Source organism: Bradyrhizobium barranii subsp. barranii (assembly GCF_017565645.3).
In the GTDB taxonomy this organism is placed as follows: domain Bacteria; phylum Pseudomonadota; class Alphaproteobacteria; order Rhizobiales; family Xanthobacteraceae; genus Bradyrhizobium; species Bradyrhizobium barranii.
On sequence record NZ_CP086136.1, the window covers coordinates 5,763,478 to 5,815,011 of the forward strand.

The 51,534-nt window shown below is 62.3% G+C and carries 66 protein-coding genes, 15 tRNA genes and 3 pseudogenes (1 of these 84 only partly in view); 46 read left to right on the forward strand and 38 right to left on the reverse strand.

Translation table 11 applies throughout. The features are described from left to right. On the forward strand, positions 1-28 hold the 3' end of the coding sequence (locus J4G43_RS27660) for a hypothetical protein (RefSeq protein ID WP_208086907.1). Its footprint begins 389 nt before the window's first position; the window shows 28 of its 417 coding nt (coding positions 390-417); its start codon lies beyond the left edge, outside the window; it ends in the stop codon at positions 26-28. 40 nt (positions 29-68) lie between these two features. Here J4G43_RS27660 and J4G43_RS27665 read toward each other — a convergent pair. Continuing rightward, positions 69-142, reverse strand: a tRNA-Trp gene (locus J4G43_RS27665). A gap of 19 nt (positions 143-161) precedes the next feature. Here J4G43_RS27665 and J4G43_RS27670 point away from each other — a divergent pair. Next, on the forward strand, positions 162-782 hold the full coding sequence (locus tag J4G43_RS27670; protein ID WP_208086908.1) for a helix-turn-helix domain-containing protein: 621 nt from the start codon (positions 162-164) through the stop codon (positions 780-782). Between the two features lie 24 nt (positions 783-806). Further along, entirely contained in the window at positions 807-1,193 is a 387-nt protein-coding gene (locus J4G43_RS27675) for a hypothetical protein (protein WP_208086909.1), read from the forward strand. On the opposite strand, the gene J4G43_RS27680 is transcribed toward J4G43_RS27675, so the two are convergent. Continuing rightward, positions 1,194-1,268: transfer RNA gene (locus J4G43_RS27680), tRNA-His, on the reverse strand. 488 nt (positions 1,269-1,756) lie between these two features. On the opposite strand from J4G43_RS27680, the gene J4G43_RS27685 reads away from it, so the two are divergent. Continuing rightward, positions 1,757-2,041, forward strand: a complete 285-nt coding sequence (locus tag J4G43_RS27685; protein ID WP_208086910.1) for a hypothetical protein — start codon at positions 1,757-1,759, stop codon at positions 2,039-2,041. A 58-nt stretch (positions 2,042-2,099) separates the two neighbouring features. Next, positions 2,100-2,279: a hypothetical protein gene (locus J4G43_RS27690; protein WP_208086911.1), complete on the forward strand. Its 180-nt coding sequence runs from the start codon at positions 2,100-2,102 to the stop codon at positions 2,277-2,279. Here J4G43_RS27690 and J4G43_RS27695 read toward each other — a convergent pair. Further along, positions 2,280-2,353, reverse strand: a tRNA-Gln gene (locus J4G43_RS27695). 260 nt (positions 2,354-2,613) lie between these two features. Further along, positions 2,614-2,688, reverse strand: a tRNA-Glu gene (locus J4G43_RS27700). 9 nt (positions 2,689-2,697) lie between these two features. Here J4G43_RS27700 and J4G43_RS27705 point away from each other — a divergent pair. Genes J4G43_RS27705 through J4G43_RS27715 form a run of 3 tightly spaced genes read left to right on the forward strand, consistent with a single transcriptional unit; the run spans position 2,698 to position 3,728 of the window. Further along, entirely contained in the window at positions 2,698-2,895 is a 198-nt protein-coding gene (locus J4G43_RS27705; RefSeq protein ID WP_208086912.1) for a hypothetical protein, read from the forward strand. Next, positions 2,892-3,329 carry a hypothetical protein gene (locus J4G43_RS27710; protein ID WP_208086913.1) on the forward strand — a complete coding sequence of 146 codons (438 nt, stop codon included), beginning with the start codon at positions 2,892-2,894 and terminating at the stop codon, positions 3,327-3,329. The genes J4G43_RS27705 and J4G43_RS27710 overlap by 4 nt, the downstream gene beginning before the upstream one ends. 54 nt (positions 3,330-3,383) lie before the next feature. Continuing rightward, entirely contained in the window at positions 3,384-3,728 is a 345-nt protein-coding gene (locus J4G43_RS27715) for a hypothetical protein (protein ID WP_208086914.1), read from the forward strand. Here the strand turns inward: J4G43_RS27715 and J4G43_RS27720 are convergent. Then, positions 3,729-3,803 (reverse strand) — tRNA-Gly (locus J4G43_RS27720). Positions 3,804-3,814: 11 nt separating this feature from the next. On the opposite strand from J4G43_RS27720, the gene J4G43_RS27725 reads away from it, so the two are divergent. Next, entirely contained in the window at positions 3,815-4,084 is a 270-nt protein-coding gene (locus tag J4G43_RS27725; protein WP_208086915.1) for a hypothetical protein, read from the forward strand. Here the strand turns inward: J4G43_RS27725 and J4G43_RS27730 are convergent. Beyond that, a tRNA-Ser gene (locus J4G43_RS27730) sits at positions 4,085-4,172 on the reverse strand. A 15-nt stretch (positions 4,173-4,187) separates the two neighbouring features. Between J4G43_RS27730 and J4G43_RS27735 the strand changes: the two genes are divergently transcribed. After that, the gene (locus tag J4G43_RS27735; RefSeq protein WP_208086916.1) at positions 4,188-4,391 is read left to right on the forward strand and encodes a hypothetical protein; all 204 of its coding nucleotides are present in this window, start codon (positions 4,188-4,190) and stop codon (positions 4,389-4,391) included. A gap of 2 nt (positions 4,392-4,393) precedes the next feature. Here J4G43_RS27735 and J4G43_RS27740 read toward each other — a convergent pair. Next, positions 4,394-4,470, reverse strand: a tRNA-Arg gene (locus J4G43_RS27740). Positions 4,471-4,480: 10 nt separating this feature from the next. Between J4G43_RS27740 and J4G43_RS27745 the strand changes: the two genes are divergently transcribed. From J4G43_RS27745 to J4G43_RS27760, 4 genes and pseudogenes are all read left to right on the forward strand, one after another. Then, complete coding sequence (locus J4G43_RS27745; protein WP_200890010.1) at positions 4,481-4,675, forward strand: hypothetical protein; 195 nt, start codon at positions 4,481-4,483, stop codon at positions 4,673-4,675. Positions 4,676-4,914: 239 nt separating this feature from the next. Continuing rightward, positions 4,915-6,454: pseudogene (istA, locus tag J4G43_RS27750) on the forward strand (IS21 family transposase). After that, positions 6,414-7,277 (forward strand): IS21-like element helper ATPase IstB, encoded by an 864-nt coding sequence (istB, locus tag J4G43_RS27755; protein WP_208083951.1) that lies wholly within the window; start codon positions 6,414-6,416, stop codon positions 7,275-7,277. The pseudogene istA and the gene istB overlap by 41 nt, the downstream one beginning before the upstream one ends. A gap of 75 nt (positions 7,278-7,352) precedes the next feature. Then, positions 7,353-7,940 carry a hypothetical protein gene (locus tag J4G43_RS27760; protein WP_208086917.1) on the forward strand — a complete coding sequence of 196 codons (588 nt, stop codon included), beginning with the start codon at positions 7,353-7,355 and terminating at the stop codon, positions 7,938-7,940. 40 nt (positions 7,941-7,980) lie between these two features. Here the strand turns inward: J4G43_RS27760 and J4G43_RS27765 are convergent. From J4G43_RS27765 to J4G43_RS27790, 6 genes are all read right to left on the reverse strand, one after another. Beyond that, positions 7,981-8,055 (reverse strand) — tRNA-Asp (locus J4G43_RS27765). Between the two features lie 433 nt (positions 8,056-8,488). Continuing rightward, positions 8,489-8,571: transfer RNA gene (locus J4G43_RS27770), tRNA-Leu, on the reverse strand. 109 nt (positions 8,572-8,680) lie between these two features. Further along, positions 8,681-8,778 (reverse strand) — tRNA-OTHER (locus J4G43_RS27775). Between the two features lie 73 nt (positions 8,779-8,851). Further along, positions 8,852-8,927: transfer RNA gene (locus J4G43_RS27780), tRNA-Val, on the reverse strand. A gap of 440 nt (positions 8,928-9,367) precedes the next feature. Then, a tRNA-Leu gene (locus J4G43_RS27785) sits at positions 9,368-9,446 on the reverse strand. Between the two features lie 2 nt (positions 9,447-9,448). Continuing rightward, a tRNA-Leu gene (locus J4G43_RS27790) sits at positions 9,449-9,531 on the reverse strand. Positions 9,532-10,028: 497 nt separating this feature from the next. Here J4G43_RS27790 and J4G43_RS55375 point away from each other — a divergent pair. After that, complete coding sequence (locus J4G43_RS55375) at positions 10,029-10,154, forward strand: hypothetical protein (RefSeq protein ID WP_256461296.1); 126 nt, start codon at positions 10,029-10,031, stop codon at positions 10,152-10,154. A gap of 197 nt (positions 10,155-10,351) precedes the next feature. Here J4G43_RS55375 and J4G43_RS27795 read toward each other — a convergent pair. From J4G43_RS27795 to J4G43_RS27815, 5 genes and pseudogenes are all read right to left on the reverse strand, one after another. Next, positions 10,352-10,426 (reverse strand) — tRNA-Thr (locus J4G43_RS27795). Positions 10,427-10,463: 37 nt separating this feature from the next. Next, a pseudogene (locus J4G43_RS27800) lies at positions 10,464-10,874 on the reverse strand (IS630 family transposase); the annotation flags it as partial. A 73-nt stretch (positions 10,875-10,947) separates the two neighbouring features. Then, positions 10,948-12,174 carry an IS256 family transposase gene (locus J4G43_RS27805; protein WP_038960272.1) on the reverse strand — a complete coding sequence of 409 codons (1,227 nt, stop codon included), beginning with the start codon at positions 12,172-12,174 and terminating at the stop codon, positions 10,948-10,950. Positions 12,175-12,235: 61 nt separating this feature from the next. Continuing rightward, positions 12,236-12,898 (reverse strand): annotated as a pseudogene (locus J4G43_RS27810) (IS630-like element ISRj1 family transposase); the annotation flags it as partial. A gap of 168 nt (positions 12,899-13,066) precedes the next feature. Beyond that, a complete protein-coding gene (locus J4G43_RS27815) occupies positions 13,067-13,261 on the reverse strand; it encodes a hypothetical protein (protein WP_208086918.1) in 195 nt (64 codons plus the stop codon). A gap of 408 nt (positions 13,262-13,669) precedes the next feature. On the opposite strand from J4G43_RS27815, the gene J4G43_RS27820 reads away from it, so the two are divergent. The 3 genes from J4G43_RS27820 (at position 13,670) to J4G43_RS27830 (ending at position 14,949) form a co-directional block, all read left to right on the forward strand. Beyond that, complete coding sequence (locus J4G43_RS27820; RefSeq protein ID WP_208086919.1) at positions 13,670-14,110, forward strand: hypothetical protein; 441 nt, start codon at positions 13,670-13,672, stop codon at positions 14,108-14,110. A 297-nt stretch (positions 14,111-14,407) separates the two neighbouring features. Next, a complete protein-coding gene (locus J4G43_RS27825) occupies positions 14,408-14,755 on the forward strand; it encodes a hypothetical protein (RefSeq protein WP_321576274.1) in 348 nt (115 codons plus the stop codon). After that, positions 14,752-14,949, forward strand: a complete 198-nt coding sequence (locus J4G43_RS27830; protein ID WP_208089618.1) for a hypothetical protein — start codon at positions 14,752-14,754, stop codon at positions 14,947-14,949. The genes J4G43_RS27825 and J4G43_RS27830 overlap by 4 nt, the downstream gene beginning before the upstream one ends. A 37-nt stretch (positions 14,950-14,986) precedes the next feature. Here the strand turns inward: J4G43_RS27830 and J4G43_RS27835 are convergent, their stop codons facing one another. Further along, the gene (locus J4G43_RS27835; protein ID WP_208086920.1) at positions 14,987-15,211 is read right to left on the reverse strand and encodes a hypothetical protein; all 225 of its coding nucleotides are present in this window, start codon (positions 15,209-15,211) and stop codon (positions 14,987-14,989) included. A gap of 260 nt (positions 15,212-15,471) precedes the next feature. Between J4G43_RS27835 and J4G43_RS27840 the strand changes: the two genes are divergently transcribed. Next, complete coding sequence (locus J4G43_RS27840) at positions 15,472-16,173, forward strand: ATP-dependent DNA ligase (RefSeq protein ID WP_249814654.1); 702 nt, start codon at positions 15,472-15,474, stop codon at positions 16,171-16,173. Here J4G43_RS27840 and J4G43_RS27845 read toward each other — a convergent pair. The 15 genes from J4G43_RS27845 to J4G43_RS27915 form a co-directional block, all read right to left on the reverse strand. Continuing rightward, complete coding sequence (locus J4G43_RS27845; protein ID WP_208086921.1) at positions 16,110-16,457, reverse strand: ubiquitination-like system serine protease family protein; 348 nt, start codon at positions 16,455-16,457, stop codon at positions 16,110-16,112. The genes J4G43_RS27840 and J4G43_RS27845 overlap by 64 nt on opposite strands. Next, positions 16,457-16,840, reverse strand: coding sequence for a hypothetical protein (locus J4G43_RS27850; protein ID WP_208089432.1), 384 nt, complete (start codon positions 16,838-16,840; stop codon positions 16,457-16,459). The genes J4G43_RS27845 and J4G43_RS27850 overlap by 1 nt, the downstream gene beginning before the upstream one ends. 125 nt (positions 16,841-16,965) lie before the next feature. Further along, positions 16,966-17,337, reverse strand: coding sequence for a hypothetical protein (locus tag J4G43_RS27855; RefSeq protein ID WP_208086922.1), 372 nt, complete (start codon positions 17,335-17,337; stop codon positions 16,966-16,968). Beyond that, a complete protein-coding gene (locus J4G43_RS27860) occupies positions 17,334-17,618 on the reverse strand; it encodes a hypothetical protein (RefSeq protein ID WP_208086923.1) in 285 nt (94 codons plus the stop codon). The genes J4G43_RS27855 and J4G43_RS27860 overlap by 4 nt, the downstream gene beginning before the upstream one ends. Beyond that, positions 17,615-18,103 (reverse strand): hypothetical protein, encoded by a 489-nt coding sequence (locus J4G43_RS27865; protein WP_208086924.1) that lies wholly within the window; start codon positions 18,101-18,103, stop codon positions 17,615-17,617. Before J4G43_RS27865 ends, J4G43_RS27860 begins: the two co-directional genes overlap by 4 nt. Positions 18,104-18,122: 19 nt before the next feature. After that, complete coding sequence (locus J4G43_RS27870; protein ID WP_028151860.1) at positions 18,123-18,350, reverse strand: hypothetical protein; 228 nt, start codon at positions 18,348-18,350, stop codon at positions 18,123-18,125. A 32-nt stretch (positions 18,351-18,382) separates the two neighbouring features. After that, positions 18,383-18,814, reverse strand: coding sequence for a hypothetical protein (locus tag J4G43_RS27875; protein ID WP_028151859.1), 432 nt, complete (start codon positions 18,812-18,814; stop codon positions 18,383-18,385). A 26-nt stretch (positions 18,815-18,840) separates the two neighbouring features. Further along, positions 18,841-19,380 (reverse strand): hypothetical protein, encoded by a 540-nt coding sequence (locus tag J4G43_RS27880; RefSeq protein WP_049831834.1) that lies wholly within the window; start codon positions 19,378-19,380, stop codon positions 18,841-18,843. Between the two features lie 71 nt (positions 19,381-19,451). Further along, positions 19,452-20,237, reverse strand: a complete 786-nt coding sequence (locus tag J4G43_RS27885) for an NlpC/P60 family protein (protein WP_208086925.1) — start codon at positions 20,235-20,237, stop codon at positions 19,452-19,454. 186 nt (positions 20,238-20,423) lie between these two features. Further along, entirely contained in the window at positions 20,424-21,383 is a 960-nt protein-coding gene (locus J4G43_RS27890; protein ID WP_208086926.1) for a hypothetical protein, read from the reverse strand. 1 nt (position 21,384) lies between these two features. Further along, positions 21,385-22,794 carry an MBOAT family O-acyltransferase gene (locus J4G43_RS27895; RefSeq protein ID WP_208086927.1) on the reverse strand — a complete coding sequence of 470 codons (1,410 nt, stop codon included), beginning with the start codon at positions 22,792-22,794 and terminating at the stop codon, positions 21,385-21,387. A gap of 200 nt (positions 22,795-22,994) precedes the next feature. Continuing rightward, the gene (locus J4G43_RS27900) at positions 22,995-24,386 is read right to left on the reverse strand and encodes a hypothetical protein (protein WP_225005165.1); all 1,392 of its coding nucleotides are present in this window, start codon (positions 24,384-24,386) and stop codon (positions 22,995-22,997) included. Positions 24,387-24,420: 34 nt separating this feature from the next. Next, complete coding sequence (locus tag J4G43_RS27905) at positions 24,421-24,765, reverse strand: phage tail assembly chaperone (protein ID WP_208086928.1); 345 nt, start codon at positions 24,763-24,765, stop codon at positions 24,421-24,423. 98 nt (positions 24,766-24,863) lie between these two features. Then, positions 24,864-28,748, reverse strand: a complete 3,885-nt coding sequence (locus tag J4G43_RS27910; RefSeq protein ID WP_208086929.1) for a host specificity factor TipJ family phage tail protein — start codon at positions 28,746-28,748, stop codon at positions 24,864-24,866. After that, on the reverse strand, positions 28,748-29,185 hold the full coding sequence (locus tag J4G43_RS27915; RefSeq protein WP_208086930.1) for a hypothetical protein: 438 nt from the start codon (positions 29,183-29,185) through the stop codon (positions 28,748-28,750). Before J4G43_RS27915 ends, J4G43_RS27910 begins: the two co-directional genes overlap by 1 nt. 36 nt (positions 29,186-29,221) lie before the next feature. On the opposite strand from J4G43_RS27915, the gene J4G43_RS27920 reads away from it, so the two are divergent. Next, positions 29,222-29,575: a hypothetical protein gene (locus tag J4G43_RS27920; protein ID WP_208086931.1), complete on the forward strand. Its 354-nt coding sequence runs from the start codon at positions 29,222-29,224 to the stop codon at positions 29,573-29,575. Here the strand turns inward: J4G43_RS27920 and J4G43_RS27925 are convergent. Genes J4G43_RS27925 through J4G43_RS55660 form a run of 3 tightly spaced genes read right to left on the reverse strand, consistent with a single transcriptional unit; the run spans position 29,572 to position 32,746 of the window. After that, positions 29,572-30,096: a DUF1833 family protein gene (locus tag J4G43_RS27925; RefSeq protein WP_028151852.1), complete on the reverse strand. Its 525-nt coding sequence runs from the start codon at positions 30,094-30,096 to the stop codon at positions 29,572-29,574. The genes J4G43_RS27920 and J4G43_RS27925 overlap by 4 nt on opposite strands. Next, positions 30,096-30,467 carry a hypothetical protein gene (locus J4G43_RS27930; RefSeq protein WP_038952730.1) on the reverse strand — a complete coding sequence of 124 codons (372 nt, stop codon included), beginning with the start codon at positions 30,465-30,467 and terminating at the stop codon, positions 30,096-30,098. Before J4G43_RS27930 ends, J4G43_RS27925 begins: the two co-directional genes overlap by 1 nt. A 2-nt stretch (positions 30,468-30,469) precedes the next feature. Next, positions 30,470-32,746, reverse strand: coding sequence for a hypothetical protein (locus J4G43_RS55660; RefSeq protein WP_321576275.1), 2,277 nt, complete (start codon positions 32,744-32,746; stop codon positions 30,470-30,472). An 18-nt stretch (positions 32,747-32,764) separates the two neighbouring features. On the opposite strand from J4G43_RS55660, the gene J4G43_RS27940 reads away from it, so the two are divergent. From J4G43_RS27940 to J4G43_RS28065, 26 genes are all read left to right on the forward strand, one after another. Next, complete coding sequence (locus tag J4G43_RS27940) at positions 32,765-33,454, forward strand: hypothetical protein (protein ID WP_208086932.1); 690 nt, start codon at positions 32,765-32,767, stop codon at positions 33,452-33,454. Next, positions 33,454-33,936, forward strand: a complete 483-nt coding sequence (locus J4G43_RS27945) for a hypothetical protein (protein WP_208086933.1) — start codon at positions 33,454-33,456, stop codon at positions 33,934-33,936. The genes J4G43_RS27940 and J4G43_RS27945 overlap by 1 nt, the downstream gene beginning before the upstream one ends. After that, a complete protein-coding gene (locus J4G43_RS27950; RefSeq protein WP_208086934.1) occupies positions 33,933-34,607 on the forward strand; it encodes a helix-turn-helix domain-containing protein in 675 nt (224 codons plus the stop codon). The genes J4G43_RS27945 and J4G43_RS27950 overlap by 4 nt, the downstream gene beginning before the upstream one ends. After that, positions 34,598-34,783 carry a hypothetical protein gene (locus tag J4G43_RS27955; RefSeq protein ID WP_041960480.1) on the forward strand — a complete coding sequence of 62 codons (186 nt, stop codon included), beginning with the start codon at positions 34,598-34,600 and terminating at the stop codon, positions 34,781-34,783. Before J4G43_RS27950 ends, J4G43_RS27955 begins: the two co-directional genes overlap by 10 nt. Before the next feature lie 3 nt (positions 34,784-34,786). Further along, positions 34,787-35,818 carry a DUF5131 family protein gene (locus tag J4G43_RS27960; protein ID WP_208086935.1) on the forward strand — a complete coding sequence of 344 codons (1,032 nt, stop codon included), beginning with the start codon at positions 34,787-34,789 and terminating at the stop codon, positions 35,816-35,818. Continuing rightward, positions 35,815-36,465 carry a beta/alpha barrel domain-containing protein gene (locus J4G43_RS27965; RefSeq protein ID WP_208086936.1) on the forward strand — a complete coding sequence of 217 codons (651 nt, stop codon included), beginning with the start codon at positions 35,815-35,817 and terminating at the stop codon, positions 36,463-36,465. Before J4G43_RS27960 ends, J4G43_RS27965 begins: the two co-directional genes overlap by 4 nt. Next, positions 36,462-36,665 carry a hypothetical protein gene (locus tag J4G43_RS27970; RefSeq protein ID WP_157790126.1) on the forward strand — a complete coding sequence of 68 codons (204 nt, stop codon included), beginning with the start codon at positions 36,462-36,464 and terminating at the stop codon, positions 36,663-36,665. Before J4G43_RS27965 ends, J4G43_RS27970 begins: the two co-directional genes overlap by 4 nt. Before the next feature lie 181 nt (positions 36,666-36,846). Then, on the forward strand, positions 36,847-37,536 hold the full coding sequence (locus J4G43_RS27975; protein ID WP_208086937.1) for a hypothetical protein: 690 nt from the start codon (positions 36,847-36,849) through the stop codon (positions 37,534-37,536). Next, positions 37,533-38,018: a zinc-finger-containing protein gene (locus J4G43_RS27980; protein ID WP_208086938.1), complete on the forward strand. Its 486-nt coding sequence runs from the start codon at positions 37,533-37,535 to the stop codon at positions 38,016-38,018. The genes J4G43_RS27975 and J4G43_RS27980 overlap by 4 nt, the downstream gene beginning before the upstream one ends. After that, positions 38,015-38,353: a hypothetical protein gene (locus J4G43_RS27985; protein ID WP_208086939.1), complete on the forward strand. Its 339-nt coding sequence runs from the start codon at positions 38,015-38,017 to the stop codon at positions 38,351-38,353. Before J4G43_RS27980 ends, J4G43_RS27985 begins: the two co-directional genes overlap by 4 nt. Continuing rightward, complete coding sequence (locus tag J4G43_RS27990) at positions 38,346-38,759, forward strand: hypothetical protein (protein WP_208086940.1); 414 nt, start codon at positions 38,346-38,348, stop codon at positions 38,757-38,759. The genes J4G43_RS27985 and J4G43_RS27990 overlap by 8 nt, the downstream gene beginning before the upstream one ends. Positions 38,760-38,789: 30 nt before the next feature. After that, entirely contained in the window at positions 38,790-39,668 is an 879-nt protein-coding gene (locus tag J4G43_RS27995; protein WP_208086941.1) for a cysteine hydrolase family protein, read from the forward strand. A gap of 29 nt (positions 39,669-39,697) precedes the next feature. Next, positions 39,698-40,450, forward strand: coding sequence for a hypothetical protein (locus J4G43_RS28000; RefSeq protein ID WP_208086942.1), 753 nt, complete (start codon positions 39,698-39,700; stop codon positions 40,448-40,450). A 25-nt stretch (positions 40,451-40,475) separates the two neighbouring features. Then, the gene (locus tag J4G43_RS28005; protein WP_208086943.1) at positions 40,476-41,315 is read left to right on the forward strand and encodes a protein phosphatase 2C domain-containing protein; all 840 of its coding nucleotides are present in this window, start codon (positions 40,476-40,478) and stop codon (positions 41,313-41,315) included. After that, positions 41,312-43,048 (forward strand): protein kinase family protein, encoded by a 1,737-nt coding sequence (locus J4G43_RS28010; protein ID WP_208086944.1) that lies wholly within the window; start codon positions 41,312-41,314, stop codon positions 43,046-43,048. The genes J4G43_RS28005 and J4G43_RS28010 overlap by 4 nt, the downstream gene beginning before the upstream one ends. Next, entirely contained in the window at positions 43,045-43,503 is a 459-nt protein-coding gene (locus J4G43_RS28015; RefSeq protein WP_208086945.1) for a hypothetical protein, read from the forward strand. The genes J4G43_RS28010 and J4G43_RS28015 overlap by 4 nt, the downstream gene beginning before the upstream one ends. After that, positions 43,500-44,261 (forward strand): DNA N-6-adenine-methyltransferase, encoded by a 762-nt coding sequence (locus tag J4G43_RS28020; RefSeq protein WP_208086946.1) that lies wholly within the window; start codon positions 43,500-43,502, stop codon positions 44,259-44,261. The genes J4G43_RS28015 and J4G43_RS28020 overlap by 4 nt, the downstream gene beginning before the upstream one ends. A gap of 8 nt (positions 44,262-44,269) precedes the next feature. Further along, a complete protein-coding gene (locus tag J4G43_RS28025) occupies positions 44,270-44,653 on the forward strand; it encodes a hypothetical protein (RefSeq protein WP_208086947.1) in 384 nt (127 codons plus the stop codon). Next, complete coding sequence (locus J4G43_RS28030; protein WP_208086948.1) at positions 44,650-45,510, forward strand: hypothetical protein; 861 nt, start codon at positions 44,650-44,652, stop codon at positions 45,508-45,510. The genes J4G43_RS28025 and J4G43_RS28030 overlap by 4 nt, the downstream gene beginning before the upstream one ends. After that, positions 45,507-46,427 carry a 3'-5' exonuclease gene (locus J4G43_RS28035; protein WP_208086949.1) on the forward strand — a complete coding sequence of 307 codons (921 nt, stop codon included), beginning with the start codon at positions 45,507-45,509 and terminating at the stop codon, positions 46,425-46,427. The genes J4G43_RS28030 and J4G43_RS28035 overlap by 4 nt, the downstream gene beginning before the upstream one ends. Continuing rightward, positions 46,424-46,999, forward strand: a complete 576-nt coding sequence (locus tag J4G43_RS28040; protein ID WP_208086950.1) for a DUF1643 domain-containing protein — start codon at positions 46,424-46,426, stop codon at positions 46,997-46,999. Before J4G43_RS28035 ends, J4G43_RS28040 begins: the two co-directional genes overlap by 4 nt. Beyond that, complete coding sequence (locus J4G43_RS28045) at positions 46,996-48,714, forward strand: helicase HerA domain-containing protein (protein ID WP_208086951.1); 1,719 nt, start codon at positions 46,996-46,998, stop codon at positions 48,712-48,714. Before J4G43_RS28040 ends, J4G43_RS28045 begins: the two co-directional genes overlap by 4 nt. 12 nt (positions 48,715-48,726) lie before the next feature. Further along, entirely contained in the window at positions 48,727-49,161 is a 435-nt protein-coding gene (locus tag J4G43_RS28050) for a hypothetical protein (RefSeq protein ID WP_225005166.1), read from the forward strand. Then, complete coding sequence (locus J4G43_RS28055) at positions 49,154-50,452, forward strand: site-specific integrase (protein ID WP_208086952.1); 1,299 nt, start codon at positions 49,154-49,156, stop codon at positions 50,450-50,452. The genes J4G43_RS28050 and J4G43_RS28055 overlap by 8 nt, the downstream gene beginning before the upstream one ends. Positions 50,453-50,500: 48 nt before the next feature. Continuing rightward, a tRNA-OTHER gene (locus tag J4G43_RS28060) sits at positions 50,501-50,604 on the forward strand. A gap of 192 nt (positions 50,605-50,796) precedes the next feature. Further along, on the forward strand, positions 50,797-50,955 hold the full coding sequence (locus J4G43_RS28065; RefSeq protein WP_208086953.1) for a hypothetical protein: 159 nt from the start codon (positions 50,797-50,799) through the stop codon (positions 50,953-50,955). 14 nt (positions 50,956-50,969) lie between these two features. Here the strand turns inward: J4G43_RS28065 and J4G43_RS28070 are convergent, their stop codons facing one another. Continuing rightward, a complete protein-coding gene (locus J4G43_RS28070; RefSeq protein WP_225005167.1) occupies positions 50,970-51,167 on the reverse strand; it encodes a hypothetical protein in 198 nt (65 codons plus the stop codon). Positions 51,168-51,534 lie beyond the last annotated feature (367 nt).

Genomic DNA, 51,534 nt, shown 5'->3' on the forward strand with positions numbered 1-51,534 from the left:
GCGGAAGCCGGCGCCAAGCACGACATAAAGCGGTGGCAGGAGTGGCAGGGTTCGAACCTGGCTTGATCTGGCACCGGTGGGACGATTCGAACGTCCATATTCAGTTTTGGAGACTGACGTCCTACCGTTGAACGACACCGATTTGAAGGAAATCGTGGGAAATGTACGTTACCGAAACGCAATCGAAGGTTCTGTCGCTATGTCGCGAGAGCAAACGCGTCCATGAGATCGCGAAGGAGCTTCGTGTAACAGAATCGACGGTGTCCTACCACATCGGTCGTCTGATCGCCGCGGGGCACGACATAGAGCGCTTCAAGCCCACAGCCTGCGAAGCGGACTGGGAAGCGATTCAAAGCGAACTAGATGCTGGGACAACATTGAAGGAAATAGCCGATCAATACGGCATTACGAAAAGCGCTCTCCAATGGGCCGCAAAAGCTGGCACCATTGCCTACAACCCCATTCACTCAGCGGGAATGACGGCCGCAGAGTACGCCACAGCGTTCGGCGGAAAGATCACTGTCACGGCATTCAGGCGCGGCATGGTTCGCCGTCTGATCGAAGAGAATGGCGGAGCCCAATGCAAAAACTGCGGATTGGCCGAATGGCTGGGAAAGCCCTTGCCCGTCGAGCTCGACCACGCCGACGGCGATACGGACAATAACGCGCCCAGCAACCTGCGCATGCTCTGCCATAACTGCCACGCACAGACACCGACATTTAGGGGGCGCAACATCAAACTGAAGCGAGCGCGGCTCTCTCTGTCCTGCTCGTCCAATTGAGCTTCACTCCCAAAGGGGAATTCGATGACGGAAGATGAGACCTTCGCGGTCCTGGAAAGCTACTTCGGCACAACCGTTCACGGCTGGCCCTGCATCCCGCGCCAGCGTGCCAGGTGGTGGCAACGTCGAGACCACCGCATTGACCGTCTCGTCGACGGCGCCCTCGCCGCGATCGGCCGTGCCCCCTACACACCGGAAATGAGCCGCATCTTCTGGGAGCAGGTCCGGTATGGCCAGGACATCTGCGAGGACGCTGGCGGCTATGACTGGCGGTGCTGGTGCGCCGCGCTCGGGCTACCCTTTCGTGCTCCTACGCTCACGTACAGCGGCTATATGGCGCCCAACGAAAATGCCGAACTCGGCCGCGTCTACATTGGCCTATTCAAGGATCTTGGCGCCGACAAGCGGTGATGGTCCTGACTGGCGGGATCGAACCGCACGTCTCCCGGTCCACGGCCGAGCGTCCTACCATTGAACGAAGTCAGGAGATTTGGAATGGCGAGCTTCTTGGTGCGCTGCTGCTGTGATCCCGGAACAATCTACGGCTACATCGAGATTGCCGGCGACAGGCGTCACCGCGACGGTGAACGGCCAGGGTGAGCTTACTCCCCACGGACTCTGCCAGGGATTTCGCCCCTTCGGCCGCGCAAGGCCGCGATCCTGCCCGCGGTGAGACTGCGGAGATCAAACTCCGTGAATTCGGAGACGGCGACTACCGTGAGATCGCAGTCCATTCGGACGACCGGCCAATCGAATTTTGGCGCGGCGTCCGGGGCTTCACCGAGCTCAAGCCTGTCATGGGGTTCACCACACGCACGCTGGCGCGCGAGCTCCGCGCCGAGGGCGAGCGCAGCACCTTGCGTTTCTTGTCAGCTGCCGCCGGCCGCGGCCCGCTCAATATGGCTGACGCGATGGAACTGTCCCGGCGGTCGGCTGAGAATATGAACCGGACTATTGCAACGGACGTCGCCTTCATGACCGACACGATCCAACGCCTCAGCCATCCCCGTATTTCTCTGATCGGGATCGCGATGGCCAGGGACCTAGTGTCCGGGCTTCACCGCCATCGAGACGACCAAGCTAGCGCGCTGACGCCCAAGCCCGAGCCTCAGACCTTCATGGGGATCGAGATCATCGACGATTCTGCCATGCCGTCCGGCACTTTCGACATCATCACCGATGCCGAGGCGTTTGCCGAACGCTTCCGCGAGATCCGACTTAGAGATCTGGTCGCAGGCGCCGGGGTCAAACCGGCCTAGTCGCCCTTATGAGGAGCAACCCCTACTCTACCGAGGGCCTGCGAAAGAGGTTTGAACGATGGATGAAGCAGAACGGTTGAAGATGAGGCTCGAACACTTCGATAGCAGCGGATACTGCTCGGAGTGCTTTGAAGCCGGCGTCAATCAGGCGCTCGAAGTCGCGGCCAGGATCGCCGAAGATTTGACGGATCCGGTCAAGACGGCTGAGCGCATCAGAGCGCTGAGAGACCCCCGGTGATGGAGAGCGCGCCTGGATTCGAACCAGGGGTGTCGGGATCAAAACCCGATGCCTTACCGTTTGGCTACGCGCCCGCGTGAGGGATGGGGATGTCAGATCTGACGGACGAGCTTCAGAAGACGCCATCGCCTCGTCGTCGCGATCGCTGAGCGCCGGTTCGACGACGAGACGCTGATCGCCATGCTCGACGCCGGCCTCGACCAGGCCCATGCCGAGGGCCTCAAGGATGCGGCGGACATCTGCAAGGCCGTCGGCGAAGGTGCTTCGTCTGCGTCCCGTGTCGCCGGCGTCCTGGAAAAGTCGATCCGCAATCTCATCCAGCTAAACAAGAAGGTGGCGCTCCCTACGGGACTCGAACCCGTTTCCTCGCCTTGAAAGGGCGATATCCTAGCCCATAAACGAAGGGAGCAGATCTGCGATGCCGTGGCAGCCAATCGAAACCGAGCCGAAGAACTCTAGTCAGCGGCTGGTGTCAGTTGACCCGTCAGATCCTGAAGCCGCTCATCTCGTCACCCTCCTGCCCGACGGCACCCATTTCAACGGCGACGTGGTCATCGAGTCGATGATGGACGTCACGCCGACGCATTGGCATCCCGTTCCGGTTGACCCGAAATGATGCTTGGCCCGGACGAGGAAGAAGGGCTGGTCCATCTTTCCGTTGGGCTTACGGTGGCCGTGGATCGCCTCGCGACGTGCTTCCGGCCCGACGGCACCAGCGAGGGCGACCTCTTCGGTTGGGCCTTCCGGCACCGGTTGTATGGCCCGGAGTGCGGCGTATATCATGGCCTCATCGATTGGACCGATTGGTATCTGGAGAGCGAAATTATGGAAGAGCACGCCCGCAAGCTTATCAAGATCATGAAGGACGCCGGCATCCAGCCGGGCAACATGATGATCTTCACCTCGATCGAGGAGATCTGGCTCCGGCCCGACGGCTCCGATCGCGAAGAGCTCATGCAAGGACTGCAATACGCGGGCGACAACGGCTGGGTCGAGGACGCTGGTGGTCGCAAGCTGCGGCTCACTGCGAAGGGCGCCGCCGCGGTTTGAGGGCGCGGGCCGCCGGCATCGAAGCGGCTGCGCGGGACGACGAAGGGAGTCGAGATGGATCACACCGTACCGCGCCGATGGATCGAGGAGGCTCGCCTGGGCCTCTTCAGGCCAAGCACCCAGAGCTTTCTCTGCACCGAGCCGCATAGTTTGGTCAGGCTCGACGAGATCGAACCGCCGAAACGCAACGAGAACGTCGCACTTGATGCGAACGGCTTCGGCAAGGCGCGATCGATGTGGATCCTCGGCCGAATATACGATGCTGAGCCGCTTCCGCCGGTGCGCGTCGGACCGGGGCACAGCTTGCCTCACGTCCTGCGAGACGGCTTCCATCGCTATTACATCTCGCTTGCGCTTGGGTATTCGCACATCCCGGCCGAGGTCGAGACGTGGACGTGATGGAGCGGGCGGCCGGAATCGAACCGAGCCTGGACGGCTTGGAAGGCCGTTGATCCACCAATGACCCACGCCCGCAAGAGGTAGAAATGATTTTTGGTAGCTATCCGTGCTGCAACGGCAGCCTGACGCTTTCGATGCCAGATCGCACGCCGGCGTATCTTTCCGAAGCCTGTCCTCACTGCGGCGCAGAGGTTTGGCACCGTCTCAGCCGTGTTGAGAGCATGTCGTGGACGGAGGCAGATTTTCTGAAGGAACGCGACGTCGACATCGAACAGAAAACGATCAGGGCCAAGCCCGGCACAGAGGCCGAACTCTTCGAGAAAGCAATTCAATTGCCACCTCAGACCACAACGTGATGGCGGAGAGACCGGGATTCGAACCCGGGAGACACAACGGTCTAACGCGTTAGCACCGCGCCGCCTTCAGCCGCTCGGCCACCTCTCCGGAAAGGAAACGCTAATGACAACACCCATGCGCCCCATCTCCGAGGCGATGCGGGAGAAAGTGAAGCAGTCCGCGGCGGACCTCGCTGAAGCATGGGCCAAGAGCGGCGACACACTTGAGCACTATGACAGGCGCGCGATGGACGAATTGCGCGACCTGATCGAGATCCGGATCATGGCAGTGCTCTCCTCGAAGCGCGGCGAAGGATTGCGCGCGTGAAGTGGCGATCACGGCCGGACTCGAACCGGCAACCTCCGGGATAGGAGCCCGGCGCTCTGTCCAGTTGAGCTACGCGACCAGGATAACGGATGGGCAAGACCGACACCAAGCCAAAGACCGGAGACCCGCTGGGGCGAGAGCACCGCTGCACGGACTTCGACAATGACTGCAAGGATGTCCCTGGCGTTGCGCCGGACGGCTTCGTCAGATCCCACCTCACCTGCTGGCTTTACGATCCCACACGCGGCTGGTGCCCATTCCTTCGCGATGATCATGTGCAATAGCTGCGAGCGATACGCCGAGCAGAGGGACCGCTACATGCGCCTCATGGAGCGTGCGGTTGAAGACGAGGATTCGGCACGGGCGCGCTACGCCCAGGCGCTGGACGATCTCGAAATCGCCGAGCAGGACTGTGTTTCGGCATGGAATAAGGACCCCGTATTCGGGGTAATCGGCATCCAATCGGGACCCCGGGACAAGGGTCCACAGTGGCTTCCATCAAGTCATGGAAGCCGAGGTTGGGATGCTGGTGGTGGAGACGATTGCGAAGATCCGTCGCGCTTATTTTGTTCATGGTCAGCCGATCAAGGCGATCTGCCGGGAGCTTGGCGTATCGCGCAAGGTGGTCCGCAAGGTCATCCGCTCGGAGGCGACGGAGTTCCGGTACGAGCGAGAGACGCAGCCGCTTCCGAAGATGGGCCCGTGGAGTGCCGAGCTTGACCGGTTGCTGGCGGCGAACGAGAGCAAGACGACGCGCGAACGGCTGACGCTGATTCGCTTGTTCGAAGAGCTTCGCGGCCTCGGATATGCCGGCGGCTACGACGCGGTTCGTCGCTATGCGCGGCGGTGGAGCCGAGAGCGTGGCGCCTCGACGACCTCAGCTTATGTGCCGTTGAGCTTTGCGCCCGGCGAAGCCTACCAGTTTGATTGGAGCCACGAAGTCGTCCTGTTGAGCGGAACCACGGTGGTCGTGAAGGCGGCGCATGTCCGGCTTTGCCACAGTCGGATGCTGTTTGTTCGGGCCTATCCGCGCGAGACGCAGGAGATGGTGTTTGACGCCCACGACCGGGCGTTCGCACTGTTCAAGGGGACTTGCCGGCGCGGCATCTACGACAACATGAAGACGGCGGTGGAGACGATCTTTGTCGGCAAAGGCCGCCTCTACAATCAGCGCTTCCTGCAGATGTGTAGCCATTATCTGGTCGATCCGGTTGCCTGCACGCCAGCGTCGGGCTGGGAGAAGGGACAGGTCGAGAACCAGGTCGGGTTGGTCCGCGAACGCTTTTTCACCCCGCGACTGCGCTTCAAGACATTGGACGAGCTGAACGCCTGGTTGCTCGATAAATGTATCGCCTACGCCAAGGCGCATCGGCATCCAGAGTTCGCCGACCGGACTGTCTGGGAGATCTTCGAGGCCGAGCGACCCAATCTCGTGCCTTATGCAGGTCGGTTCGATGGCTTCCATGCCGTCCCGGCCTCGGTCTCCAAGACCTGCCTGGTGCGCTTCGACAACAACAAGTACTCGGTTGCGGCAAGCGCGGTCGGGCGGCCCATTGAGGTCCAGGCTTATGCGGACCGCATCGTGATCCGCCAGGACGGCCGGGTCGTTGCCGAACATCCGCGATCATTCGGTCGCGGCGAGACGGTCTACGACCCTTGGCACTATGTGCCCGTGCTTGTGCGCAAGCCCGGTGCCTTGCGTAATGGCGCTCCCTTCAAGGACTGGGTGCTGCCCGCAGCGATTGAGCGTGTACGGCGCAAACTCGCCGGTGCCGACGATGGCAATCGACAGATGGTCGATATCCTCAATGCGGTGCTGACAGACGGATTGCCCGCGGTGGAAGCCGCCTGCGCCGAGGCGGTCGCTCATGGCGTTCATTCCGCCGATGTCGTGCTCAACATCCTGGCTCGTCAACGTGAACCTGCCCCACCGGCCAACATCATGACGCCGGCCGCCTTGACGCTTCGCCATGCGCCGATCGCCGATTGTGCCCGCTACGACAACCTCCGGAGGACAAACTGATGGAACGAACCCAAATCTTCGATCTCATGGGCGAGCTTAAGCTCTACGGCATGAAGGCCGCCTTCGACGAGATCATGGCGACCGCCGTCAAACGCCAGCACGAACCCCAGCGCATCGTCGGCGATCTGCTCTCCGCCGAGATCAACGAGAAGCAGGCCCGCTCGATCAAATACCAGCTCACCATCGCCAAGTTGCCGCTTGCAAAGGACATCGCAGACTTCCAGTTCGACGCCACGCCGATCAACCAGACGCTTGTCAATGATCTCGCCGGCGGCGGCTTCATCGCCCAGCAACGCAACGTCGTCCTGGTCGGTGGAACGGGCACCGGCAAGACCCATCTGGCCATCGCTATCGCGCGAAGCTGCATCCGATCCGGCGCCCGTGGCCGCTTCTATAACGTGGTCGACCTCGTCAACCGCCTCGAGACCGAGACCCGCAACGGGCGACAGGGCCGGCTTGCCGAGCACCTAACCCGCATGGACTTCATTGTCCTGGACGAGCTCGGATATTTGCCCTTTGCCCAGTCCGGCGGTCAGCTTCTCTTCCACCTCGTCAGCCGGCTTTATGAGCGCGCCTCCGTCCTCGTCACCACCAATCTGGCATTCGGCGAGTGGCCGAGCGTGTTCGGCGATGCCAAGATGACGACCGCGCTGCTCGACCGGCTGACTCATCACTGCGACATCGTCGAGACCGGTAACGACAGCTGGCGCTTTAAAAGCCGCGACGACGATCAAACAACCCGCGCTCGCGCCGTCTCCGCAACCCCGGCCAGCTCCGACGCCGCGAGCGCTACCATCAAGACTCGCCGATCAAAGGGGTCCCCTTTGGACGCCGATCGGGGGTCCCAGTCCAACGCCGATTGACACGATAACGCCCTCGAAGCGTATAAGGCCTGCGTCGGGAGCAGGAGTGAGATAGGATTTACCTTTGTTGGAAGTGTGATCGATACCGATCCGATTTTTCTTAGCATCGACTGGACGCCGCGAGATCGTCCGAACGATGCTAAGTCCGACCTGTTTGTGAAGCTGACACAAGGGACCATCGAGGAAAGCGGCACTAGAGAATTCCGCAGCGAAATCCAAGACCGGAAGTCGGCATACGTGACAATCAAACGCGATCCGTTCCAAAGGACGCAGATTCTCATTCGCGTAAACGACAAGAATCTACAAGTCCAAATTCCTGCGCGCTCAAGAATGAAGCTTGTAAAAAATATCTTGAGCTCAATGGATCCGCCGGGCGTCTCGTACGGTACGGGGACCGTCGAAACCTCGGGCAATATCGGCGGACCGGTTTGTGTTAGAATCCCAAACGATGCACAGGACAAATTCATCATCCCGGAGTCGTTCAAGATCATCAGTTATCGGGATCAGCGGCAGCGCGTCACTCGCAATGACCGGATGACTGTGTCGAACGAACGTGAAGTCTGCGCGCAAATCGACGTGGTCTTTGACACGGTTTTCAAGAGTTACGCGTACATGGACATCCGTGGAACGGCCGAAGTCATGATGGCTGTCCCGAACAACTAAAGCCTCGTGCGGAAGTTGGCTATCCGGCTTCCGCACTACTTGGCGCCCATGACGAGGATCGAACTCGCCTTCCCGGATCGACAGTCCGGTCCCTTCTCCAGATGGGGACATGGGCAGTTGGTACACTCAAGCAGTCGACAATGCTGCATCGCGCATTGGTTGTATTTTTTTGTGATTCGACGCCATGCGCTACCGGTGATCAGCTATCCGCTTTCATAAGCGTGAAGGGAGGTAAACGTGAAGATCTTATTATCTGTTGCTGTCCTCTCGATTGCCTGCACCTCTGCGATCGCCGCGGAAGGCGAAAAACTCGCGTTACTCATTCCAAATCCTGAAGCATCCAAGTCACCGCCAATTAGCGAACGGGTGAAACTTAAGCGGCGGGAGTTTTGCGTATCTTGCGCAACAGGCCGGCCTTTTAAGTGCGCCGTGAAAGCTTGGAGTGTCGAGATCGGGCGTGTCGAGTGTGGCGTCGCTAATCCGAGCTGCAGCATAACCGGGTATGATCCGCAAAAGTGCGGCGGCGGTTAATCGCAGCTTCGCAGGATTGGTGCGGCAGCCGAGAATCGAACTCGGATGCACAGGGCGCGCGCCCCTCAAGCGCGTGCGTCTACCGTTTCGCCACGGCCGCGATCTGGTGCCCCATGAGTTCTCAATCGACTGATTACCGGCCGGCGCACCGTCGCGTTCGATGGATAGGCGTGCAGTGACGCCTCGTTTTACGTCTGGGTCTCATGGGCACGGCAGTGACGGAGTTGAACCGTCGTCATCAGGTGGTGTTTTGCCGCCGATCTTGCGGCTCCGCCGTCCTGGCGCTCTAGCGTTGAGCTATCCGCCGAGAGGGTGAAATTGCGAAGTTGCGCAATTTCGCAAAGTGGTGGGCCACCGCGGGCTCATGTGAATCCCCTTTCTGGTACTCCCGGCTCGGATCGAACGAGCGCATGTCGGCGTGTAGGGCCGATGCCTTAACCGCTTGGCGACGGGAGCGCGACTTCCGCTTTTTCTGGTCCGGCAACGCTTTCCTTGAAGGCGGCCGAAAATATTTGATCGAGACCTTTCCGGTTCGGCCGTCCTGGCGCGATTACCCTATAGGAGGACCGAAGCCATGATCGACGAAGACGACGATCTCGACTGGGATCTGTGGATGGAAATGACGGACGCCGAGCATGACGCCATCCTGGCGCGCGAGACACGCCGTTACAACGAATGGTGGGACAGCCTGACGCCGCTCCAGCAGTATCGCAGCAGCCGGCGCGGCGCGGCGCGGCGCGCTGGAAGGATGCCTGACGTGGCGAAAGTCAATCGCGTGGATGGGCGCGGCCAACGAGCCAGGCGGGTTCTTCGACGAGCAGTTGCGCAACCGCCAGAAGCGACTCGTCAAGCTGCGGATCTGGCGAACGACCGGCGTCTATCCAGGCTCGGCATGATGGTGCCCCGAGCAGGACTCGAACCTGCAAGGAAGCTGCTTTTGAGGCAGCGGCGTCTACCGAGTTCCGCCACCGGGGCAATGGTGCGCGCGGAGGGAGTCGAACCCACACGCCGAAGCGCCGGAACCTAAATCCGGTGCGTCTACCAGTTTCGCCACGCGCGCATTGTGGATCTCGCAAAATAGAGAGCGGCCTGGGCTACCTTCGACTGGAACGGCGTGCTCGTGCCCACCAATATCCGCGTCGATGCCTAGGTCACACCGCCGCTCTACACCGCGAAGCCGCCGATCATCCTGTCGGCCGCCGACAAGGACGCAACAAATCGCTTACATCCGGATCTCGCGCGCCTCGCCTTTCACGGTGCGTTCTTGCGCGCGAAATCCGTGCTGGCGGCTGAGAATTGCGATCGGCGCCGGTGTCACTTTGTAGATCTCACAGAAGGACGAGACCTCGCGGAGCATCGTCGTGTTGTGCGAAGGCCCCCGCTCGTCGCGTTTAACTCGTTGAAATCCACGGGTTGGACGGTCACGTCCTCGTGTTATGCGGGAAATGGGGTGACTCCCGTACAGGAACGGATGCCTCACTGCAGCCGCAGTGGTACCATCATGTCTGTAACTAGCCATGCCGATGGCGAGATTTCGGTAGGAGAAAGGAGGGAAGCATGTCCGCCGACGAAGTGCGACTGACTATCGGACCAATCGGCATGACCGGTAGAATCGGTCACGCCGTCTTGGTGCTGGTCATCGTGCTGGCGTGGATCACCGTGATCCAGCCCTACGTGTTCTAAAACACGTTCCGACAACTGAGGCGTCACGGCGGTGTTGCATCAGCGCCGTGATGGCCAGCTTAGCATAGCGGACTCGCAAGTCAAAATGAACGTCCATTCAGGCCACCAAACACGTCATCGTTTTTGGTGCGAATAGCATTGGACCAAACCCGCGACCTCTCGCCTTCAATGAGATCTGAGTTCTGCGAGCATTGCGGTGGTGCCGGTAGGAGGGCTCGAGTCTCCGCGCTTCCGCTTACAAAACGGCTGCTCTCCATCTGAGCTATACCGGCGAGAAATTTCACAAATGGCCGGGACTAGTACCCGGAATCAGAGCTGAGTGATACGGCGGCCTTTGAAACGGCGTTGACGGACCTTTTTCTTGGTCCAGACGAAGGGCTCGGCTCTGTCGTTGTATGCGTTGACGTAGGCATCGATGTGTTCCTGAAGCTGCTTGAGGCTCGTGAAGGAGGTGCCGCTGAGCGACTGCCCCTGCAAGATGGAAAACCATACTTCGACCTGATTGAGCCATGACGCACTTGTCGGCGTGAAATGAAATTGCACGTTGGGGTGGGCCTTGAGCCAGTCCTCGTTCTTTTTATGGGTGTTGAGGTTGTCGAGGATGACGTGAAGCTTGCGGTTCGGAAAAGCCGCGGTGACGCTGTTCATGAAATCGAGAAACTCGACGCGGCGCCGGCGTTTTGAATGGGTCGCGATGATCTTTCCGGTGGCGACTTCGAGGGGAGTGTCAGAAGTTTTGTGTAAGAGCGTCTCTGTGAGGGGTTTGCGGGGTCAGCGGACTGACCCCATGGGGTCAGTCCGCTGAGCCTGCAAAGCGCTCGCCGAACTGGATGGCAAACTGGCCCATTGCGGCCGTCCATGCAACCGGTCGTCGCCAATGGATGCCGGCATTTCTGATGGCGAGGTAAAGCAGCTTCATCGCCGCCTCGTCGTTGGGGAAGCTGCCGCGTGTTTTGATGATCTTGCGCAGCGAACGGTTCAGCGCCTCGACCGCGTTGGTGGTATAGATCATTTTGCGTATCTCCGGCGCGAAGGCGAAGAACGGAATGACGTGCTCCCACGCCCGGCGCCAGGCCGCCCCGATCGCGGGATAGCGCTTGCCCCACTCGGCTTCGAAGTCCTCGAGCCTGAGCAGAGCGGCGTCGGCATTCTCGGCATGATAGATCGCCTTGATCGAGGGAAGGATCGCCTTGCGATCCTTCCAGGACACGAAGGATAGGCTGTTGCGGATCAAATGCACGATGCAGGTCTGGACCATCGCCTTGGGAAAGACGCTGTTGATCGCCTCGGGAAAGCCCTTCAGACCGTCGACGACGGCGATCAGGATGTCGGCGACGCCGCGGTTCCTCAGATCGTTCATGACCTTGAGCCAGAATTTGGCGCCTTCGGTTTGCTCGATCCAAAGCCCGAGCACGTCTTTCTCGCCCGATGCAGTGATGCCCAGCACGACGTAGACTGCCTTGTTCTTGACCATCCCCTCATCGCGAATCTTGACCCTGAGCGCGTCGAAGAAGACCACCGGATAGATCGCTTCCAGCGGCCGGCTCTGCCATTCGCGGACCTCGTCGAGAATCGCGTCGGTGACCTTGCTGATCAGATCGGGGGACACCTCGGTGCCGTAGAGCTCGGCCAGATGGCCCTGGATCTCCCGTACCGTCATGCCCCGCCCGTAGAGACTGATGATCTTCTCGTCGAAGCCGTCGAAGCGGGTCTGGCCCTTCGCGACGATCACCGGTTCGAACGTGCCGGCGCGGTCGCGCGGCACCTCGATCTCGATCTCGCCGTCGTCCGTCAACAGCGCTTTGCTGCTTGTGCCGTTGCGGCTGTTGCCCGACCCGCGGCCCGCCGGGTCGCCCTTCTCATAGCCAAGGTGGTGGGTCAGCTCCGCACCCAGTGCGCGCTCCAGAAGCGCCTTCTTCAGTCGTCTGAAAAGCCCGTCTTCGCCGGCTAAGTCTTCTGGCTTGAGGCTGCCCCCGGCAAGAAGCTGGTCCAAAATCTCAGGTGAAAAATCCGTAGCCATGTGAGTCTCCTGTCAAAGGTAAACTCACAGAAACCATCTTACACCGAGTTACTGACACCCTCACTTCGAGCGCCGCAAACAATGTTGTGGTGCCATGCCGCTTGTAATCGTGGCTTTGGCCGGTCAAGGCGCGGCCATTGGGCAACTTCAGATAACCCTGCGCTCGCTCCAAAGCCTGGATCGAGGGCTTCTCGTCCACGCACAGCACAATGGCCTTCGCCGGCGGCGCGACATAGAGGCCGACAACATCGGCGGCTTTGGCCGTAAAGTTCGGGTCGTTGCTCTCGCACCAGGACTTGCGAGCCACCAGGTCAATCTTGTGGCTGCGCAGGAACCGCCAGACATATTGGACATCGACATCGCCCAGCGCCTCGGCCAGCAGGGGGCCGGTCCAGCGCGCAAACCCTTGCGGTGGCGGCTTATCCAGCAGCTTCAGAATCCGCTTGTCGGTCGTCTTCGTATAGATCGGCTGCTTGCCAGGCCGCGGCTTGTCTTGCAGCCCTTCAAGGCCATGGTCGGCATAGCGATGCCGCCAAAGGCTGACAATCCGCGGCTGGACCCCAACTTCCTTGGCGATCGACCGGGTGCTGCGCCCATCCGCCGCCAACAGAACTATCCGCGCCCGCTTCAAATCGCGCTGCAACGTCACCGGTGAGCGACAGCACGCCTCAAGCACCTTGCGATCTTTCCTCGAAAGGTGGACTTCTCTTGCTTCGGGTATCATCCCGACCTTGAATCACGACTCACGTTCCAAGAAAAGTGGGTACTAGCCCGGCCAACAAAGAAACATCCGCTGCCTGAAACCACCGTTTGCCGCTCCACTGAAGGAGACCGGTACCGGTCAGCGGGTTGCCTTATGTCCTCGCAGGGGCAACCATCCTGAAGTCGAAAGTCACGTCATGCCGCGCGCGGCCGGCGCGTCGGCGCCTGGCTGAGTTCGGTTGAGATAGTCGAGATAGATCTTGCGGGCCTCAGCCTCGGAGATGCGCCGGCGCGCCACGACGGTGCGCACGAAGGCGAGCGCAACCGGTGACGAGAACGTCCGGTCGTCGCGCTTCTCGAGTCCTGGATTGGTCTGGTGGGTCACTGCCCGTCTCCGCCTGATTTGGCGGAGGGGAAGGATTCCCGGCCGCCTTACGCTCTTGCTATGGATGTCCCGAGATTTTCGGGCGTCAGATAGCTCGGACCTTGCTTCGTCACGGACATGCGCGACCAATCACACGGCCGAATAAACGGCAGTGCGGTGGCGGCCTTCGCGACGATATGTGAGCGCAAGCTCAACATGGTTTCGGTCCTCGGAGCGCCGAAGCATTGTTCGGCGGGATTCAATGGGGCAGCCTTATGCGCAGCAGTTTCCGAATCCGTCAAGGGCTCGCGAGCGGAAAAGTTTCATCGACCTCCGCGAGTGGCCACGGGATGCGGTACCGAAGGCCAACTAATCACCACAAGATATTGAGGATTCGACTCCGGCCGGGCTGACGGCATAATTCGTCGCATGACCGAGCCAATCCTCACCCGCAAGCCGCACGACAACCCGCACCAGGAAGGTTGGGACGTCTATTACGGTGATGTCCGCATCGGCAATATCAGCACGCGCGCCGGCGTGCCGAAGGATGTGGACCAGTGGGGATGGAGACTCGGCTTCTACCCAGGGACGGACGTCGGCGCCGGCAGCAACGGCACAGGCGAGAGCTTCGAAGAATGCCGAGCGGACTTCGAGCGTGCATGGCTGAAACTGAAGCCAACGATCACGGATGCCGATTACGAGCGCTGGCGCACCGAGCGCGACGACACGGCATGGAAATATCGCATGTGGAGCGAGAAGCGACTGCTGCCGACACAGACACGCGACGATCGATCGCGCTGCTTCTGCGGCGTCATACTCACCAACGCCAGCATTCCGGGCCACGTCCGGACCGCGCACACCGAGGGATAGGAGCGAAATGAGCAAGTTCACCGAGAACAGGCCCTATGCCAAGCCAGAGGCGGCAGCCAGACGCCTGCTCGAGATTTGCCGCGAGGTCGAGCCGAAGCAGGACGGCCGCATTCACATCGAGAAAATCAATTCCGCGACAAGGGTTCGGCTAATACGCGGCCGGCCTGGAACTGCTGAAGGAGCGGCAGGCGATCTTCTACCACGAGAGCGGAACCTACGTCCGGGTTCTGGATGGCGCGGACTCGCTTTTCGACTGACCGGGCCCTACCTTAAAACCCGGTCAGTGGAGTTCTGCGTATGGCCTCGCCCTCAATTATTCCGAACGATCGGCTCGACAAGGACTTCTACCTGGTCCTCGAGGAGTTCCGCGATGGCGTTGCTTTTCGCGAGACCGATGAAGGCATCGACCACGCTACGCTGATCAGCGACCTTCTTGCCGGCCAGTATGACCAAGTGCTGCGCGTCGTCGCCTTCAACCCGGTCGAGGGCTGGTCGCGCGATGTTTCCGAGGACGTCGCCCGCGAGCTCGAACGGCGCATCGGCGCGGAGGCACTCGATGTGCCCGAGGTCATCCAGGGCTTTATTGAAGACACTGGGCCGCCGGCCGTGCAGCTCAGCCTGCCGCTGCGAACGCTCACACCATGAGATGTCAGCCCTGCGACGATGTCGGCTGGGTTTGCGAGAACCATCCCGACCGGCCCTGGCTCGGCGAGCGCGCCTGCAACTGCGGCGGTGCTGGCATGCCCTGCCCGACCTGCAATTGTCCGGCGGAGGGCGAGACGCCCCGTATGCCCGACGGCTTCAGGGTCGAGGTCGACAAGAACGGCTGGCGAAACTGAATGGACGCCTCGGCGGTGCCGAGCCCTGGAGCCCGATCTACATCTGCCAGACGGTCGCCTCCTCGTGAGTCCACGCGGCGTAGAGCGCGCGGATCGTCTTGAGGCGATCATGGTAGCCTGGCGGCTGGCCGGCCTTGATGTAGCGGGCCTGAACACGGAGAGACCAGCGGGCCATCGACGCGCCGAGCCGCTGCGCCATCACCCACGCGACCCCGGCGACGACAGCGATGACGATGCCGTAAGCGACTATCTCGGGCAACATTCCAAACCCTTCAATCAAAAGGGTGCAACTAATGCGCGTGGAGCGTCGCTGTCTATCGGTATTTGTACTGACGGCTGATCGGCGTCGATAGACTTTGGGCGGAGGCGCCCGGCAAGGCGGCCCTTTCTTCTGGGGGATTCACACCCTATCTGCACCTCATGCGTACCGCGTTCGAATTCTGCCGCCCGAAGCTGGCGAAGGTCGTACCCTCAGGCCCCGACTGGATCCACGAAGTCAAATACGACGGTTACCGCGGGCGTGTGATCCGCGACGGCGACGACGTCAAGCTGCTCTCCAAGGCCGGCCTCGATTGGACTTGGCGCTTCCCCTGGATCGTCGAGACGGCCAAAAAGATGAAGCCGAGCCGCTTCGCGATCGACGGCGAGATCTGCGTGCTTGATGTCCAAGGCATCTCCGACTTCAACGCCTTGCACTCCGGAAAGCACAACGAGGAGGCTCAACTCTACGCCTTCGACGTGATCGCGCTGGATGGTACCGACCTCCGCGACGAGCCCCTCGCTGCGCGCAAGCGCAAGCTGGCCGACTTGCTGCGCCGCCGGCCCGATGGGATCTTTGCGGCGCCGTTTGAGCCCGGCGCCATCGGCCCCGGCCTATTCGAGGCGGCATGCCGCATGGGGCTCGAGGGGCTCGTCTCAAAGCACCGGGAACGCCGGTACCGGCCCCGCACGCGACTGGGTGAAGGTAAAGAACCGCGCCCATCCCGCCTTCCGGCGCGTCTCGGACCAATTCGGCTAGAATTTTGGGCACAAAAAAAGCCCCGCAACCCTCTCGGGCTGCGGGGTGGAGGTCCAAGGATGGGAGTGATGCTTGCGCATCGCCCCAGGGTCTGCCGGCGCCGAAAGACGCAGCAGCTTTTACAGCGCGGGCATGCGCTGTATCAGTCGAAGTGGTCGATCAAGTGCGGCGGGATCGGCGGCATATCCACGAGATCGGTTCGGTGATGCCAACTGTCGGCGAAGAATTGGAGTTTGCCCTCGCTGACGATGTAGTGGCAGGTGCCGTCGACGGTCTTGCCGTCCTTGTCGCGGACCCAGTCACCGGTCCAGCGACCATCCTCGACCAGGATCAACTTGCCGCCGTGCTTGAAGCTCGGATGGAATGTCGGCCGCTCGAGATTACCGTTGAACGCCCAGCCGTCGGGAAGCATATGCATGCGCTCGCAGGCCGGGCACCAATGCATGAAGCCGCTGCGGCCGCGGCGAAGGATCGCGCTGACCTGGCTCATTACGTCATCGACCCCGGCATGAAGCAGCGGATCGATGGACCCTGGTATCCCCAGATCGGCCAGACCATGGTGCGGCCGGCGCGGTTCGGTACCGTAATCAGCGCCGCATCCGGCACATCAACCCAGATCAAGACGTTCTTGTCGGCCTCCTCGTTCGAGCGCGGGATCCGGACGCGATACCGGCCGTCCCTGCTCTCCCAATCTGCATCGGAGATCGCGTAGCCGTCAGCGTCAGAGCAGCACGGTCCAAGGGCAGATCGCAGCGTGTCGAACCACGGCTTGAGTGGCGATTCAGCATATCGGCTGCCGACCGCCCGCGCGTTGCTTATGGTCGACACCATCAGCAATATACTGACCAGAAGAAGCGCGCCGACGCCGCCCATTAGCACGAAGAAGCGAATTCCAACCTTCCTCATCGCCAACAAGCGCACCGCCATCAGCACAAAGACAAAGGCCAGGACAACGGCCATCGCCATCCACACCCAAAACGGGTCCATGAGATCCACCATCAGAAAAAGGAAAACGAGATCGCAATCGCGATCGCGAACAACACCGAGCCGATCCAGACGTTGCGGCCCCAGTGATCGGGCGCGAAGACCCGAATGACGCAGATGATACCAAGGATCGTAGTAACGGCTCCGACGTGCAGAACCGGCTTCCCGACGATCACGGGCGATGAGTGAAGCCACCACCAAATCCGGCCAGTTATGATCGACATTCCCGTGACCAGAACGAAAATGGAAATGCCGGCCTGCAACCGCATGCGCTCGAAGCCGTTCTGCTTGATCTCGCGCGCGATGTAGAGACCGAACATGAAAACGGCGAAGACGAGCAGAACGAAAAGCGTTCCGAAGGTCCCCTCAAGCGATCGCGACATCATCTCACCCGTCCCCTTCTCTCTGCCGTGCCCATCGATTTCATGTCGTGGACCAGGCCGGCCAGGACATCTGGATTGTTGGCCGTCTCGCTCGACGACCGCGAGTACGCGATTGACTCCTTGAGCTTGCCTTGTGCTTCCCTCACGCCGGCGGGCATCGCCTTGATGCGATCCATCGCGGCGCCGTGGTCGCGGAGCACGTTCTCGGCTTCCGCCTGATCAACCTCCTCGATATCGAACGGGGAAAGTATTCTCAGCTTGCGCAGGATCGATCGGAAACTCATCGGGTCCTCCGCGCTGCCAACACCTCGAGTTTTACCCTCACGTCCGATATGCCAGTGACCGCTGCCTGGCTCGCGTTTCTGGCCTCGGCCACCATCGCGGTGTTCACGCGCACTGCATCAGCATGTGATGCGAACGCGGTCGCGAGATCCTTCAGCTTCTCGATGTTCCCGTCGTGGTAGAATTCGATCCGCTGGTTGACCATCTCGAAAGCCTGCGCCTGAGCCTTGATCGCCTCCGCGAGCTCTTGCGTCACCCTGTTCCGCTCGTCGGTCGAGTCCGCCACCTTGGTGAGAGCCGTGTTGTTGCTCTCGATCAGCTTGATGACGGCCAAGCTCTCGGCGCGCCGCTCGATGTGGAGTTTGGTATTCTGCTTGAAGAGATAGACGATGGCGCCGACCAACGCCGTGACGACGGTCATTAGGACCGCTATCGCGGCGCCGGCCGGTCCCATGCCTGCGAGCGCTGTTGTCACAACGTCAGCCATCCGGCTGGCCCTCGCTCAACTAGTCAGGCGACGATGCGTCGGCAGCGACCTGGTCCGCGATCTCCTGGCGGTAGGCCTGCTCCTGCGCTCGCAATTCCGCGCGTTCCTCGACCGTCAGCACCTTGTTTTCGAAGGCAATCTGATAGGCCTTGATCAGGAAAGGCGCGGATTCCTTACCGAGGTCGTAAGCCATCTTGCCGACCTGCAACGCGATCTGGACGTCCGCCAGGATTGTGGCTGGATCCATGTTCAGTCTCCGTGTTTTTAGGATGTTGCGGGTCAGAGCATCGCGGCGCCGGAGGCTGCCAGCAGCCCCTTGACGACGTCGATCGCGGTGTTCAGCGACTTGTACGCAGCGACCGAGCCGGAGGTGTTGCCGGAGGTGACCATGTCCTGCGTATCATCGAAGGCCTTTGCCACAACCAGGTCGGCGTCGCTCAGCTTCTTCAGCATCGCCTTGTCATGACACGGCACCGAGATCGAGAACGACTTGCCGGGCCCACATCGCGGCAATACCGCGTAGCGATGCAACGGCGCCAGCACGGTGCCGTTGTAGGTTGCGCGGGCGGTGTCGATCTGGCCCTGCGTGATGGTGTAGCCCTGGACGGCGGAAATCATGTCGCCGAGACGGGTGCCGGCGCAGCCGCTGAGGACAACCGCAAACGCCAAAAGCGCCGTCGCGGTTGCGACGGCGCGGATCAATCCGATCATTGTGATGCTTCCTTTCTGGGTCGAGCTCAGATCGACGGCGTGGCGGCAGCCACAGCCTTGTTGACGTCGGGCACCGCTTCCGGGGCCAGATTCAAACGCGCAACGATCTTCTCCGCGATGGCATCGGGGCCACCCATCCAGGACTGAAGCCAACCTGGGGCATGATCGAGAACATACTGCAGCGCTTGGGCAAGCACGGCGTTATGCACGTCGGCCGTCAGGACCCGGTCCTTGGTGGCTCCCGCGACCATGTTGATTGCGTAGTCGATCCCCTTCTGGATCACCTGATCGGCACGCATCGAGAGCAGGATCGCGTAGATCTGAGCTGGCAATTGGCGGAGGAGCCAAAGCGCTACCGCGAAGAGCACAGTCCCGGCAGCATTCGCCCACTGCGACACGACGGCGCCGTAAGCCCAAGTCACCTTGGTGGCCTCGCTCGTCGCCTGCGCGACAGTCTCCGGCGCCGCGGCGTCGGCCGCGAAGGCGGCAATGTTGGGGTCGATCGCCAGGATGGCGACGACCGAGAGCACGGCGACGCAAAGCGCCGCCTTAGCAAAGCGGATCATGGATTTTCCTTTGGTTTTCGGGGTACGCGAAGCGTCGCGCGGCGATTCCAGCTTTGCCGGAATTCCTTTGATCAGGCCTCGTTGACGGAGACCTTACCGTTGCTCTGGACGAACGGGAGGTGACCGATACCGATCTGGCTCGCCGGCGGCACTGGAACCGAGCCCGGCCACCAGAAGCCCTTATTGAGGCGTGAGACTGCGAACGGCTCGATGTTGACGGCATCGGATTGGTTGCCGCCTAGTCCCATGATGTTGCCGTGCTGGTCACGACCAACGATCTGCATGATGTGGCCGCCGCCGGTCCGTTTCATCGGAGCAAATGCGCCGACGGTTGGGCCGGCGAGCTCGACCGACGGCCAGTGACCGGCGAAGTCGAGAGCCCAGAGCGTGCCGGTCCCCTTCAGGCCAACTTTGGTGAGACAGTGGTTTGCGAACAGGGCACACCAGGGGATCGAGTCATGAGTGTACTCCGCGGCGATGTCGCCGCCCTCATCCTTGGCCCATTGGATGATGGTCGGATTGTCCTTCGCTCCGCCCCCCTCTTTCGTACCGATCAGCTTGATACCGGCTTCCAGCCAGAGTGGCCGGCCAATCTCCTGGGCGGGTGCCACCACCGGCGCCTTGCCGGCTACAGCGAGATCCAGCGCGGCCGCCGTCTTCGGCCCAATCTCGCCGTCGACGACCAGGCCAGCCCGCTTCTGAAAGGTCTCGACCGCGGTGTCGGTTGCGGGGCCGAACCAGCCCGTTCCGGTCAGCGAGTAGCCGATCTGCTTCAGGGCGAGTTGGATCTGACGAACGGCATCACCCGATGCGCCAAAGCGCAACGGGCCCGCCGCCACAAGTGGCGCGAGGCTCATTGTTCTCTCCAGGTGGTTGGTTACGAAGTGCGCGCTCTAAAGAGCGGCGGCCGCACGCCAGAGGTCGATCACGAAGGTGATCGGATGGCTACGTTGGGATGTGGTTGCGCGGGAGAAGGTTATCCCGGCGCGGATTCAGGGCGCATCTAGCGTTTAAGTGCGTGTTGGATGTCTTTTAGCGCGTCTTCAGCGCAACTCGGCGCGCGGAGCTTCCAGCGCGCCGCATCGGGCAGCAGCCCCGTCGAGAGCTGAGAAGAAAGCGCTCGACCACCGTTCACTGCTGGCCTTGTCCAGATGATAGCCATCTAGCGTAACCAGCCCGTCGAGTTGCGGGATCACTGCAATCGCGCCAATATGCTCCGCGATGCGTCGCGTCTGGTCTGACAGATCGACATCGACATTCGGGGTTATCGTCACAACGATGCATTCGCGTGGAACGCGCAGCGCGGACGCCATTTTTTCCGCTGTCGCAAGTGTATCTGGAGTCGGCGCCGCCGCCATCGCGACATTCTGCGGGATGGGCTTGGTTCCAGAAACCGGGAAATAGGACCAAGCCCACGTTCCGGTAGCCCTGTCTCGATAGATCGAGCCGAACATTTCTCCACACTTGACCCACCCATATTCGCAAATCCAGTGCGCTAGCCTTACCCCGTACTTTTTCCTCAGATGGATGCCCGTGGATGACATTTGCATCGCGTCTTCGCCGGGCTTCGAAATGAAATCCGAAAAAAACTGGTACGTGTGGATGATGTAGAGCCGCGCGTGCGGGACCGCCGTGGACAGAACAGCAAGCCCAAATTTTCCGCCCTCAGTGTAGCCGAACCCCATCACGTGATAGCGCAACTTATGGCGACCAAAATAGGAAGCGGCCTCCTCAGTCGAGAACGTCATCTGGGAGATGCTGCTGCCGAGGACCAGGACATCCGCCCTCTCGACGCTGGCGATCGCTTCGGGCTCGAGATGCTTGTAATAGGCGCCGTGCTCGTAGTCGGCAAACTGCGGGTTCGCACAATAGGCCAGGAAAACGTCAGGCGACGACGTTTGATTGCACTTCATCGCCTCAAGCGTTGTCGAGCCGAGCAGCGTCGCGGCGCCGGCCGCAAGCGCAATGATTAGGCTCGACAAAATGAACCAGCCTGAACGCATGCTAAAATCGGAAATACAGGAAGCTGACGGGAGCCGAGAACGACATCGCGATCGCTACGCCGAGCGCTACGCCGACCCCAGCACACCAAACGGGAGCAAGCCGCCAGGATGGCAGCCGCCATTGCTGCGGCGCACGGCCGAAGATCTGCGCGGTATTGGGCAGACAGAGTGCGATCAGCATTAAAGCACTAATCCACCAGGCTGCGGTGACGGCATTGATGGGGTGCTCACCATGCGACACGCCGAACATGCTGCGCCACACCGACCATGCTGAGGAAAACGTTGCCGCCTTGAACGGCACCCAGGCCAGGATCACGAGGAGAAGAGTTGCCAGCCGGGCGGCAGGCCATGGTATTCTGATTCCGAGCGATCGCCACGCGTGATTGACGAGAAGCCCGGCACCGTGGATTCCACCCCACAGCACAAAGTTCCATGATGCTCCGTGCCACAGGCCTCCGAGCAGCATCGTAATCATCAGATTGATCGATCGGCGAACCGAACCCTTCCGGTTGCCGCCGAGCGAGAAGTAGAGGTAGTCCCGCAGAAACCGTGACAGCGTGATGTGCCAGCGCCGCCAAAATTCGATCAGGGAATCTGCCTTGTAGGGAGAGAAGAAATTGAGCGGGAACGTGATGCCAAACATCAAGGCCAGTCCGATCGCCATATCAGAATAACCGGAGAAGTCGAAGTAGATCTGGAGCGTATACGCCACTGCACCGGCCCAAGCCGAATCTGTCGACAAGAACTTGCCGGCGTCGGCGGCCGCGAAGACCGGGTCCGAAAAACCCGCAATACCGTCCGCCAGAACAACCTTCTTGAAGAGACCCGCTGCAAACCAGGACAACCCAAGAGCGATCGCGCTCAGGTCGAGACGATAGGTTTCGCGGCGGGCGAACTGCGGCATCATCTCCTTGTGATGCAGGATTGGCCCGGCAATCAGATGCGGGAAGAAGGTGACGAAGAGCAGGTAATGAATCGGATTGTACTCGCTCGCCTCGGCACGGTAGGCGTCGACCAGGTAGGCGATTTGAGTGAATGTGTAGAACGAGATTCCAATCGGGAGAGCGAGCTTTGTCACCGTAATCGGGACGCCGAGCTCGCTGAGGGTTTCGGTGGCAAGGCCCAGATACTTAAAGGCACCGAGCAGAGCCAGGTTAGCGGCAACAGAAAGAGCCAAAACGGACCGCCTCGGCGCCGCCACCAGCATGCGACCAGCGACGTAATTGAAGCCGATCGATCCCAGGATCAGCGGCAGCAGATGCCGGAAATCGTCCCACGCATAGAAAACCAGCGAACTGAGGGCGAGCCAAAGCGCCGCAAAGCCATACTGCCGGAGCGCTCCTATGACAAAAAAGCCCGCGAGGACCGCCGGCAGGAAGACTAACAGGAATGACGGAGAATGAAACAACATAAAAGCGGGTCACCCACCCCCAGAAGGAAGCCGCATGAGGAATATTTGCTTGTAACCCACAACCTGTCGGCGAACAACTCCAAGTGCGAGCAGCCTTGGCCCCCGATGAAGAATGGCGGTGTTGGATTGCAGGGCTGGTGGTCTTGGTCCAAGTTATTGTGAACCCGCCTGCGTCCCCTAGAAGCGACTGTGAACGCCCGCTAGACCACCTCGATTGTCCCGGTGATAACTACTCCGCGTCCAGACGCGATGACGCTGGTATTGTCATATTTGGCTATGATCATTTGTGATGAACTTGTCTGCCAGTTACACTGATGACCAAGGGAGAGGATTTCTTTTCCTCCCCCGGCGTGGGCGACGATCGGCGTAAACGGCAAATTAAAAAGAATGTTACCGGAAGCTGTACCGGCATTGGTCATTGTAACGGTGGCAGTAAAGACGGCCGTCTTGCCGATCAGCTTGTACCTCAACTGGCAAGAAACCGTCGTGAACGCGCCGCTCGATGCAGTGACCGTTGGATTCGTCACGGTCCATGCGCCGCCTGCCGTGTCTACGTACGCCTTCACAGCCTTTTCGGTTGGCACTCTTGCATCAGAATTCGCCGCAAACGTACCGTCAGTCGAGATCGCCACGCCGCCGTCTTGCACGACCTTTCCGGTAGTGCCGCTAAACGTCGCGATGTTGCCCGATGTTGACGACGCGGGACCGGTGACGTCGCCAGGTTGACCGGCAACATTGAAATTCCAGTCGGCGAGCGTGCCGCTGCCGTTGGTCTTGTCAATGTTGATCGTCAGCGTCGTGCCGGAATAGGTCGCGAGACCTTCCATCCAATTCGACGTGTTCGCCGCCGAGCTCGCTCGCACGCGCGCGCCGTTGGTATAGGCCAGTCCGGCTTGCGTGGTGAACGCCTTGGAGCCGGTACCGATTGCGAGCGACGTCGTCGACGTGCCGCCATAGCCGGCGCCGGTCGGACCGGGGCCGCCCGTTGGGCCGATGCTGGCCAGCAATTGCCAATAGGTCACGTTCGGCGCAGCGTGGCCGGCGCTCGGCGTGGCGTTGATGTAGACGTAAGAAGATCCCGACGTCGTCTGGACATCGCCATAGGAATAGGTCGCGGCGTTATCATAGACACCGCGGAAATTGAATCCCTTGTAGATGCCGAGATACGTCCAGACGCCCGCGACCTTCGCCCATGTCTTGCCCGTCGTCGGTTGAAACGCATATTGCCCGTCATCACCGAGCGACGGGTCGGGCGCGGTCAGCGCGACATCGACAAAGACGAAAAATCCGGACGTGTTGAACGCCGCAACGAGCTTATTGACCGTCGCCAATGAATCAGAACCCGCGAAGCGCTGCGGCGAAACTTGCCAGATCTTGTATGCGACGCCGGCCTGCGCTCCACCACCCCAGGGCAGCACGACCAGGTGCGTCAGATCCGTCACATCGGAAATAACCGACTGGAAATTCCCGATCTGAAGGACATCGCCGGGCCGCGCATTGGTGCCCGACCAAATGGTGCCGACACCCGTGACGATCGTACCGCCGGCCGCCACGGAAACCGTGCCGGTCGAGTAGCTGACAAGCGCTGTCATCGCTTCACCAATTTCGAGAGCTGGGAGTTAGTCGTCAGATGTCTGATGCGGAAAGCTGCGATCGCAGCCATTCAAAACCGTCGACACCATCTGGACGCGAAGGAATGGCCGCGAGCATCGCGGCGGCCGTGTCGTTGCCCTTCGAGGCGTCGCGGAGCGCTCTGCGGTAGGTGATCCACGCGGCGCGCTCCTTCTCGGAGATCGGAAAGTCCGGCAGAGGCAGAACGAATTTGTCGGTGTTCGCGAGTTCGCGAGCCACAGCCCCCCTTACTTGGAACATCGGGAAAGGGTCGGGGTCTGGCTCCGTCTTCGGCACCTTCTCCAAGAGAACGAGATCAATTTTCTCGGTCTTCGGATCGATGCTGTCATAGTCGCGCATCAACACCTTGCAGCCGGGTAGGTAGCTATCGGAGCAGCATTCGTAGACTGCCGAGCCGTGCGACATGATCTGGCCGGTCGTGACGTTGTAATGAATGTTCATCGCTTCGCCGCCTGCGCGTAGATGGTAGTTCCGGCCTGCATGTAGGTTGCCGAATTCGCGTAGAATTGCGCCTGCACCGAAATGGACATCACGCCACCCGAGGCGCTGATATTGATCGCGCCGCCGAGAGACACCAGCGCAAGCGTGCCGGAAGGCGTCGCAATCGCGTAGCCGTTCGCGACGCTGCCGTTGATCAAGAGATAAAACTGCCCGGTTTCGGTGGCCACCGAGCCGTTGGCCCACATGCCGCTGACGCTCGCATAGATCACAATATTCTTGCCGGCGAGCCCGGTCGTATCAACCGTCAGGTTGAAACTGAAATAAGTCTGCGGCGTGCCGGGCGAGATGGCGGACACGTTGCCGCCGAGGGACTGTGCGACCGGCACCGTCACCGCATTGTCTGCGATGCTCAGGCTGTTAACGCCTAACGCGCCGATGACGCCTGATGCCGACGTGATCGAGTTTGCCTTCAGGTAAATGACGTCGATCGCGCCTGCCGCGATGGCCTTCACGTTGAAGGTGCCATCAAGGTACAGGTTGCCACTCATCCCGATTGCCGGAACCCCGTTGAGAGTTCCGACCGTGAACACTGGCACCGGCGTGCCGCCATTATAGGCGGGCAACTGGACCTGGAATTTGTCGGCGACGACAGTGAACGTGGAGACGCCGCTGCCACCGTTCACCAGGCTGAAGCCCGTGGCGTAACCGTTGACGTTGAGCGTCACCGCGTAGGATGCCGCGGCGTAGCCGTCGAGCGTGGCGATAGCGGCGGCGCTATTCTCCACAAACGCCGTCGTCGACCCCCATGTGGCGGTCGCAGTGGTCGAAAACGACGCGAACGCGGCTTCGGTGGTCACGGCGACTAGGTCGACGCGCGCGATCTCAGCAAAGGCCGCGTCGGATCGCGCTGCGAGCTGCGATCGTAACTCCTGCTTGTCCAGAGGCCCCTGCGCGGCGATGTCAGACGCAACAGACGCGATGCGGTTCAAAGCTTCCTGGACCTCATCGCGCAGCGAGTCCTGAAGCGTCGTGACCTGGTACTTGATACCCTCGATCAGCGACTCCAAAGCGACCGTGTTGTTCGCGATCGTGATCGTCGGCGCAGAGACGTCGGCTGTTGCGTATGGGCCGCGCAACTTGCCGGGCGTGACCGCCTGGACGCGCACTCTTAGCGCCGCCAGTGTCACGACCTGGTCGAACCGATTGTCCGCGCCTTCGTAGACCTGTGCCCAGGTCTCACCGCTGTCATAGGAGACGTCGGCGACATAGAACTCGGCGCCGGCGGCCGGAAACCAGCTCGCCGAGAGCTTCGGCTCCGCGATGCCCTGCGAATAGTTGGCGTTGAGCCCGACGATGAGAGGCACCTTGGAGTCGGATGGAAACTGCGGCGACGGCAGCAGAGGCGGCGTACCGAGGTCGGTCGCATGCACACGCTCGTCGTCGACCACCAGCGATAGCGTGCACAATTCGCCGTTTGGCACGCCACCGAGCACGACACAGAGACGGGATTCGCTGACGCCGGCGCCGAGCTCGAACGAGGGATATTCGCCGCCAGGCTCGCGCGCGAGCACGGCCGACAATGTGGTGGCCTGCTCCGTTTCTGCAGCCGACAGGCTGGTCGCATTCAGCACGGCGAGCGAGGGATCGACGCCCTCGGTGCACAGCACCGGACCGAACGACTGCCCGTTCGGCTGGCGCAGGCGGATGTAGAACGGCCCCGTATCCCATGTCGGCGCGGGGTCGAGGGTCAGGGTACGGACGTTGACGTCGACCACCGCGCCGCCATAGCCGTAATTCTGCGGCAACTCGGACTGGACGCGGAGCACCTGGCCGAAGGTGATCGCGCGCCCCTCATATTCGACACCGATCTGAACGGTCTCGCGCCGGTAAATCGACTGAAGGTAATAGAACGCGCACTCGCGAAACGCGTGTGCCCGATTGACGACGCCGTCGATGCGCTTGGTCTCGGCATTCGCCGCGACAAAGCCGTCGCCGTTCGGCGGATACTGCACTTGTCCCGGTAGCCAGGTCTGCTCGTCAACATATTCGACGATGACCGCGTCAGGATCCTCATCCCCCAGCATCGTGAACCCGACCTGCGTCGAGTCGCGCACGATCTCGCGATCGGTGAGCAGCATGGTCGGCACGTCGCGCCATTCGTCGCGCACGATCGAGATCGTGTCCCCGAGCCAGAAATGCCGCGCGCGCGAGGCAGTCAGGATCTTGTCGAGCGCCTCCGGCACCGCGATCGCGGCGGAGAACCGATAATCGAAGGTATCGCCGCGGGACGCGCAGCCAGCGGCATGATTGACCACGGCGTTGAAATCGACCTTGGCGATCGACAGACCGGAACCGTATTGCGAATTGGTCGCTGCATCCAGGAACGCCCATGCATTGCTGCGGGTAGCCTGCAACTCGAACGTGGAGCCGGTCCAGACCAGCAGCTTGCGCGTTCCGAGCACGCCGAATTTGTAGGAGCCCTGCGTCGACTGCGACGCCTTGAGCCGGATCGCCACGGTCGAGACGTCAGGGAAGGAATTGTTGCCCTTGAGGAAGGACCGAAGCCCGGCCCAAATCACGGTATCGACGCCGTACTTCGACTGCGAGTTGATGCCCATGCGGCTGAGCCGCACTAGGTATCGCCCAGGAGCAACATCTACCTTCGTGGTGTCACGGACAGGAGAGTTTGAGTTAAACTGCTTGGTGGTCTCGAACAGAGTCGAGAACGGCCCGGTCTGGACGCCGGCATCGTCGCAAGGCGCATACTCGGCCTTGAGTGTGCATCTCGAGTAGCCGTAGTTGCTGTTGTCCTGATTGACCGTGAAGCATCCCGCCGGAAACACGATGTCAATCGCGATCGCCTGCGTCTGCGTGCCGGCGGGGTTGGAAACGAACGGGCCGAGCGGCGAACCATAGGTCAGCGGGCCGAAACCGGCATCGTACTGGCCGCCCTCATCGCCACCGCCGTCGGGCAACTGCTGGCCGGAGACTTCGATCGACTGGTCGACGTTGGTCGGGAATAGCGTGACGGTCGCGCCTGGTTCGTAGAACGCAACCTGCGCGCCGGGGAACGAGGCCGAGATACCGCCACCCGGCGTCCAGAACACGGTGTCGTCGAGGTAGAGTGCCTCATAGGCCATGCTGCCCATGGTCGGCGCCAGCAGCACATTGAGGAATTGATCGTTGCCGACGAACTCTCCCCAGGGGGTCGCCGCGAAATCCGGATAGGCCTTGAGCCGCCCGTACCAGACCGGCAGCGGCTGGCCGAGTTTTGCGGCGTTGCCCTGCGCCTGGACCGAATAGATCTGATCCTGCGTCGCGTCCGGCGTATTGGTCGCGCCGGCCTTGGGCATTACCAAAGCATTGATGAGGAGCGATCCAGCGACGCCGACGACAGCTCCAAGGGCCGCCGCGCCGAATGTGCCGGCCGCGAATGCTGAACCCAGCAGCCCGGCCGCGGCACCTCCAGTCACCACGGTTGCAAATGCAGCGACCGCGATGAGTGCGACCATGCCAATGACTTGCTTGGCACCACCACCGCCCCCACCGAGCGGATAGGAGACGAACCGAACATTGTCGTTAGCCGCGATGCGCCGGCGCGACCAACTCTTGCGCAGCACCGCCTCGCCGTTGATCTCGAGGACGGTCGGCAATCCCTTCCGGAATTGCCAGCCGTAGACCCGATCCCGCTTCGCCCAACCCGTGCGCCGCAAGAAGGCCGTCACGGTCTCGCGCGGCTGCGGCTCGGCCTGCGCGACCTCGAGGCCGGGCATGACGAGGTGCAGCACGGGACGACGCGCGCGATCGGCGCGGCGATCACGACGCGCGTTGGAGCGCGCCGGCGCGGGGAGCGCCGGAGATTTTCTCACGGTACCGTGCATCAGGATCTCGGTTCGAAGAAAGTCAGATTCTTCCAGCCCATCTGGCGCAGCGCGAGCGGCGCCTCGCAGGCGACGCCGGTCTTGTCGTCGCAGTGGATCACGCGCGCCTCAGGCCTCAGCCAAACGCCGATATGCGCGGGAAAGCGCGCATGTGCCATCAGCACCAGGGCGCCATCCGCGGCCGTCACCAAGCCGCCGGGGCCATCGGGAACGGCCTGCCACCTCGCCCGTTCCCGATGGCGGCCGAACTCTGTCAGCACCCAACGCCGCGAAAAGTCAGATGGGACGACGATGCCAGGCAACTCGAGGCCGAACAGTTCGCGCTGGACGTGGCGGGCGAAGTCCCAGCAGTTGCGGGACTGCCAAGCCCAGGGCTCGCCGATCAGGGGCGCCAAGAAGCCAGCGCGGCGCTGGGTATCGACAGGGCCCATAGTCATCGCCTAGTCTCGGGGCAATCCGGCTGGAGGAGCCCAATGCGCCACCATTTCCCGTTCGTTCTTTGCTTGATGGCCATTCTGTCCTGCCTCAGCGGCCAGGCCGCCGCAGCCCCTTCCGACGAAGTTGCCAAGACGGTCGCGCGCGGGCTGTCCTATTTCAGCGCGGCGGAGCGGCACTTCTCGATCTCTGATCAGTGGCAAGCCCTAAGCGGCGAGACCGTGGTTTGCGCCAGGCTCGATATCCCGAACGGCGCCAACGGATGGACAGCGACGTCGGACTTCTCGATGTTCTTCCTCTCGAAGAGCGCCATCGTGAACATGGTCAAAGACAACACGATGTTTGGATGCCCAAATCGCTCCTACGTGCCGCTGCAGCCCGTCAGCCGTTAAGGCAGAAGACTCGGGAATTGGACGTAGTCATAGTTTTTGGTGATACGCGGGAACCGCTTGTTCTGCAGGTTCTTCACGACCACCGTTCCGCTCAGCGACGTCCCCACCATTTTGACTTCGCGCAGTTCAAACTCGACGGGACCGTATGCCGGTTCAGTTAGATCGCTGTTGAGATACTCGCGATACAGCACCGAGATGTATTCGCGCACGCCCTGCGCGGCGCGGATCTTCGGCACCAACTCGCGGCCGACGTTGTCGATCGTGATTGTGGTCGAGGGTGGCTGCCCCTCACGCTGTTCCGGATACTTTGCTTCGAACGGACAAGCGATGAAGGTGACGGTCTCGCCACCATTACGAGGCGCACCGATTTCGATGCCAAAATCCATATCGTCGCCGACGTTCGCCACAACGCGCGCCGGCTCGTCAAACGATGACTGCCAGATCTCGAGCGTGTAGTAGACACGCGCGCTGGGCGGGCACGAGGCGTATGCCTCGAGCAGGGCTTCGTTATGTGTTGGCATCAGAAATCGTAGACCAACAGTTTCATGGCAACCGAGACGCGCGTCGCTGAGAACGCGCCGTATGTCGGCTTGCCATCCTTGGCGAACTGGCAGGTTTTCGATACGTAGGCTGCCCCTGTCCAAACCTGTGCCGTGAAACGGGCGGTACCGTTAGCCAGCGTCGTCTTGACCCACGCCTTGAGCGTCTCGGCTTCAGCCGGCGTCATCATGATGGTCTGGCCCAGCGTTGCGACGTTGTCGCCTGGCCGCGGCCGCTGGCGGGTATTGCCGCCTTCCATCTCGGTCGCGATCGGATCGAGAAACGGCTTTATCGGCTGGAAGCTGTCTCGGGCGGGCCGATACGGTACCGCTGGCCATGATGGTAGTGCCATCCTCAGGACCCCATAAACTGCCTGACGCCATACTGATTTTTCATCACGCGCGAGCCGTTCCCGGACGAGAGTGACTGTCCAACCGCGTCGTCCATCATCTTCTTCAGCGTGACGGTGAGATCACCGCTGGCGTTACGAGACGTGGAGGCCTCGGCTTGAACGCCGGTTTGGTTGATGACGTTGACGACGACCCCGCCGGAAGAGCGGTTGTCGTTAGCAGCACCGCCGGCGGAGACGCCAAGACGGCCGTCGGGACCACGCCGCAGCGGCATGATCGCCTCCGGTCCGGCTTCACCGGCGAGACCGGTACCGCCATTCGCCATCGGAAAGATCGTCGGACCATGCAAGACGCCGCCGCGCGCAAACGGGATGATGTTCCCCCCGGAGAAGACGTTCCCTAGAGCGCTGGGCGCCACGGGGCCGAAATACGCGCTACCGGCCATGCCGGTATTGGCGAGTCCGGCGCTGCCTCCTCCGAAGAGGCTCGTGATCCCCGATCCGAGGCCCAAGCTGTTGGCCCCCATCTGGAGCGCCTGCATCATCGGCTGGATGATCGCGATCTTGATGATCATCTCTTCGATCGCGCGGATGACGAGCCTCGACATATCCTGGAAGCCCTGCCCGATGGACTTCGAGCCGTCGACGATGTCGGCGAGCCCGGTCGTCAATTGACCGGAGATCGTCGACGAAAGCCCGCTCAGGGCCTGATTGGTCCGGAGCCCCTGCGCTTCGACGCTACCGAGGGCCGTAGCGACATCTGGATAGATGCCCTTGAGTTGCTGGGCGATCTGGACGTCATCGGGCGACAGCAACGCGGTCTGGCTGCCGAACTTGATGTCCTGGTTGATCTGAGCTCTCGCGGCCAGATCAGTCCGACGACCAAGCTCAGCATTGATCTTTTTCAGGTCATCGTACTGCTTTTGATCGAACGCCGTCCGGTTCGCGCTGGCTTCCTGCTCCAGCTGTTGGCGGGCCTGAAGGTTCGCGCGGAGTTCGGCTTGCTGCCCAATCGACTTCCCGACGAGATCGGCCTCGAGTTGGGTGCTCTGGACGCTCTGGCTTGCGGTGAGCAGCCGGACGCGCCCCTGCTCCGAGATCGCGGTCGTGGCCTGCTTCAGCGCGATCTGGTAGGCGAGCTCGGCCTCGACCTGTTTCTGCGACGCGGTGAGGTTCGCGTTGCGGTTGGAGTCGATCGACTGCTGATACGCGATGCCGCCCTTGGCCGATGGCGAGAACGCCGTGATGGCCTGCAGCGCGGTGTTGGACTGACTGATCGACTGCTCGAAGTCGGTCTTGAAGGACCGGATTTTCTCGCGAGCGACCTCGGTGGCATCCGACACCTGTCTCATGCTGAGGCCGAGCGCGGCGAGGCGGGCGCCGGCGGCCTCGTCGCCGCCGATGCTCTTCATCAGGCCGTCGAGCACCGTGAAGTCGTTGTTGAGCTTCTCGATCGCGGCGATCTCGGGCGACAGTCCGCGGACCAAGGACTCCTGGAGAAAGGACTGCTGGGCCGCGCGGGCGACATCCGTAGCCGCGGCCAGCTTCTGCTGGACCGCGACGAGCCGATTGAGTGCCTCTTCCGCGGCCGCAATCTTGCCCGGATCCGGGGTGTCCTCGATCCCGAGAATGTCGCCAAAGCCCGTCGCGGCGCTCATGGCGTTCTGGGTATTCGATCCTCCCCGGCGCAGTTCGTCGAGGTTCTGGCGCGCCCGCGCGATTTTCTCTTCCAGCGAGTCGGTCAGCCCGATCTGCTTCGCGATGAAGGCGCCGGTCGCGTCCCACGCATTCGAGACCGCATTCCCGAGGACTGTCCACACTGTAGAGGACGTCGAGACGGCTTCGCTGACGCCGGTTAGGCCGGATTTGACGCCCGCAAGAAGTGCCTTCTGCGCATCGAATAGCTTGTTCTGCGCAACGAGATTATCGATGTTGCGCTTCAGTCCGGCGTCGAGGAAGCCGAGCCGGTTGTTGAGCTCGGTGGCGACCTTCTCCGGATCCGCGAAGGCGTCGGCCAGCATCTTGGCCGCCTCGGTGGCGTCGATGCCGTAGATTCGCGTGATGTCCTTGCCGATCTGGACGATTGGCAGCTTGCCGGCATTCCACGTGGCGTCTATCGCAAGGCCTATCAGGAAGCACGCGCTATCGTCGCCGGCACCACAGCGACGCTCGCACAAAACCGCGAGAAGGCGATCGCGGCGTTCGCCGCATTCGGCGTTACCGCTGAACAGATCTTCGACGTACTCGACGTCGACGGCGAAGGCGATATCAAGGTCGACCATATCGCTACCCTTCGCGGTATGTTTGCTTCAATCAAGAATGGCGAAGCCACCGTTGAGGAGATGTTTGCGAAAGAGAAGCCTTCAGAGGCTGATCCCGACCGCAATCCCCTCGTGAAGAATGGCGGCGCCGGCGCCAACGATTCCATCAGCACCGGAGGTCAATCGAATGAAATAAACGGCAATACCGACAAGGGAGATCCGCGTGCGGATAGCACCTCGTCGACCGAGAATCGATCTGCAGCTGTGCAGCAGGACAGCCAGGCCGGGGCAGCGCCGGCCAACGAAACAACCCGACAGGCATCGGCTCCTCCAGCCCCCGCCGATGCCGGGGCGAGCACCTCCCACCCCGAGGGCTCGCCCCAACCTGATCTGCTGTCCGGAGCGACCACCCGTGACGGCAGCGGCCAGCCAGCCGACCGGCAGGCTGAGGGGGCGGTCGACTCCCGTGGCGGGACAACGACCGCCCCTACCCGCCACCCCGCGAGCCCGGAGCGCTTGCAATCTTACAGCAAGGCGCTCGCCACGATCGAGAACGGGGGCCCGGCCAAGCTCGGCAAGCAAAGCACGGCGTGGATCACGCGCAACGGTGACTTCGATGCCGCCGGCAACGAGGTCGCAGGCAAGATCCTCTCCATCCACACACAACGCGTGGCCGGCGAAATCGATATGGCGGCCTGCCTCAAGCGTGTCGGGGAGATCATCGGCTGATGGCCATCCTCGATCGCGCACCCCCGGATTGGAAGCGGCCGCCGATCCCCTGCAAGGTCAAGCTGCAGGTGCTGATCAATCAGCATGGCCGTAGCAAGATCGACAAAGAGCGTCTCGGCACGGTTGATAACACCCATTTCGACCACCGGCCTCCGCTCGAGGCGCGCAAGTTCGATACTGCGAAATGGGACACCGTCCCGGCGGCGAACGACCCGGCCCACATCCAGGCCATTACCGTCGAGCAACACGACAAGCTGACGAACGGTCCTGGCGGGTCGACGCGCATCACGACGCGGGGATCCGACACCGGCGAGCGCTCCCGCACCCGCAACATCCGCCGCAGCCACGACGAGCACCAAGCCGTCATGGAGGCGAAGGCGACCGGCCGCCCTCGGCCGAAGCCGACCAAACCGAAGCAGAAGATCCGCAGCCGGTCGTCGTTTCCTTCCGGCCGCAAATTTGAATCACGGAGGCAGGCATGAGCACAGCGCTTGTACCGGTTCGCGAGCGATCGTTCACACAGGAGTTGTCGACGCACTACCGGGCGGTTCGAGCCCGTCTGGGCGCGCCGGAGACGGTGCCGGCGCTGCCGCCGGCCAGGCGCGAGCTCATCCTTGCCGAGGCGTGGGTACCGCTTGATGTAATCGACCGATTGGCGCCCACGGTCTCGCCGCGCACATCGGCCGCGCTGCAGGTGCGCCCGACACACTTGCTGACGGTCGACAGCCATACCGTGCGCGACATCGTCCCGCGACGTCATGGCTGTGTCGAGTTCAAAGGCCGCGCTCTCGCAGATGACGCGCTCCAATACGCCCGCCGACGGACCGTCATCGCCTACCTCGCCGCGGTGAAAGCGAACCCGGGCGGACCTCGGCTGACTATGATCCGCCATGCTGCGGCGATCGCCTTCAAGATCGACTCCAACGTGCTGATATCGGCCGGCCGCCAGAAGGCGCTCCAGCAGGGGCGCCAGTTTGCAATGTGCATGGCGCGCACCCTGACCGATGCGAGCCTGGGACAGGTCGGCCGAGCGTTTGGTGGCCGCGATCACACCACGGCTCACCACGCCTTCAAGAAGCTGCGCCCGGCGCTGCTCGACCTCCTGGCTGAGATGTACGACGGCGCGAGCTGCGAGGTCCGCACATGGCACTGAAATGGAGGCGCGGTCTTGCATTCATCGAATGCGACACCTGCGACGATACGATTGAGAGCAATCAGGGCGAGTCTTTCGATGACTTCACCGATCGCCGCAAGAAGGCGGGCTGGACCGCAAAGCCGGTGAGCGGCGGCCGGGACTACACCCACGGCTGCCCGAAGCACGGGGCCTGATCCATGGCAACAGCATCCAAAATCGAGTGGACCGGCCATACCTGGAATCCTCTCGCCGGTTGTTCGGTGCTCACACCCGGCTGCAAGCGCTGCTACGCGATGAAGATGGCGGCGCGTTTGGAGGCCATGGGCCAGGCCCTCTATGTGGGCCTGACGGAATCAACAAAGGCGGGCCCGGTTTGGACCGGCGTGATGCGCCAGGCCTCGCAGGACGTGCTGCTCGCTCCTTTGCGCCGTAAGAAGCCGACGACCTACTTCGTCAATTCAATGTCGGACCTGTTCCACGAGAACGTTCCGGACACGTGGATTGATCAGGTCTTTGCCGTCATGGCACTGGCGCCACAGCACACCTTCCAGATCCTGACGAAGCGCGCCGCGAGGATGCAGCGATACTTCGAGCTTTGGCCAGAGGGTGCTGCGCGCTTTCACCACGTCGCTCTTGAGGCCCACAAGATCAATCCAGATCTGCCGTCAGGCATGCCCGACGGCTGGGTCTGGCAGTTGCAGAAGCGATGGCCGCTACCGAACGTCTGGCTCGGCGTCTCAACGGAGCGTCAGCAGGAAGCCGACGAGCGCATCCCGCATCTGCTCCAGACGCCCGCCGCTGTCCGCTTCATCTCCGCCGAGCCGCTGCTCGGACCGATCAACCTGACATCCATAAATCACCGCGGTGTCGTGGGTGGTCACAGCGCGCTGCATGATCGTGGGCTCGGTAAACTTGACTGGGTCATCGTCGGAGGCGAGTCCGGCGCCGGATCTCGCCCGATGCACCCGGCCTGGGCGCGGGTGCTGCGCGATCAATGCGCCGAAGCGGGAGTCGCCTTCTTCTTCAAGCAATGGGGGTCGTGGGTCACCGAAGACCAATCGCCTGAGGACATCGTGTTGCCTGGGGAGAGCCGCGGGCCATGGGCAGTGCGCGATGGCGAAGGCGGGTGGACCGGCGATCAGACCCAAGTTTTCAACGTGCGCAAAGGAGCCGCGGGGCGCCTCCTCGACGGCCGCGAGCACAACGCCATGCCAGGAGCCACAGCATGAAGCCCGAATTCATCACCTTCACCGGGCTCGACAACTGGACCGAGCTCTACGACATCCACGCGCTGTCGCTGAAGTACCCGATCGAATGGGGCATTCTGTTCAGTCCGAAGCGCCAAGGCAGCGATCCGCGCTATCCCGACGGAGACGCGCTGTCCCGCTTCATGTGGAGCAACCTGCGGCTCTCGGCGCATCTCTGCGGCGAATACAGCCGCCGGATCATGGCCGGCGAGTCTGTCGTCGACATCTGTCCGGTGGATCTCGGATGCTTCAATCGCATCCAGGTCAACCATGCTGATCCGGCGCCGGCACGCGTCATCGAATTTAGAAATGGCTGGGGCTCGATGCGGGCGATCGCTCAGACCCGGGCCGACCAGTTCCCCAACGACACCTCGGTCGACTGGCTCTTTGATCGCTCCGGCGGCCGCGGCGAGACCCCGACAGCCTGGCCGGCGCATCCCGGCGGCGGCAGGCTCGTCGGTTATGCCGGCGGCATCTCGCCCGAGAACATCCGCGGCGTCATGTCGGTGCTCGAGCAGACGCAAGGCCGCTACTGGATCGACATGGAGAGCGGAGTCCGGACCGACGACCGGTTCGACATCGAGAAGTGCCGCGCCGTGTGCGAAGCCGTGTTCGGAGGCGGCTCATGACTGATCAGAATTCGCCGCAGGCTGCAGATTCCATGGGCATTGGAATTTGCGAGCACGGCAATCTTCAGTTCCGACTATACAACGCAGATGGCGAGATCTTCGCAACGGGCGCCTTCTCGTTCGAGCGAGGGTGTTTGTTTATAGCGGAGGCCTGGGCGCTTCTTCAGAAATTCAAGGGCGAGAATGGGGGCGCACACTGATGCGACTCCTAGCCGCCCTCATCATTACAGCCGCGGCTTATTGCGCCGCCTTCGTCTTACAGCGCGTGGCTGGCGATCCGCCGCCGGCGCCGTGGCACATCTCGCGGTGGCAACGATGACCGATATCCCGATCATGTTCTCAACCGCGATGGTCCTGGCTCTGCTGGCCGGCCGCAAGCTGATGACGCGGCGGCTGGCGTGGAAAGATCCGGTCAGTTTTTATGACCCTGAGGATGATCAGGACGCTCAGGCTCCCAAGCTGCGGCGCCGCGGCTGGAAAGTCAGCGGCCGCGATGACCTGGATCACCGGATCGGGTGGCCGCCGACGCCGTGGCAGAAGGTGAAGCCTGGCGATCGCCTCTGGGTGCGAGAGGAATGGCGTGTTGGCAAGACCCATGAAACCAAGAAGCCGACCGAATTACCGGAGCGGAAATGCACCATCATTTTCACCGCTGGCGGCTCGATGGGGAATGCAGACGGAGGCTGGACTCCAGATCTGAATTACCCATCGTCCAAGCCCGGCACCTTCCCGGACTGGGCCGGGCGCCGGCGCGCTTCCATGCACCTGCCGCGCTGGGGATCTCGCATCACGCTGCTGGTCAAGGAGACCAAGATCGAGCGGCTACATTCAATCAGCGATGACGACTGTTTCTACGAGGGCCTGATCCCATACGGCGAGCGCGATCCCGACGGCCGCATCTTCTGCCATCCGCTCCGTGAGAACGAGGGGTGGATCGGGAAGGAGGCTTTCGGCGAGCTCTGGAAGCATCTTCACGGCGAGGAGTCCTGGGATGCAAATCCCGAGGTCGTCGCGCTGGGCTTTCGCGTCGTCAACGCCAACATCGACGCTCCGGAGGCGCAGGCAGCATGACCGACGCTCCTCCCCTCTGCTGCGGGGTCCCGGCTCGTCTTACCAACGGCGCCGAGATCTATCCGAACCGCCCGGACCTCCGGACGAAGCCGATCTGGAAGTGTGACCGCTGCAAGTCCTACTGCGGCTGCCATCCGAACACGACCAAAAGCCTCGGCGTGCCGGCCGACGCCGCGACAAGGAAAGCGCGGTCGCAATTCCATGACCAGGTCTTCGATCCTCTCTGGAAGAACGCGGACAAAACCGGCGGCTACGCCAACGTCGATGGCCCGAGGTCGGCCAGCAAGATCCGCAAGGCGGCGCGGGGCCGACTCTACGGCTTCTTGGCGGAGAAGATGGGGCTCGCTCGCGAGCACTGCCACACCGGGATGTTCACCGTGGAGCAATGCCGGCAGGCCACCGAGGCGCTGCGCGGGGTCACCTATCCGATGGTGAGGAAGTGGCACGACGCCAAGAAGCAGCAGCGGGAGCAAGCAGCGTGAGCATGTTGAACGCCCAGGAGCAGCGGGTTTTGGCCGCCGTGATGGCAGCGCACCGGAAGATAACGCATTTCGAGGCGGCCGCTCAAATCGCCTCGCGCAACGCGGAGGAAGTAGCCCGCTTGCTCCGAGACGGCGATGCCAGCGGCTACCTTTCCGAAATCCTTCGGGCCGGGCGCCAAGCGGAAGTCGTGACCGAGCTCGCTCGCGAAGCTCATGACGGCTTGGTCGAAGTCCTCAATCTCGCCGGCCGAGCCGACAAGGAGCAGCTGGCGCGCGCGGTCGCCGGCGCGGCGAAGGATACTATCGCGGCCATTCGGGGAGACGCCAATGGCTGATGTCACAGGCCCAATCTCCACCCTCCCCGGCGCACGGCACTCGGTCCCAAAGGGCCAGATGTGCGACCAGCACGATGATCGGCCCGCTGTCGCCCGCATTCAGGGAGAAACCGACTCCATGGGCAGCGAGATGAACGACATGTGCCAGGAATGCCTGGATCAACACATCGCGTGGAAAAACTCGCCCGAGGCCGCCGAGCATCGCAAGGGCACCTGCGAGTGGTGCAAGAACCCCGCCGACGATCTCCGCGATCGCCGCGACTTCGAAGAAGGCATGTCGGGCCGGATCTATCGTGTCTGTGGCGCCTGCGTGAAGCGCGAGAACGAAGAACTCGCCGCCGAGATGGCGGAGCACGAGGACACTCTCGACGATCCCCCAGACGACGACGATTACGACTTCGATTAGTCGACACCACCAACAACAGGAGGCTTCACCGTGCGCAAGACCATCAAGGCCGATCTCGTCATCATCGATCCCCAGAACGACTTCATGGATATCAAGCACGACGGCAGCGGCTGGGTTGGCGCCACCATGCCGGACGGCACCCTTTATCGGTCCACCCTGCCCGTGCCTGGCGCGCTCGACGACATGCGGCGGGTCGCCAGCATGCTGAAGCGCGTCGGCCGCCGGCTCAACGATATCCACGTCACCCTCGATTCTCACCGCGTCGTCGACGTCGCGCACCCCGGCTTCTGGCGCGGCCAGGACGGCAAGCGCCCGGCGCCGTTCACCATGATCAGCAACGCCGACATCAAGTCTGGCATGTGGGCTCCCCGCAATGAGTCCTTCCGCCAGCGGATGCTCGACTACACCGCCGCGCTCGAGGCCGCCGGCAAGTTCGTGCTGATGATCTGGCCGGAGCATTGCCTGATCGGCAGCTGGGGTCACAACGTTGTCGACGAGCTCCGCGTCCCTCTCGCCGACTGGGAGCGCGAAAACTTCGCGACCATCGACTTCGTCACAAAGGGCACCAACACTTTCACGGAGCACTACGGGGCGTTGATGGCGGAGGTGCCGGATCCTGCCGACCCGTCCACCCAGTTGAACGGCGGCTTCCTCAGTGTGCTCCAGGAGGCGGACGTTATCGGGATCGCCGGCGAGGCATCCTCGCACTGCGTCGCCACCACGATCCGACAGATCGTCGACAACATCGGCGACGCGCACCTGAAGAAGATCCACATCCTGACGGACTGCATGTCGCCGGTACCGCCGACACCCGGCAGCCCGGACTTTCCCGCGATCGCCGGCCAGTTCCTCAAGGACATGGAAGCGCGCGGCCTGGTGTTGACCTCGGCCGACGACTTCCTGCGCTGACACCCCACCGCTTCAGAAAAGGAGACACCATGCCTCGTTTGGACCAATCCGCCGATGTCGAGACCCACGCCCTTGGCAACAACTTCTCGTTCACCGGCGCCCGCATCGAAGGCCTCGGCGCCACCGAGTACACACTCGTCGACATCGAGGTCGACATGAGCGGTTCGGTCTCTCCGTTCCTCGCTGACCTGATCGCTATGATCAAGGAGTCGGTCGGCGCCTGCGCGAAGTCGCCGCGCTCGGATAACCTGCTCGTTCGCGTCGCCGCCTTCAGCACCTCGTATCCCGGTGGCATCAACGAGGTTCACGGCTTCATACCGCTCGCCAGTATCGACCACGGCGCCTACGACCAGCTGCACGCCGGCGGCGGCACGCCGCTGTTCGACGCCTGCTATGTCGGCGTCGGTGCGACCTTCTCCTACGCCAGGATGCTGTTTGACCAGGAGTTCAACGCGAATGGCATCAGCTTCACCATCACCGATGGCGAAGATACCGGCGGCGCCGCATCACCGGCGATGATCAGAGCCGAAATCGATCGCGCCAAGAAGGAGGAGTTCCTCGAGAGCCACGTCAGCGTGCTGATCGGGATCAACGCCGCGCATTGCGCCGCGGCACTGGACCGCTTCCGACGGGAAGCCGGCATCACCCAGTTCATCGACGCCGGCGACGTCACCAAGGGCAAACTCGCGAAGCTGGCGGCATTCGTGTCGCAATCGGTCTCGAGCACGTCGCAGGCGCTCGGTACCGGCGGACCGAGCCAGGCCATCGCCGCCACGATCTGACCCAAACCCGCCGCGGAGAGCACCCATGCGATTCACTGCCGACCACGCCTTCCATATCGGATCGCAGCACCTCCGCGGCGGGATGCCGTGCCAGGACTACGCAATGTCCGGCTACGGCACATATGTCGATTACGCGATCATTTCCGATGGATGTTCGAGTGGGGGGCTGACGGATGTGGGTGCGCGAATCGTCGCTCATTCAACCGCAACTGCTCTCAAATGTGAGCCGGAATTGCTGAGCGGCACGTTTGTGGATTTCTTAAGCCGAGAACTCGACATGGACGGTCGGCGAGGATTGCGGCTTGAGCCGGAAGACATGTTGGCTACTTGCGCTTACGTCGCTGCAATCTCCGAAGAGGCGAACATCATTGCGCGGATCATCGGAGACGGAGTCCTAGCCTCGATCGATCAATCTGGCGACATGTTGATGGTACGCCATGAATGGTCCGGCAACATGCCTGCCTACCGCGCATATAAAGACGAAGACGACTACGCCGGATTCATTCGAGCCCATGGCGGGGATCCTGAAGCGAAGCGCGCTAGCGAACATACTCACGCTCGCATCGCCGGACAGCACTTTGATACGGTCAAGGAACTCTCCATTGCAGAAGCCTTGCCGGGCGTTACGCACGCGATTGGCATCGAGAGGAAGAGAGCCGTTGCAGTCTTTTCCGACGGCGTCACCCAGGTCGACGGCATGGACTGGCGCGACGTCGTCGCTGCGCTGATGTCCTTCAAGTCGACCGAAGGCGCCTTCGTAAAGCGCCGCATGCTTCGCTTCCTCAAGGACTGCCAGGCGCACGGCAAAGGCCCCGTCGACGACATCGCGATGGCCTGCATCCACATCGATCACGAGGCGGCATGATGGCGCGCAGGGGCTCATTTGAGGTCACCCTCGAGGGACGCGGTGCGGTCACGCTGCGCGAAGCCGATTACGTTGCGTCGGGTGGTGAGGGCGCGATCTACAGAACCGGCCAAACAGGGGTGAAGGTCTACGCCGACACCGCAAAAATGGCGCGGGACGGCATCGCGGAGAAGATCAAGCTGCTCGCCGGGCTCAAGCATTCCGGAATCGTGGCGCCGCAGGGCTTGGTGCTGGACGCCGGAAAGACACCGATCGGCTTCTACATGCCGTTCGTCGCCGGCGGCGAGCCGATGTCGCGGGTGTTCGTCTCTGACTTCCGCGCCCGAACCGGCTTCGGCGACGCCGATGCCATCGCCCTCACCCAATCCATGTTCGAGATCGTGCAATACGCCCACAGCAAGAAGGCGCTGTTGGTTGACGCCAACGAGCTCAATTGGCTGGCGATGATCAACCGCGGCTCCGCGCCGACGGCCGCCGTGATTGACGTCGACTCCTGGGCGATCGGGCGCTGGCCGGCGACGGTCATCATGCCGTCCATCCGGGACTGGAGCGCGCAGCAGTTCACCGAGGCGACAGATTGGTTTGCTTGGGGCATTGTGGCTTTCCAGATCTTCACCGGCATCCACCCGTTCAAGGGTCGCATCGAGGGCTACAAGCCGGGCGACCTTGTTCAGCGGATGAAGGATGGCGCCTCGGTCTTCGACAAGCGAGCGAAGCTTCCGCTGTCGGTCCGCGACTTTGCCTGCATCCCGGGCCCCCTCCTCGACTGGTTCCAGACCACGTTCCAGGTCGGCAAGCGCAACGCACCGCCGGCGCCGACGGCGAAGGGCAAGCCGGCAAAGGCGGCGCAGATCATGCGCGCGGTCACCACCACGACCGCCGGCGCGCTGATCTTCGAAAAGCTCTTCGCGCGCGCCGGCGATCCCGTCGTCCGCATCTGGGCAAATGGTGCCGCCCTTCTCGCCTCCGGAAATCTCGTCGACCTGGCAACCGGTCGAGAGATCGGGATTCCGATGCCCGGCGATGTCGAGGTCGTTCGGGTGGGGAACGGCTGGCTTGTCGCATCCGACGACGGTGTCGAGATCCGCATCGAACATTTCTCCGGCGACGGCAACATCTTCCGGATTGCTGTGCCCCTGGCGTTGCGTCGGATCTTCCGCGCCGGCGAAACGCTCTTTGGCGTGACCCCCCAGAGCATAGTCGAGCTCGAGCTCCACGATCTCGACCGGCCGATGCTGACACCGGGTCGGCATTGGGTGGTGATGGAAAGGGCCATCACCTGGCTGGACGACGTCGCGGTCCAGGATGTGCTGGGAAATGCCTTTGTTATCCTGCCGCATGGGGCCGGCATGTCGATTGTCCGGGCGCCTGAGCTCGACGGCTTCGCCGTGGTATCGGGCAAGGCATGCGGCCGCTTCGCTGCCTTCACGGTCCTCGATAGGCGCTACGGCACGCACCAGCGCATCGAGCTCACCTTCGACAAGGCGATGCGGACCTATCAAGCGTGGACCGGCCCGGCCGATGGTCCAGACCTCAACATGGCGATTCTGCCGCGCGGCGTCGCGGCGACGATCACCACCGACTTCGAGCTCACGGTATTCGTGCCGACCAACGGCAACGTGAACAAGGTCAAGGACACCGGCGTCAGCACGGCGATGAAGCTGGCGCGCTGGGGCGACCGCATCGTCTACATCGCCGATGGTGCCGTTTGGCAATTGAGGATGGCGCCATGAGGAAACGCAAGTTCGGGCGCCTGATCGCGAAGCTTGCCCGGCTCAACTGGCGCCCTGTCTTCCATCGGACACTCGATAACCCCTCGGCGCCGGGCGGCAAGGTCGACATGTGGCTGATGGTCGACGATGACTCGGGCGAAGGAATCGTCTCGATCGGTTGCCCGCCGAATAGGCCGGACATTCCTGCTTACATTGCCGACTGCTGCATGAACCCCTGGATGATGGCTCCGGATGACGGCGCTTCCACGATCGAGCTCGCGGTCAAGTTCAATCGGACAATCATCCAGCACTACGGCGAAGGTAACGATGCCGCCTGTGATGCGAGAGAGATCGCCATCGCCTGCATGACCGTCCTCTCGGCATACGTGAAGGAAGTTCCGGAGAAGTCCCGCATCGAATTGGTCAACAGCATCTCGGCGCGCCTTCAGCCGCTGCGGGAGGGTCGCATCGGATGACAGCGCCCCTCTTCGCCGGCATCGGCGGTCACCAGACTCCGCGCCGCGGCCGCACCGACGTCTGGCTGACGCCGCCTTGGCTGCTCGAGATGCTCGGCGGCTGGCAGGCCTTCGACCTCGATCCCTGCGCCGCGGTCGACCAGCCTTGGCGGACGGCTCGCCAGCACTACACCGTCAATGAGAACGGGCTGCTGCTGCCGTGGTTCGGGGAGGTCTGGTGCAACCCGCCCTATTCCCGGGCGCTGCTGAGCCGGTTCATGGCCAGGATGGCCGAACACGGCCGCGGCATCGCGCTGATCTTCGCCCGTACCGAGACCGCCACCTTCTTCCGGCACGTCTGGGATCGCGCCACGGCCCTGCTCTTTTGGCGCGGACGCATCGACTTCCTCACCCCGGATGGCACGCCGCAGGAGCGCGCCGACGGCAAGGCGGCAAACTCCGGCGCTCCGTCGGTCCTGTGCGCCTATGGCGACCGCGCCGCGGAAACTCTCGCCGAGCTCGATGCCAGCCACGGCCAGTTCGTGCCTCTTCGGCTGCCGCGGAGCGTCGTTGCTCTGGCTTTGGCGCCGACCTGGCGCGAGGCCATCGGCGCTTGGCTGCGCCGCCAGCGCGGTCCCGTCGCTCTCGCCGACATCTATCGGGCCTTCGCCGGCCATCCGAAGACGGCCGGCAACCCCAACTACCAGGCCAAGATCCGGCAGGTGCTCCAGGAAGGCGCCGGCGTCAGGGTCAGCCGCGGACAATGGAGCGCAGCATGACAGCAACTTTGGACGAAAAGCTGGCCGGGGCGGAATCGCGAGCACGCGAGGCGACAGCCGAGAAACATTTCTTCGATGCGGCCCAACCGTTTTCCCCGCTTGGTTTCTCGGTCGGCTATCGCAACCCAGGCCACTGGGACATCTACGCGAAACAATGCCCGGGCTTTGCCTCAGCGTGGCAGGCGGCTCATCCTGAGGGCACGACCAGCGCGCGCGACGGCGAACGCGAGCGCGCATTTCGTATCCGCGGCGAACCGGGGAATGTCTTCGTCTATGACGAGCGTTGGAATCCACACCGTCCGCATCCGCGCGAGGCGCTGACGTTCCGCAGCGTCATGGGCGCCATGGTCTACATCATGGAAGAGCTCATGCAGGAGCCGGCGCGGTCATGACGGATCGAAAGATCATGCCGGTCGATCAATGTGGTGCCGTCAGCGGCTGCATGGCGAGCCCGCAGTCATACGCCAGCTATATTCGCTTCGGTGAGCCGACGCCAAAGCGTGTCGCGGCTCATGCCACTGAGGCACTGGAAACCGCGCGCAAGAAGGACGTCGAGGCGCACGAGCGCAACGCCGCGGCGATCGAGAACAACAAGCTGGTTCGGGCCGATATCGAGATCTTCATGTCGAAGGTCGGCATGCCAAAGTCCTTCCAGACGAAGAACCCTCGTAGTTTTCGACGCACGATCACCAATGAGGCTGGCTACATCGGGGACATCAAGCGATCGGTCCCGATCGACGACGGCTTCGCATCTGCAACGGTGACCTACAACGGGCTGAAGGTGAAATACGATGCTTTCGCCGCAGAGGCGGCGCGCGCCGATGATATCGCCCGTGAAGCAGCCGAGGCGGAGGAGCAGCGCAAGCGCGCCGAGAGGCTCGAGAATATCGAATTTGCCAAGATCATCCTGCGTTACGGCATGAAGGATGACGCGGAGTGGAGCGATGTCCTGAAGGAATTGCGCGGCCGCGACAAGAGGCTCGATCTTGCCCTCGCGATGGAGGACACCCGCGGCGACTGGTCCGAGGGATTCTATCGCGTCCGATACGCGATCGACCGATTCAAACTCGAGACCGACCAGGACAAGGAAATCCTCGCCGACATTTTGCCGTTGCTTTCCGGCGATGAAGAAGACGGTCGCGTTTTCCGAGACACGACATGGAATTACAACGCCCTCTACCAGCTCGTCGAAGACAAGCAACTCGTCACGGACGCGCGACTTGCGCGCCAGAAAGCGAACCGGGAATGATCATTCGCCCGTGTGATCTCGAGACGACCGGACTTGATGCCTCCGACGAGGTCATCGAGATCGGCTTCACCGACCTCCGAAATGTCAGCGAAATCTGGGGACTGTCCTCGGTCAGCAAACAGTCGTTCGTCCGGCCGGCGCGGCCGATCCCGCCGGAGTCGTCTGGCATCCACCACATCACGGATGAGGACGTGAAGGATGCGCTGCCTTGGGCCGACCGCTGGCGAATGCTGGTCGAGGTGCCCGGCGACGACGGCAAGATCATCTTCGCCGCGCATGCGGCGCACTACGAGCGGCAATATCTCGATCCCCTCATCCAGGCCGATTGGATCTGTACCTGGAAGTGCAGCCTTCGCCAGTGGCCCGAGCTTGAGAGTCATAAACTGCAGGCCCTTCGCTACGCCTTGAAGCTGCCCGCCGATCCTGAGCGCGCATCTCCGCCACACCGCGCGGCGCCCGACTCCTACGTCTGCGGGTTGGTCCTGCTCGAACTGCTGGAGTATCAGACCATCGAGACGCTGTTACGCTGGAGCAGCGAGCCGGCGGTCTTCTCCAGGTTCGATTTTGGCAAGTTCGACGGCAAGCCGCTGTCGGCCGCTGACGATGGCTTCCTGGCTTGGATGCTGGACAAGGATTTCAGCGAAGATTGGAAATGGAACGTCAGGCGCGAGATCGAGCGGCGCGCCGCCGCGAAGCGCGATGCCCGTATCAAGAAGTGGGTCGACGGCGTCCGCGCCGCGGCAACAGTCAAGGATCTTGAGAACTGGTGGTTCGGCGAGGCCGAGTCCTTCGCCGCGGAGCGCATCATCCCTGGCACCGACGAATACGACCTGCTCATTCGGGAGGCGGCATCCCGCAAAGCCGTGCTTCAGGCGGCACCGGGCCCGATCTTCGAAAGCAGCGGAGCGCCGGCATGAACGCGCCCCACAACCCAGGCGGCAAGACCCGCCTCCGCCTGGCCGACGGCGTCGCCGGCGATGCGATGTTCGCCGGCCCGAACGATTGCTACCGGCTGATCCTCACTCGGAAATGGATCAACCTGTTCAACGCCTACACCCGGCTCCCGCACAACTTCGTGCTCTGGATCTGCATGAATCCGTCGGTCGCGGATGCCATGATCGACGACCCGACCGTCAACCGCATTATCGACTTCTCGATGGAGTGGGGCTTCGACGGCATGGTGCTGGTCAACTGCTGTGATTTTCGCGCCACGAAGCCGGAGGCGTTACTCGAGCCTGGCCTCGTCCCGTGCAGCAAGGGCAATCTGCCGCTGATCCGCAACACGGCCAAGGAGGCGCAGCGCATTGTTTGCGCCTGGGGCAACCTCCATCGCGACCTCGTGCATTACGCGGTCGACGTAGAGAGCGCTCTCCGTGCCGATGGACACACGCTGTACGCGCTCGGCACTAACGCCGGCGGCAGCCCGAAACATCCGCTCTACGTCCGGGGCGATACGCAACTCATCGAATTCAAGGGGGTGCCGGCATGACGTTTTCATTTCCGCCCGCGGTGCTCGAGCAGCATTCCGCGTTCCTCGGCAAGACCGGAAGCGGCAAGACCAGCACGGCAAAGCTGGCCGTCGAGCAGATCCTCCGCGACAACCCGCGGGCAAGGATCTGCGTTTTGGATCCGATCAAGTCGGATTGGTGGGGGCTGACGTCGAGCGCCGACGGTCGAGCCGCCGGGCTACCCTTTTACATCCTCGGCGGGCCGCGCGGTCATGTCCCGCTGCATGAGTCGGCCGGCAAGGCGATCGGCGAGCTCGTCGCCAGCGGCGCGCTCCCGCTTTCCATCATCGATATGGCCGACTTCAAGCACGGAGGGCTGCAGGAATTCTTCAATACCTTCGTCCCGGCGCTGATGCGGCACATGCGCGGCGTCGTGCACCTCGTCATCGAAGAGGCCCACGAATTCGCGCCGAAGGAACGGGCCGGCATCGGCGCCGAGAACCTCGCCATTCATAATGCCAAGAAGCTGGCCACGGCCGGCCGGTCAAAAGGCATCCGGATGATGGTGCTGACCCAGCGCACCCAGGCCCTGCACAACGCCGTGCTCGGCAGCTGCGACACCATGATTGCACACCGCCTGACGGCGCCGGCGGACCAGGAGCCGGTCAAGAAATGGCTGAAGGCCAACGTCGACAAGACGACCTTCGAAAGCGTCTCGACGACCCTCTCGTCGCTCAAGACCGGGTCGGGCTGGATCTGCAGCGGCGAGGCCCAAGTCGCTGAGCTCCGGCAGTTTCCGAAGATCTCGACATACGACAACTCCGCGACGCCGACGGGGGACATGGCCGACCAGCAGGTCAAGACGGCGGCCGTCGATCGCGAACGGCTCCGCGCCATCATCGGCGACGCCGTCAAGCAGGTCGAGAGCGACGACCCTGGGCACCTGCGCGCCGAGATCGCCAGGCTGAATTCCCGCATGGCCAATTGGGCCGCTCACGAAGATGCCAGCGCCGATGCGATCGCGGCGGCCGACAGGCGTGGCTACGAGCGCGGCTTCTGGGAAGCGGCCAGCCAGGCCAAGGTCGCTTACGAGACCCTGAAGGAGCAGGTTCGCGGTACCGTCCGAGGCTTCGCTGACTCCCTCGTGCAGAACATAGCCGCCGAGACAATCGAGTTTACCCAATCGGGCTCGCCTGTTGCGCCTCCAAGCGCATCTCCGTCCCCGAGACCCGCGGCCGTTCCCACCGGCCGCGCCCCAACGCCGGCGGCGAGCGGCGATGGCTCCCTTCCCGGCCCGCAACAGCGCATTCTCAACTCGCTGGCGACGTGGCGGCGGCTCGGCCACGACAAGCCCTCGAATGCCCAGATCGCCTGGCTGGCTGGTTACAGCCCGTCCTCGACCTCCTACACGAACCCGCGCAGCGCACTGAAGACCGGCGGACTTATCGACTATCCGATGGCCGATCACCTGGCCCTCACCGCTGCTGGTGTCGCGAAAGCGGTGGAGTTCAAGCTGAACGGTTCGTTGCTCGACTTCGTGCTCGGCAACCTCCCCGGGCCAGAAGCGCGCATCCTGACCTCCATCGCCCACCATTATCCGCGCGCGGTACCGAACGCGACCGCGGCCGAGGGCGCCCAGTATTCGCCGAGCTCGACCAGCTACACCAATCCGCGGAGCGCGCTGCGCACCAAGGATCTCATCGACTATCCCGAGAAGGACCACGTCCGCGCCGCGGAATGGTTGTTCGCAGCGTAGGGGCGCACCACGATGAATCTCGGCCGAACGCAAAAATCCGGTGATGACCGTGGCCAGGCCGAATTGGCAGCGGCGGTCGAGCTCAGTGCCGGCGTAAATTACGGGCGAAGCGTGAGGAGTGAACCGCTGATGATGACCGGCCCCCGCCCCAGCGATGTCCGGTACCGTGTCGAGCCCGGCGACGTCCCGCCGGAGAAGGCCGCGCGGCGCCTGCACCTGACCCTTGACCGGTTCAACGAGCTCCTGCCGAGGCTTCAGGCGCGCGGCTTCCCTCCGCCCGACCCGGACACCGGCATGTTCGACCTCGAGCAGATCGACCGGTGGAGAAAAGACCGCCATGGAACCGATCCGGCATTGACGGGACGCCCCGACACCGCGCAGCCTACCGCCCCGGCCAGGAGCATGGGAGAGCGGTTTGCGGCCAAGAAGCGGAGCGGGCATGGTTGACCTGCCGCGATACGTTCACGGCGAGAAAAAGCCAAGCGGACGCAGGTATTTCGCCTATCAGCGTTACCGCGGCACGCCGAAGGCTTGGCCGCGAGTTCCTTTGCCGGCCGATCCCCTCAGCGTCGAATTCGCCACCCGGGCGAAGCTGTGCGAGCAACTGGCTGCCGTCAGGGACGACAATATCTGGCATTGGAAGTTCGTCGACGAGGCCGGCCGCGGGCATGACTTGCCAGCGCCGGATGACGCCGAGAAGTTCTGGACAGCCGTGGAGAAAGCGGTCGAGGTCGCGAAGCAGTTTGCCGCCGGCGAGCGCCGGACATTCCGGGCGCTGATCACCGACTTCAAGGCCAGCGCCGCGTTCAAGCTGAAGGGGAACGACCCGTCGGCGTCGGCGGAGGAGCAGCCGACGGCAGCGCGGCCGGGCGCGAAGCGGAAGCCGGGCCGGCGCAGTGTCGGCGGGCTCTCGAAATCCACCCGAGGGCAATACAGCCGCCATTTCCGCGAGATCGAGGAGAATTGGGGCGACGATCCGGTGCGGGCATTGACGACCGTCGATGCACAAGCCGCGATCGACGTCTTCTCCGAGCTCGGCATGCCCTCTGCCGGCCGAGCGTTCCGCGCCACCATCTCTCGCCTGATCGACTGGGGGATCCCCCGCGGCTACGCCGAGGTCAACGTCATCGAGAAGACCGAGAAGCCGCACGAGGACGGCACCTATGAGCCGTGGGCGCCCTGGGCCTTCGAGCATTTCTTCGCCAACGCCCGCCTCGGCCTCCACATGCCGGTCTATTCGGCCCTGTTCACCGGCCAGCGCATCAGCGACGTCGTGGAGATGAAGCGGCCGCAGGACGGCGTCCGCGAGATGCCGATCATCGCCCAGAAGACAAACGGGATCGTCCCGATCCAGATCCATTCCGAGTACCGGGCCATCATCAAGGCGACTGGCCAGGATCATGAGAAACTCCACCTCCGGGAGGACGGCGAGCCGTGGACCTATGAGGGGTTCAAAACGGCTTGGCAGCGGGAATTGAACCGGGACGTCTTCAAGCGCTTCCGCGAGGAGCGCGTCGTCTTCCACGGGATCCGGAAGAACGCCGTCAACAACCTCCTCGAGGTCGGCTGCTCCGAGGCGCTGGTCGCCGCCATCATCAAGATGAGCCCAGCGATGGTGCACCACTATTCGAAGCGGGTGAACCAGTTCCGGCTGGCGCGCGCTGCCATGCAGCAGTTCGAGGCCGGCTGGGCAGAACTCCGGCCGCACGTCCTCGGCAACCTCAAGATCATCACATGAGAGCGTCTACAAACCCCCTCTCCGGCCGCCCATTATCGCCCGTTAAGGGGGCGCGTCTTGTAGACAGCTTCGTTGAAATTGCTCCGGAAAACCCCTTGGCCATATTTCTTTTAATCACGGGGTCCTGGGTTCGAGCCCCAGCGCGCTCACCAAGCCGAAACAATAACTTAAGCGAAATCACAAGCCGACCGAAAAAGCCGTGTGTGGGCACCGTGTTGGCAAATTGATTGCCGATCTGAGCGTCGAGGATGGCAGCACGGCAATTGCTCGCGATCGCCATGAGGCCGGCGCGCTCAAGCGGCAGCACGCCCTCCCCGTCCGCCAGATCCAGGCAGATGCGCTCCATGCGCGCGAAAAGAGCCCCACTAGGGCCGGCGCAACACCCCAAGCAGGTCGGCGACATCGATCACATCAAGGTCTTCGCGACGGTGGACGCCGCGGAACGATGGCTTGAGGAGAACGCCCCGGAGGGCGTCGCCTTCGAATACGATGTGATCGAGTGACGTGGAGCGGATAATCAGCGCCACATCGTTGGTGGGTTCAAGGCCTCGCGACCCGCTGCTTTCAACGCGTCGGTTGAGAACTGTCCATGTGCCGCGGCATCGAGCAGCTTCGAAGCAACGTACGCTCTGGCGCCCGTCTCGCTTACAGGAATATTTTCGCAAACTTCCTCGAGCACCGCCCTGAGCAGCGCAGTCATTTCAGCATCAAACACGCCGAACTCCCGAAATTGAGAGAATATTGAACGCTGCACAAGCGGAATATATTCGCTTGGCAGCGTTCGCCGCGTATTCCGGTCTGGGCTCTGAAATCCCAGCGCCTTCCAAATTGGCACCTGTCTGTCAAAGTAATGTGACAGCTTCCTCGGCCACATCAACAGGAGTTTGCAGGGCCCGCCAAGGCCCGCCAGCGTGAACCGGCAGCCTGAAACCTTCCCAGGTTTCGTACGTAAAATCTCTATCCGAGGTTTTTGTTAGTTCCCATCTCGGGGCTGGAAATGAACACCGCCGCCGGGACAATGTATTAGAGCCCGGCGGCGTATTTGTTAGCGCCTGAACCGGCGCGCGCCTCGAGCGGCGGCT

Bases quoted from the DNA above. Each gene is read 5' to 3' on its own strand.
- J4G43_RS27850 (WP_208089432.1), bottom strand. From the start codon at position 16,840: ATGGGCGGCGTCGGCGCGCTTCTTCTGGTCAGTATATTGCTGATGGTG.
- J4G43_RS27745 (WP_200890010.1), top strand. From the start codon at position 4,481: ATGGGCAAGACCGACACCAAGCCAAAGACCGGAGACCCGCTGGGGCGA.
- J4G43_RS27940 (WP_208086932.1), top strand. From the start codon at position 32,765: ATGTTTGCTTCAATCAAGAATGGCGAAGCCACCGTTGAGGAGATGTTT.
- J4G43_RS27670 (WP_208086908.1), top strand. From the start codon at position 162: ATGTACGTTACCGAAACGCAATCGAAGGTTCTGTCGCTATGTCGCGAG.
- J4G43_RS27705 (WP_208086912.1), top strand. From the start codon at position 2,698: ATGCCGTGGCAGCCAATCGAAACCGAGCCGAAGAACTCTAGTCAGCGG.
- J4G43_RS27735 (WP_208086916.1), top strand. From the start codon at position 4,188: ATGACAACACCCATGCGCCCCATCTCCGAGGCGATGCGGGAGAAAGTG.
- J4G43_RS27920 (WP_208086931.1), top strand. From the start codon at position 29,222: ATGCGCCACCATTTCCCGTTCGTTCTTTGCTTGATGGCCATTCTGTCC.
- J4G43_RS27990 (WP_208086940.1), top strand. From the start codon at position 38,346: ATGGCTGATGTCACAGGCCCAATCTCCACCCTCCCCGGCGCACGGCAC.
- J4G43_RS27960 (WP_208086935.1), top strand. From the start codon at position 34,787: ATGGCAACAGCATCCAAAATCGAGTGGACCGGCCATACCTGGAATCCT.
- J4G43_RS28035 (WP_208086949.1), top strand. From the start codon at position 45,507: ATGATCATTCGCCCGTGTGATCTCGAGACGACCGGACTTGATGCCTCC.
- J4G43_RS27675 (WP_208086909.1), top strand. From the start codon at position 807: ATGACGGAAGATGAGACCTTCGCGGTCCTGGAAAGCTACTTCGGCACA.
- J4G43_RS27870 (WP_028151860.1), bottom strand. From the start codon at position 18,350: ATGGATCCAGCCACAATCCTGGCGGACGTCCAGATCGCGTTGCAGGTC.
- J4G43_RS27945 (WP_208086933.1), top strand. From the start codon at position 33,454: ATGGCCATCCTCGATCGCGCACCCCCGGATTGGAAGCGGCCGCCGATC.
- J4G43_RS28040 (WP_208086950.1), top strand. From the start codon at position 46,424: ATGAACGCGCCCCACAACCCAGGCGGCAAGACCCGCCTCCGCCTGGCC.
- J4G43_RS27855 (WP_208086922.1), bottom strand. From the start codon at position 17,337: ATGATGTCGCGATCGCTTGAGGGGACCTTCGGAACGCTTTTCGTTCTG.
- J4G43_RS27835 (WP_208086920.1), bottom strand. From the start codon at position 15,211: ATGTTGCCCGAGATAGTCGCTTACGGCATCGTCATCGCTGTCGTCGCC.
- J4G43_RS27725 (WP_208086915.1), top strand. From the start codon at position 3,815: ATGATTTTTGGTAGCTATCCGTGCTGCAACGGCAGCCTGACGCTTTCG.
- J4G43_RS27915 (WP_208086930.1), bottom strand. From the start codon at position 29,185: ATGACTATGGGCCCTGTCGATACCCAGCGCCGCGCTGGCTTCTTGGCG.
- J4G43_RS27845 (WP_208086921.1), bottom strand. From the start codon at position 16,457: ATGAGCCAGGTCAGCGCGATCCTTCGCCGCGGCCGCAGCGGCTTCATG.
- J4G43_RS27830 (WP_208089618.1), top strand. From the start codon at position 14,752: ATGAGATGTCAGCCCTGCGACGATGTCGGCTGGGTTTGCGAGAACCAT.
- J4G43_RS27955 (WP_041960480.1), top strand. From the start codon at position 34,598: ATGGCACTGAAATGGAGGCGCGGTCTTGCATTCATCGAATGCGACACC.
- J4G43_RS28020 (WP_208086946.1), top strand. From the start codon at position 43,500: ATGACAGCGCCCCTCTTCGCCGGCATCGGCGGTCACCAGACTCCGCGC.
- J4G43_RS55660 (WP_321576275.1), bottom strand. From the start codon at position 32,746: ATGGTCGACCTTGATATCGCCTTCGCCGTCGACGTCGAGTACGTCGAA.
- J4G43_RS55375 (WP_256461296.1), top strand. From the start codon at position 10,029: ATGTCCGCCGACGAAGTGCGACTGACTATCGGACCAATCGGCATGACC.
- J4G43_RS28045 (WP_208086951.1), top strand. From the start codon at position 46,996: ATGACGTTTTCATTTCCGCCCGCGGTGCTCGAGCAGCATTCCGCGTTC.
- J4G43_RS27710 (WP_208086913.1), top strand. From the start codon at position 2,892: ATGATGCTTGGCCCGGACGAGGAAGAAGGGCTGGTCCATCTTTCCGTT.
- J4G43_RS28055 (WP_208086952.1), top strand. From the start codon at position 49,154: ATGGTTGACCTGCCGCGATACGTTCACGGCGAGAAAAAGCCAAGCGGA.
- J4G43_RS27925 (WP_028151852.1), bottom strand. From the start codon at position 30,096: ATGCCAACACATAACGAAGCCCTGCTCGAGGCATACGCCTCGTGCCCG.
- J4G43_RS28015 (WP_208086945.1), top strand. From the start codon at position 43,045: ATGAGGAAACGCAAGTTCGGGCGCCTGATCGCGAAGCTTGCCCGGCTC.
- J4G43_RS27895 (WP_208086927.1), bottom strand. From the start codon at position 22,794: ATGTTGTTTCATTCTCCGTCATTCCTGTTAGTCTTCCTGCCGGCGGTC.
- J4G43_RS28005 (WP_208086943.1), top strand. From the start codon at position 40,476: ATGCGATTCACTGCCGACCACGCCTTCCATATCGGATCGCAGCACCTC.
- J4G43_RS27685 (WP_208086910.1), top strand. From the start codon at position 1,757: ATGACCGACACGATCCAACGCCTCAGCCATCCCCGTATTTCTCTGATC.
- J4G43_RS27900 (WP_225005165.1), bottom strand. From the start codon at position 24,386: ATGACAGCGCTTGTCAGCTACTCGACCGGCACGGTTTCCGTGGCGGCC.
- J4G43_RS27970 (WP_157790126.1), top strand. From the start codon at position 36,462: ATGACTGATCAGAATTCGCCGCAGGCTGCAGATTCCATGGGCATTGGA.
- J4G43_RS27865 (WP_208086924.1), bottom strand. From the start codon at position 18,103: ATGGCTGACGTTGTGACAACAGCGCTCGCAGGCATGGGACCGGCCGGC.
- J4G43_RS27715 (WP_208086914.1), top strand. From the start codon at position 3,384: ATGGATCACACCGTACCGCGCCGATGGATCGAGGAGGCTCGCCTGGGC.
- J4G43_RS27980 (WP_208086938.1), top strand. From the start codon at position 37,533: ATGACCGACGCTCCTCCCCTCTGCTGCGGGGTCCCGGCTCGTCTTACC.
- J4G43_RS27910 (WP_208086929.1), bottom strand. From the start codon at position 28,748: ATGCACGGTACCGTGAGAAAATCTCCGGCGCTCCCCGCGCCGGCGCGC.
- J4G43_RS27805 (WP_038960272.1), bottom strand. From the start codon at position 12,174: ATGGCTACGGATTTTTCACCTGAGATTTTGGACCAGCTTCTTGCCGGG.
- J4G43_RS27965 (WP_208086936.1), top strand. From the start codon at position 35,815: ATGAAGCCCGAATTCATCACCTTCACCGGGCTCGACAACTGGACCGAG.
- J4G43_RS27930 (WP_038952730.1), bottom strand. From the start codon at position 30,467: ATGGCACTACCATCATGGCCAGCGGTACCGTATCGGCCCGCCCGAGAC.
- J4G43_RS27690 (WP_208086911.1), top strand. From the start codon at position 2,100: ATGGATGAAGCAGAACGGTTGAAGATGAGGCTCGAACACTTCGATAGC.
- J4G43_RS27880 (WP_049831834.1), bottom strand. From the start codon at position 19,380: ATGATCCGCTTTGCTAAGGCGGCGCTTTGCGTCGCCGTGCTCTCGGTC.
- J4G43_RS27975 (WP_208086937.1), top strand. From the start codon at position 36,847: ATGACGCGGCGGCTGGCGTGGAAAGATCCGGTCAGTTTTTATGACCCT.
- J4G43_RS28010 (WP_208086944.1), top strand. From the start codon at position 41,312: ATGATGGCGCGCAGGGGCTCATTTGAGGTCACCCTCGAGGGACGCGGT.
- J4G43_RS27875 (WP_028151859.1), bottom strand. From the start codon at position 18,814: ATGATCGGATTGATCCGCGCCGTCGCAACCGCGACGGCGCTTTTGGCG.
- J4G43_RS27820 (WP_208086919.1), top strand. From the start codon at position 13,670: ATGACCGAGCCAATCCTCACCCGCAAGCCGCACGACAACCCGCACCAG.
- J4G43_RS28030 (WP_208086948.1), top strand. From the start codon at position 44,650: ATGACGGATCGAAAGATCATGCCGGTCGATCAATGTGGTGCCGTCAGC.
- istB (WP_208083951.1), top strand. From the start codon at position 6,414: ATGGAACGAACCCAAATCTTCGATCTCATGGGCGAGCTTAAGCTCTAC.
- J4G43_RS27890 (WP_208086926.1), bottom strand. From the start codon at position 21,383: ATGCGTTCAGGCTGGTTCATTTTGTCGAGCCTAATCATTGCGCTTGCG.
- J4G43_RS28065 (WP_208086953.1), top strand. From the start codon at position 50,797: ATGCGCGCGAAAAGAGCCCCACTAGGGCCGGCGCAACACCCCAAGCAG.
- J4G43_RS28050 (WP_225005166.1), top strand. From the start codon at position 48,727: ATGAATCTCGGCCGAACGCAAAAATCCGGTGATGACCGTGGCCAGGCC.
- J4G43_RS27905 (WP_208086928.1), bottom strand. From the start codon at position 24,765: ATGCGCGACTATGACAGCATCGATCCGAAGACCGAGAAAATTGATCTC.
- J4G43_RS27950 (WP_208086934.1), top strand. From the start codon at position 33,933: ATGAGCACAGCGCTTGTACCGGTTCGCGAGCGATCGTTCACACAGGAG.
- J4G43_RS27825 (WP_321576274.1), top strand. From the start codon at position 14,408: ATGGCCTCGCCCTCAATTATTCCGAACGATCGGCTCGACAAGGACTTC.
- J4G43_RS27860 (WP_208086923.1), bottom strand. From the start codon at position 17,618: ATGAGTTTCCGATCGATCCTGCGCAAGCTGAGAATACTTTCCCCGTTC.
- J4G43_RS28000 (WP_208086942.1), top strand. From the start codon at position 39,698: ATGCCTCGTTTGGACCAATCCGCCGATGTCGAGACCCACGCCCTTGGC.
- J4G43_RS27885 (WP_208086925.1), bottom strand. From the start codon at position 20,237: ATGAGCCTCGCGCCACTTGTGGCGGCGGGCCCGTTGCGCTTTGGCGCA.